Genomic DNA, 57,671 nt, shown 5'->3' with positions numbered 1-57,671 from the left:
GATGCCCGCTTCATTCGGCGTGCACGGTCCCGGCGATATCAGGATATGGTCCGGCGCCAACGCTTCGATGCCGGCGATGTCGATCTCATCATTCCGGTAAACCTTGACTTCCTCGCCGAGCTCTCCCAAATATTGAACCAGGTTATACGTAAACGAATCATAATTGTCGATGACAAGTATCATGTTATTTTCCCCCTATATAGGCAGCTGCCGCTGCGGCTTCTTCTTCACTGCACATCAGCGCCGCTATCAAAGCTTTGGCCTTGTTATGGCACTCCCGGTATTCCCGATAAGGATCGGAATCAATGACGATCCCAGCACCTGTCTGAATGTAACCGACCCCATCCTTCACGGCGAGGGTCCGGATAATAATGTTAAGCTCCATATCGCCGTTATAATCGATCCAGCCCATGGAGCCGGTATAAGGCCCCCGCGTCACGGGCTCCAGCTCTTCGATGATTTCCATGGTCCTGATTTTGGGCGCGCCGGTAATGGTGCCGCCAGGGAACGCTGCCGCAATGACATCATATGCATTGTTGCCCTCAGCAATCCGCCCTTCCACTTGGGACACCAAATGCATGACATGCGAGTACCTCTCCACGGTCATCAGCTCCGGAACATGCACCGTCCCGTATTCGGCTATGCGGCCGATGTCATTCCGCTCCAGGTCGACCAGCATAATATGCTCAGCCCGTTCCTTCTCGCTGCCAAGCAGCTCCGCTTCCATGGCCGCGTCCTCTTCCGGATTTCTCCCCCGGCGCCGGGTACCCGCGATCGGCCGGGCTGACACGGTATCGCCATCCAGCTTCACCAGCAATTCCGGTGAGCCGCTAGCCAAACTGAAGCCTGGCGAGGATAAATACCCCATATAAGGCGAAGGGTTCAGAATGCGCAGCCACTCGTAAATATCGGAAGGTTCCGCATGGAGCTGCAGATGCCGGCGAAGAGACAAGTTGACCTGAAAAACATCGCCCTGCCGAATATATTCTTGGATCGAGAGAACCGCCTGCTCGAACGCTTCCTGCGAAAAATCAATCTCCAGCCGATCCCAGACCTCCACATTCGGCCCTGACAGCTCCTGCGCTTTCTTCCATCGTTCCTGCCGCATCCGTTCATCTTCGGATCTCGAATCGTTCTCTGGTCCCGTTCCGTACATTTGATTCCATTGGGAGAGCATCGATTCGGCTCTTAAGGCGGCCTTCTCATATAATTCCTCCAAAATCCCTTCCTGCCCCTGTGAGAGCTCCGAACCTTCAGAAACATCCGCTGAATCCTCAATCGCCGTCGCTTCCTTCGAATCTTCCCCGCTCCCGAAAGCCCAAGGCAGAGGAACATGCACCGAGCAGTATAGGCTGTCATCCGCATGATCGTAAATCCAGACTTCTTCCATGCGCATCCACAAATAATCCGGAAAGCCGGGCTCATCCTTTGCCATCACGGGCAGCTGCTCGATCGAGCGGATGACATCGTAGCTCAGAAAGCCTGCACAGCCTCCCCGAAAGTCCGGCCATCCCGGCACTCGGGGTGATTTCCACGCTTTCATCCACTGCTCCAACAGATGCAGCGGCTCTCCCGTTATCTGCGTTCGCAATCCGCCTGACATTTCGACGACCTCGCCCTGGCTTCCTTTTCCCTGCAAAATGGACACCGGTCGTAACCCAAGATACGTGTAGCGTCCACCCTTGCCGCTCTCCAGCACAAAGGCATAAGGCGATGCTTCTTTCCAAGCATGTCTCCATGACAGGGGTAATCCTCGTGTTGCTCCTTTATATTGAACCAGATAGGGAACGACGGACCAGCCCTCTTTAGCCCATGCCTGCCACTGGGCCAGCTCCACTCTTCTATCCATGCCGATCCTCCCTTAGTCTTCAAAAGCCTTACTGTTGCCTGTCAGTATACTGTATCCCGCTTCTCTTGAAAACCCTAAATAGAGGCTTGTCCAACAATAATTTTTGAAGCGGTCAGCCCTTGAATCCATTAAAGCGTTATCTTAGGGAGTAGTATACGCAAAAAGCCCTCAATGCTATAAAAAACACATTGAGGGCTCCCTTCTCGCAGTACATTACCTCACTTGGGTGAGATGAAAATGCACAGCCTATTCCAGATCATTTTATTCGAAGTTATAGAGCGGCGTGCTCAGGTAACGCTCTCCGTTACTTGGAATGATAGCAACAACCCGCTTGCCTTTACCAAGCTCTTTGGCGACCTTCAAGGCAGCATATACAGCCGCACCGGAGGAAATACCGCCAAGAACGCCTTCTTCCTTCGCCACGCGGCGGGAAGTTTCAAAGGCATCGTCATTCTCTACATGGACGATTTCATCGTAGACTTCTTGGTTCAATATTTCCGGGATGAAGTTTGCGCCGATGCCCTGGATTTTGTGAGGGCCTGGCTTGCCACCGGCAAGGATTGGCGATGCAGCAGGCTCCACCGCAATAATCTTGATGTCAGGGTATTGCTCTTTCAGCACTTCCCCAGCGCCTGTAATCGTACCGCCTGTTCCGATGCCAGCCACGAACGCATCCAGGGAACCGCCGATCGATTGGATCGCTTCAACGATTTCCGGACCAGTCGTTTCACGGTGGATCTTCACGTTGGCTTGGTTCTTGAACTGCTCGGCCATGAAGAATCCGGCATTTTCCTTCAGGATTTCTTCGGCCTTCTTAACGGCTCCGTTCATTCCTTCCGATCCCGGTGTCAGGACCAGTTCCGCTCCGTAAGCACGCAGCAGGTTCCGGCGCTCCAAGCTCATGGTTTCAGGCATGACGATAACCGCTTTATAGCCTTTGGCCGCTGCCACCATAGCTAAGCCGATGCCGGTATTACCGCTGGTCGCTTCAATAATCGTATCGCCCGGCTTCAAACGTCCATCCTTCTCTGCCTCTTCCACGATGCTGATCGCGATCCGGTCTTTAACGCTGGCGCCCGGGTTCTGGTATTCCAGCTTCAGATAGATCTCTGCGCTATCCTCCGGTACGATCCGGTTCAAACGGACGAGCGGTGTTTCACCGATTAATTCTGTCACATTATTTACGACTTTTGCCATGAATGAAGACCTCCTCTAAATATGGATCTGGATAAAAATAGTGAATACATAATGGTGTTATTCATTCGAATGTCGAATCATGAATTTGTAGGTTCTCGATGTTAAAAAAATGGGAGCCGGCAAATTAATAAAATTCCAGATGTTCAATGGCTCTCCAATATCCGAGTAAAAAGGTAGGTTTTTGTACCTTCATCTTATCAACGTTACAGGCCATTGTCAATATCCAGCTGCTCGAAAATCAACATTTCTAGGTGAATTTTCCTGCGACTCACGAACGAGCCGAACGCGAAATCCTTCGGAGGACTTCATGCCGGATAACCGCCAATTTTCCGCAGCCATCCAAGCTTAGGCATTAACTACAGCGAAAAAAGCTCCTGCAGCCAGATCTTTCTCCGCCACAGCGAGCTTTCCTCATGTTGTTGCTCTATTTACAGCGTAACCGTACCCGCACTGATCCGTGCCTCGTATTTCTCGCGAAGCTGCCGCTCCAATTCCGATAAGGACACCGACTGCTCCAGGGCCAGCTGCTTGCGAACCGCCTTCCGGATACTTTCCTCGCTAGGAGCTTGAGGCTCAATAATATCCTTAACATATACTATGGCATATGTGTCCGTGAGCGATACAGGTCCCGCAATATCCCCGGGCTCGAGCGATAACGCTGCTTCAAGCAGCTCTGGCGGCAAAAAAGGGTCATCCTCTTCTACCAAGCCGATCTGTCCGCCGTCTTCCCGAGTGTACTCGTCAAGGGATACCTGAGCTGCGAGATCCGCAAAATCCTCCCCATTCTCCAACCGATCCATGACGCGTTCCGCCTCATCTTCCGAAGCGACTTCAATCATGGATAAATTCAGCTGTTTCTTGGGTCGAAATTGATCAGGGTACTGTTCCAGATACGAATCGATTTGCTGCTCCTCGATGTGAACATCGGAAGTCGCAATTTTCTCAAGCAGGAGCCGATATGTCGTCTCCGTCTTTAACTCACTCTCCGTAATGCCAAGCTGATCTTCCATTTCCGATAAGAACCGTTCCTTAGAGCCATAGCTTCGGCTCATGACTTCGATTTCCGTCTCGACTTCCGCTGCCGTCACATCAATGCCCTTCGCTTTCGCTTCCAGCGCCACGGCGTGCCGATTCAGCATGGTCATCAGCATTTCGCGCCCATATCTCTTCTTCAGCTCGTCAACCCACTCGTCTTCGGTAATCGCCCTGTCCTGGATGGATGCAACGGGCTGGGAGCCTGCTTTCCACGGCGGAGAAGCCTCCTGCGAAAAGCCCCCGGAAAACAGCATCCAGCCCCCCATACCCAATACGCATGCTGTCAAGACAATGACGGTCGCCCACAATCCCTTCTCTTGTCTCGTCATCACGGTCGCTCATCCCAACATTAAGATTTGGCCCGCTCTAGCACGGATTTAAGCTGTTCTCGGTCAAACGTATATCGTTCATTGCAAAAATGGCAGGAAACCTCTGCTTTGCCGTCCTCTTCGATCATCTGCTCAAGCTCTTCCCGTCCCAGGCTGATCAGTGCGCGCTCCACCCGCTCATGCGAGCAGTCGCAGCTGAAGTAGACTTCCGTTTCCTCCAGAATCGTCACATCCGGAACGACGCGTTTCAGGATATCCTCGAGATCCAGCCCTTCCTCCAGCATCTCGGTGATCGGAGGAATCTTGCTTAACGCCAGCTCGATCTCCGTAATCTCTTCATCGCTAACGCCGGGGAGAAGCTGAATGATGAAGCCGCCGGCATTGGCCACGGAATAATCCGGCGAAACCAGGACGCCCAAGCTTACCGCCGAGTTGGTCTGTTCGGATACGGCAAAATAATACGTGAAATCTTCAGCCAGCTCGCCCGAGATAATCGGCACGCTACCACGGTAAGGCTCCTTCAATCCGAAGTCCTTGACTACATCAATCTGACCGGTGGTCCCTACCGCAGCGGCTACGTCCATCTTGCCCGGACGTATATTCGTCAGCTCCACATGCGGATTTTTGACATAACCGCGTACCTCGCCCTTGGCATTGCTCTCCGCCGCAATCAGACCGATCGGCCCATCGCCGCGAACCTGAATGCTAAGACGCTCATCTCCCTTCAGCATAGCTCCCATCATCGCTGCTGCTGACACGGTGCGGCCCAAAGCGGCTGTGACGACAGGGAACGTATCGTGTCTTCGGCGAAGCTCTTCCACCAGATCGGTTGTCCGAACGGCAAATGCCCGCACTTTCCCGTTTAACGCCGTTCCCCGCAGCATACGGTCTTTTTGATTACCCATCTTGAGGCCTCCTTGTCTTTCTGGTTGTTTGTAATATCTAACGGTTTTATACCGGTTCTAGTTACGCTCGTAAATAATACGCAAGCCTTCCAGCGTCAAGAGGGGAGAAATCTCTTCGATGGATTCCGTTTCGCCGGCAATCAGCTCAGCCATTCCCCCCGTGGCGATAACCTTAACATTGTCCGTTCCCATCTCGGCTTTTATGCGTTTAACCAGGCCATCGACCTGTCCTGCATAACCGAATACGATGCCGGCTTGCATGGCATGAACGGTGTTGCGCCCAATCACCTTTTTCGGCTTTTCGAGCTCTACGCGAGGAAGCTTGGAAGCACGCTGTACAAGGGCTTCCGTGGCAATGCCAATGCCCGGCACAATTACGCCGCCCAGATAGTTGCCAGCTTCATCAATGCAATCAAACGTCGTCGCCGTACCGAAATCCACTACGATCAGCGGCCCCCCGTACTGCTCGACGGCTGCTACTGCATTCACGATCCGATCAGCCCCCACCTCGCGCGGATTCTCATACCGCAGATTGAGTCCGGTTTTGATTCCCGGCCCAACGATAAGGGGCGCCTTGCCAATATATTTATTGCACATTTCCTCGACCACGCGCACAAGCGGAGGAACTACGGAAGAGACAATAACGCCTTCTATTTGGCTTACCAATATATTGGACATTTGAAACAAATTGTGGATCAATACACCGTATTCGTCCACGGTAGACTGACGCGATGTACTGATCCGAAAATCATGCAGCAGTTTCTTTCCCTGGTACACACCCAGCACAATATTGGTATTCCCTACGTCCACAACGAGAATCAACCCTCTGCTCCTCCTTTCTTTGCATTCAGATCCAAACTAATATCGAGACTATGGAATGAATACGTCAGCCGTCCAACCGAAATGACATCGACCCCGGTCTCCGCAATCCCGCGCACGGTCTCCAATGTAACGTTCCCCGATGCTTCAACGCGAACGTGAGGCGACTTGGCCTTGATTCTCCGCACGGCCTCCGTCATCATGTCATGATTCATGTTATCCAGCATGATAATATCCGCGCCTGCAGCCAAGGCTTCTTCCACTTGTGCCAGGCTCTCGGTTTCAACTTCGATCGTCATGGTGTGCGGGATATGGGCTCTGGCCCGGCTGATCGCCTGGGCGATTCCGCCCGCACCCTTGATGTGATTATCCTTGATCATGACGGCATCGTACAGGCCGAAGCGATGATTCGCGCCGCCGCCGACCCGCACGGCATATTTCTCAAGCATCCGGTGGCCTGGCGTCGTTTTCCGGGTATCCACCAGCCTTGTCGGCAATCCCTCAAGCACATCAACAAAAAAACGTGTTTTGGTTGCAATGCCCGATAGACGCTGAAGCAAATTTAACGCGAGCCGCTCGCCTGTCAAAATACGATGGGTGCTTCCTTCCACCTCAGCGAGAATCGTCCCTTTTTCCACCACTTCTCCGTCACGGACCAATGCCGTAAACGTAAGCGTTGGATCTACCGTTTCGAATACCAGCTCTGCCACCGGCATGCCTGCCACGATCCCTGCCTCTTTGGCATGGATAACCCCTTTGGATTCGTGACCCGGCTCGATCGTGGTGAGGGTCGTAATGTCCCCCGACCCAATATCCTCCTGCAGCCAAGTTCGTATGCTCTGGAGAAGGCCATCGTTGTATCCGTTAAACATCATCGCTCAATTCCTCCGTCATTTCTTGGTCCCGTATAAACACAATATGCTTGCGCCATTCGCTGTCATTTCGCTCCGGATAATCCTCACGATAGTGAGCTCCCCGGCTTTCTTCCCGTCCCAGCGCGCCTTGAACCACCAGCAGGGATGCAGTCAGCATGTTCGCAAATTCGTATTCTTCACGCTTGGAGAGCATCGATTGGAACAAGGGCAGCTGACGGCCAAGCTCTTCCGCTGCTCTTATTAGAGTATCCCGATTTCTCCGAAGTCCTGCATAACGCACCATGACCTTCTGAAGCTTCAAGCGTTTTTCCACCATCGCTTGCGACGGAGCGTCCTTGCGGCCCAGATGGAATGATACCCGAAGAGGATCCCCAGAGGGTTCCGGGAGGCTCTTAATGCGCTCGACAATCCGACTGCCGTACACGACCGCCTCCGAAAGCGAGTTGCTGGCCAACCGGTTCGCTCCGTGAACACCGGTAGACGAGACCTCTCCGCAAGCAAATAATCGCTTCACGCTGCTCTCGCCGTGCAGGTTGGTCTTGATGCCCCCCATCATATAATGCGCAGCCGGGGAGACCGGAATCCAATCGGACGATAAATCCAGCCCATACTGCATGCATGTTTCATAAATCGTAGGGAATCGATGTTTGACCATTTCCGGCGACTCATGGGTAATATCCAGATATACGAAGGTCGATCCCGTCGCTTCCATTTCGCTGACAATGGCCCGTGCCACGATATCCCGCGGTGCGAGCTCCTGTAACTCATGGTATTTCGGCATGAACCGTTCCCCTCTTATATTACGAAGCACGGCACCTTCGCCGCGAACCGCCTCTGATATCAGGAATCGGGGAGCGCCCGGATAGCTGAGCGCCGTCGGATGAAACTGGATAAACTCCATATCCCGAATTTCCGCACCTGCCCGATAAGCCATGGCGATGCCATCCGCGGTCGCAACCTCCGGATTGGTCGTGTACCGGTACAACTGACCGGCCCCGCCGGAACACATAATCGTCGCACGGCCGCGCACGAATACCCGCTTGCCATCCGGCATCTGTACCAAAGCGCCGTGACACTCTCCCTGCTCGGTAATCAGGTCAATGACAAAATGATCGTCCCATACCTTTATATTGTGAAGCATTTCGACCTGAATGGAAAGAGCGCGCACAATTTCATAACCGGTAGCATCACCGTTGGCATGAAGGATCCGTCGGTGGCTGTGCGCACCTTCTTTGGTCAATGCAAGCTCGCCGTTCTCCACATCAAACGTCGTGCCGAGGCGAATCAGCTCCTGAACCCCGACGGGACCCTCGTTTACAAGCACATCCACCGCGGCAGATGAACATAAACCGGCCCCTGCAAGGAGGGTATCCTGACGGTGATATGCCGGCGAGTCATCCTCGGCCGTTACGGCCGCGATCCCGCCTTGAGCATAACGCGTGTTGCTCTCGAGGAGTGATTTTTTCGTAATCAAAAGCACATTCTGAGTCGCACTTGCCATGATCGCCGTATATAAACCCGCAATGCCTGAACCGATCACGATGACATCCGTCTCTACAACCGGGAGATCGTTCAGCTCAAAATCAATCAAATACTGCGGTATCACGTTGCCTCACCTGTCTTTTCACGAAAGAGTAGCGCATGCTACTTAACCTGTAACATGCGCTCTAATGAAGTTCTGGCTTTCTCTGCAACGACCGGCGGCACATAGATCTGCGGCTTCATCGTTTCAAGTGCTCTCACCAGCTTTTTGAGATTATTCACTTTCATATTCGGACATACCAGGAATTTCGTCGCGAAGTGGAACGATTTATCCGGACTATCCAATCGAAGCTGATAACCGGTACCGTCCTCAGTTCCCACGATAAACTCCTTGGCCGATGACTGTTTGCAATATTCCAGGATGGCGGTTGTACTTCCCACAAAGTCACCCATGGCAACAACCTCCGGACGGCATTCCGGATGCACCACAAATTCAGCCTGAGGATATTTGGCCTTCATCTCGACGACATCCTTAACGGTCAGCATGTCATGCGTGTTGCAGTATCCTTCCCAAATAATGAGTTTCTTGTCGGTATGCTGCTGAACATAGTGCCCCAGGTTCTTATCGGGAACCCATATAATTTCGTCCGAATCCACCGACTGAATCACTTTCACGGCGTTGGAGGAAGTGCAGCAGATATCCGTTTCGGCCTTGATTTCAGCGGATGAATTGATGTACGTAACCACCTTCGCATTCGGATGCTGCGCTTTCAATTTCCGCAGTCCGTCCACGTTCACCATATCGGCCATAGGACAGCCGGCCCGTTCATCCGGAATGAGAACCGTTTTGTTTGGTGCCAGGATTTTGGCGCTCTCGCCCATAAAATGCACGCCGCAGAATACGATGACCTCGGCGTCGGTTTGTGCCGCCTTCTGCGCGAGCAAGAAGGAATCCCCCCGGAAATCAGCAACCTCCTGAATTTCGTCCCGTTGATAATAATGAGCCAAAATAATTGCATTACGTTCCTTCTTCAACTGCATTAACCGCTCACGCAGTTCACGGTTCTGTTCTGCCTTGCGCTCCAGTGCCAAAGCTTCCATGATCGACCCTCTCCCTTTATGTAGTCCGGCTGTTCGCCGCTGATGACCATGTGACTTTCAGGATGGTTTCCACCTTTGTGAAAGGAAGCGCATCCTTATTTAACAACTAATGTACACGTTCGTTCTGTCCCCTGTCAATGTGATAGAAAGCACAAAAAGAACCGGAAAACGAATCATCGTTCTCCGGTTCTTCTTTTTTATTCGGTATTCGATGTTTTATCAACGAATATTACGTTAAACTGCTGTTACCGTTGTCCGATCCGCCTGGAGGATCCTTGCGTTCGGAATCTTTGGTTTCCGGTGCTGGATCATTCGAATCCATCGGGTTGTTCGGAATTTCTTCCGTGGAAGTCGGCTGCCCGCCGTCTTCTTTCCCTTGGATGCGAACTTTCACGTCGCCAATGTTGTCGATGATCGGCTCGCCGTTCTCGGAAGAACCTTCACCTTCGCCACTGCCATCGCCTTCAGCCGATCCGGTCTCAATGAGGTTCTTGATCTGCTCAAGCTCCAGTGTTTCCTTCTCCAGAAGCGTGTTGGCAATCAGATGAACCTCTTTGGAATGCTTGGTCAGAAGCTCTCTACACTTCTCATAACATTCGTTAATGAACCGCTGCATTTCCTGATCGATTTCATAAGCGATTGCATCACTATAGTTCTGCTCGTGTCCGATATCACGTCCCAGGAACACTTGTCCTTGGGATGTACCGAACTGCATCGGTCCGAGCTTCTCACTCATACCGTATTCCACAATCATGCTGCGAATGATGCCTGTTGCTTGCTGGAAGTCGCTGTATGCTCCGGTTCCGATTTCGCCGATGAACAGCTCCTCGGCGACACGGCCGCCAAGCAAACCGGTTACGCGGTCCAGCAATTCCTGCTTCGTTACAAGCATCCGATCTTCCTTCGGCATCATGATGACATATCCGCCGGCACGGCCGCGAGGAATAATCGTTACCTTGTGCACCGTATCCGCATGCTCAAGGAAGTAACCCACAATGGTATGACCGGCTTCATGGTAAGCTACGATGCGTTTCTCGCGGTCGCTGATCACGCGGCTGCGCTTCTCGGTACCCACGATAACGCGGTCAATCGCTTCATCCACTTCTCGCATGGAGATATCTTTACGGTTGCGGCGAGCCGCAAGCAAGGCAGCCTCGTTCAGGAGATTCTCCAGATCGGCGCCCGTAAAACCGGTTGTACGTTTGGCGATGATGTCGAGCTTGACATCCTTCGTCAACGGTTTGTTGCGTGCATGAACCTTCAGTACGGCTTCACGGCCCTTCACATCCGGGCGATCGACGGTAATCTGACGGTCAAAACGTCCCGGGCGAAGAAGCGCCGGGTCCAAAATATCCGGTCGGTTGGTCGCAGCGACGATGATAATGCCTTCGTTCGCTCCGAAACCGTCCATCTCAACCAGCAATTGGTTGAGCGTCTGCTCGCGCTCGTCATGACCGCCGCCGAGACCGGCGCCGCGCTGACGACCTACAGCATCAATCTCATCGATGAAGATGATACATGGTGCATTCTTCTTCGCGTTTTCGAACAAGTCGCGTACGCGAGAAGCACCGACGCCGACAAACATCTCTACGAAGTCGGAACCGGAAATACTGAAGAACGGCACTCCCGCTTCGCCGGCAACGGCACGTGCAAGGAGCGTCTTACCGGTACCCGGAGGACCGACAAGCAGGACGCCCTTCGGAATGCGAGCGCCAACCGTGTTAAATTTGCGCGGATCCTTCAAGAAGTCAACAACCTCGACAAGCTCCTGCTTCTCTTCATCTGCTCCGGCTACATCTTCAAATGTAATCCGTTTCTTCTCTTCATTATATAAGCGGGCTTTGCTCTTACCAAAGTTCATCACTTTGCCGCCGCCGCCCTGAGCCTGATTGAACAGGAAGAAGAACAGAACAAACATAATGATGAGCGGAATAAAGGATGAAAGCAATGTCAGCCAAATGCTTTGGCCTTCCATTGGCACCACGGACAGTTTGACATTGTTGCTATCACTGGCTGCAGTCAGCTCTTGCATTGCTGCATCCGTGGCAGGAATATAGGTCGAGAAATTCTCCGATTTTTTCTCTTCGGATATCTCCCTATACTTACCGGTCACCAGATAAGCGTAACCGTCAAATTGTACCGTCATTTCCTCTATGTTGTTAGCTTTGACTTCCTGCCGCAGTTGATTATAACTAGGGGCATCGGCTTGCTCGCCGCCATTGGTGACGAATTGTACTATGCCCACCACGACTAAAAATAGAATCAAATAAAAACCAGAATTCCGGATGAACCGACTCATCCCCTACCTCCTCTCAAGACACATAAGATATTTTACCACAGCCTGTCTGGCCATCTCAACAAAGGCCCCCGATCTGTGGCAGCAGCCTATTGGCGTGGTTTAACTGCTGTAGATTTCCGGTTTCAGAATCCCGATGTAGGGGAGGTTCCGGTAATGCTCGGCGTAATCGAGCCCGTATCCGACAACAAAAGCATCCGGCAGCACGAATCCGGTATAATCAGCCTGCAAATCCACCGTACGGCGTGCCGGCTTGTCGAACAGGGTGACAACACGCACCGAGTTTGCCTTGCGGCTCTTAAGAAGCTCAATCAAATGGCTGAGCGTAAGACCGCTGTCAATAATATCCTCCACAATCAGAACATCCCTGCCTTCAACGGAAGCGTCCAGATCTTTAATGATCTTGACCACGCCAGAGGATTTGGTTGATGCTCCATAGCTGGATACAGCCATGAAATCCAACTCCAGAGGTACTGTTATGGATTTAACCAAGTCGGCCATAAAAATAAACGCACCTTTAAGAACGCAAATAACGAGCGGATTGCGTCCCTCATATTCGGCGCTGAGTTTGGAACCGAGTTCCTTAATTTTTGCGCGGATCTCTTCTTCACTGATGAGTATTTCCTGAATGTCATTCTGCAACTTAAGTGGACCTCCTACGTTTATACTATGAAAGCGTGAAACGGGCCATTCTTCGTTTTACACTTGCCTTAAACATCCGACAGCTCCATCCGGAGAACTCGTGATGTGTGCCGCCCGCAAGCGGCGTGAACGGAACGTCGTACACCTGGAATCCATACGATGCTGCCGGAACCGTCACAAAGAATAGGAATCCGGGCACGGACAGACGGCGGGATTTTCTCATCAATGAGAATATCTTTCACCTTTTTGCTTCCGTTTAATCCCATGATCTTCATCTTGTCTCCCGGCTGTCTGTTGCGCACGGTTAAAGGAAACCGCAGCTCATCCGCATCAAAATCCGCCACAAAGGCCGATGGTCTGGAGCCGCTCCGGCTTTCGCTTCCTGTCTTTAACGACAATGTCAGCATTTTTCCGATTTCCTTAACATAAAGCTCTGACGCATCAGGAGAATCAAGAATGTATATGTACTGTCCCTGTTCTTCCGGAGGATTAGGCCAAAACTGGATCACTCCGTACTCACGAACACAGGTTATGCCGTCACCCAGATCCAGACGCCAGTTGCTTCGCTGATCGTTAAGAATGCCGTGGCGCACCGTTTCAATCTTGACAAAATCGGTGTTTTCCTGATCTGAGGGCAGGTAATTTAATATTAGTTTAATCAAACGCCGTTGTAAAGCGACATGTAAGCCCAAAAAGGAAGGCGCGTCGAAAGCGAGCCTCCCATCGTTCTCCTGTACCAAACTCCGAAATTGCTTCGCAGCTTCAAGCTCCACAAAATCATCCTCCTGCTGGACAATTTCGGCCAGCTGATTGAGTGAGGAGGAGAACTGCCCGTTGTATCGCTCCAAAAAAGGAAATACTTCCAGGCGAATCGCATTACGGCGGTACTTCGTCTGCAGATTGCTGTGATCCACCGCATACTGGAATCCGCACACGCGGCACAGCTCCACGATATCCGCCTTGTACATACGAAGGAACGGGCGGATAAGTTCCACTTTTTTTTCCGTGCGCTTAAATTTGATGCCGCCCAGGCCCGACAAACCGCTTCCGCGCAGTAGCCTCATGAATACCGTCTCGGCTTGATCGTCGGCATGATGAGCCAAAGCCACGGAGCGCGCATTGTGTTTCCGGGCCGTTTGCAGCAGAAATTCGTAACGCTTCTCTCTCGCCGCTTCCTGTCCACCCTTGCCGCTCTCTTCCATATAAGCGGGAATATCGATGAACGCCGTTTCCAATGGAAGTCCGAGCGATTCCGCCAGCTCGCGCACCATCTCCGCCTCCTGATCCGACTCTCTTCGAAAACCATGATGCACATGAGCGCAGATCAATCGGAGCGGCGTACGGTGCATAGAGATTTCATGCAGAACGTGCAGAAGCGCAACGGAATCCGGTCCGCCGGAAACGGCAACCACGATACCGTCGCCTTCCGACCACAAATCAAACTCTGCGGCAGTACGCTCGATATGTTGGACGAATGTTCGTAAATAATCCTGTTTCACTTCCAGGTCCCCTTTAGAGGTTGTTCAAAAAGTCCACTTTTGATAAGAAAACCCCTATCGAGGCCACTTCAAGGATGAGCGACCGCGATGCATAGGTAGGTTTTCTTGCTATAGAATTTCATCAGTTCCACTGATAACTCATAAATTCTATATCTAACACGAAGTGAATCCGGAAGCCACTCGGCATCAATCTTGAACTCAGCCGGGCCTAAGCAGACGCTTTCGAAGTATGTTTCCTGCGGAAACATTTCAGGTGCTCACGTACCAAAAACGTACGCTTTCTCTCCTCACTCCCTAGCTTCATCCAACTGAAGCGTTTTGAAAAAACGCACATCGGGAAGATAAGCTTCGGTGCTGAAAATCGACCTTTTTGAACTCGAATCTTTATGAACTCCCAGTAACAAGGCAACAACTCATGAGCGAAAGAAAAAATAAACGGCGCAGGCCATAATGACCAAGGACAACCCAAACGCGTTCCTTAGCCAGCGCGGTGTACGTCCCGGAGCTGGGCGCCCGCCTCGGCTCGAGCCTTCATATATCCGTTTTCTCCACTCGTTCAGCGCTTCCCGTGAATCCGCGAATTCTCCCGATAATGCCTTGTTCAGCCAGACGGCGTACGGCTTGAATACGGGGTTTCTTCGCAGCACCAGCTGCAGGTCGGCAACGCTCCGGGTTTGGGGGAGCTGACAAGACGCCTCCTTAAGCGACTTCTCATCCAGCAGGCCGATGCACATCACGGCAAACGAGAACAAATCATAGGATACGTCGCCGGTCCGGCTCCCGGCATTCCAGTATCCCCGGTCATACCATTCCGTAAACTGCTTTACGCTGCGCCCGAAGGAGCTGACGCCGCCGTAATCGATCAGTTCCACCCTTCCGTAGGCCGAAACCATCACATTATTCGGCTTCAAATCTCCGAACGCATAACCGGATGCATGCAGAACGGACAGCTTCTCAAGCAGCTTCAGCCCGATCAGGCCGACCCACTCGGTGCCGCGTTTGCGAATAAAATGATGCAGCGGGCTCCCCTCAATGTAACGCATGACATAGAAGGACACTTCGCCGCTGCCATCATGATGATCGTCCGCCTCCACGAGGTAAGGGTCCGTCATTTGTTCTTTCAGCGCATTCAGCACATTAATTTCGGATTGTAGATCCAGAGCGTCATAGCCTACTTTTAAAGCATAACGCTCGCGAACTCCTGCCCGGTGGACCAGATACACCTTGCCGTTAGCCCCTTTACCGAGCATACGTTCCACGATGTACCGGCTGTTCCGCCATTTGCCCTTAATTACGGTTCCTGGCGGATAACCCGGGTTAGACAACGTAGTCACCGAGCATCCCTTCCTCTTGGCTGGAACGACCCTGCCATGATTGATTACCTTCTAGTGTACCATATCGGTAAAATTCAATCACCTTTAACAAGGCAGGTCCTGTCGGCGTCGCCCCCTTCATCTGCAGCCTGCTGAACATGCCGCGGGCACCGTCAAGATCCGAGGTCCAATCCACGTCCATGACGATATCCTCTCCGCTATGTTTTCCGGGAAAATGGAATACCGACAATTCGCTTGAGCCTGCGCGCGCTTTCAAGCTCAGCATCAGGTCGCGTATCGCTTCCTCAACGGCTGCCAGCTTAGGCTTCATGCTTGCACTTGCATCGATTAACAGTGCAACCTGAAGGGATGACGTCTCGGCCAGCTCATCCACCACTTCGACGACTTGCGAACGCTTGTCCGGCGGAAGTTCCTCCAGCGTCCCGCCTCCCAAAATATGCTGTATCTCCTTATTTACCGCTTGTTGGATCGTCTGAACCACCGTTTTCCGAGTCATCATCTGCATCGTCTGCGCAAGCTGCGGCGTACCTACGATCCGGTGTATGCCTCCTCCCGCTTTGGCTATCTCCTGTATTTCCAATCCCCCAAGTTCACCGATCGTCCCGTAATCAAGGACCCCCACCACGTTTACGACAATACCATCCTGCAGCGCATGCGCCGCGGCCAGAACCGGACTGGCACCGACATTCGAACACCCGTCTGTAATCAGCAAGATTTGTTTCATAATCAAATTGCCTCCCGTCTGATCCATCCTATCGATTGGATTTCTATCTCTATCATTTCCACATTCAAGAGAGTTCAAACGACAATCAGGAAGAATAGACGGAAAAGAATTGATCGGCTCCGGGCCTCCATTTCCCGGGTAATCGCTTTGATATGTTGCAAATCCTCAGCTAACCGTTCGAGGCCGCTCCATGCGGGCGAATCCCGGAACATGCACATTCGACCATTCCGGATGGAAGTGATCCACGCGCCCGACCACCACCGTCATGTCATCATGGATTTGATTCTGTTGATAGCGGATCACCTTCTCAAGCAGACAATCGGCTATTTCCTGCGGGTCTTCACTGTTCACTTCCTGGATCATTCGTTTCATCCATAACTCCTTGTTCACCGCGTAACCCGGCGCATCATAAATGCCGTCCGTCATCATAATGAGAACATCGCCCGCCTGCAGCTGCAGGGATACCAAATCCACCTCGATATCCTGGATAATGCCGATGGGAAGATTGCTGGCCGAGACCGGTATGACATCATTGCCCCTTTTGATAAAGCTTGGCGTCGAACCGATCTTCATAAAAGTGGTCTGAGCCGTGTATTGATCGATGAGAGCCATATCGACGGTGGCATAGATTTCATCCGGCGAACGCAGCATCAGGATCGAGTTGACCGATTTAATCGCCAGCTTCTCATCCATGCCGGATTGTAGCAGCTGCTCCAATATATTCAGGGCCGAGCTGCTCTCGAGCCTTGCCCTTTCCCCGTTCCCCATTCCATCGCTGAGCGCTACCGCAAACGTGCCGTTGCCCAGCTCAACCGTGCTGAAACTATCCCCTGATAAAAGATCTCCTCCCTTGGCCGCTGCCGCTACCCCCGTCATAATTTCAAATGTTTTGGCCGAACCGAAACGCACCGTCGCCAATCCGTCCCTAGGATGGGTCAGGGTTTCTTCCATCACGGCGATATGCTCCCCGAGAATGTCGGACAGCAGCGGTCCGATAATCTTCCTGCATTCGTCATATCCGCGGGTATACGCATGAACGATCTCAATCTCGACCTGACCCGAATCCAGGCTAATAATATCGATGCCTTGGATCGATAACCCCAACTGCTGCAGCGCTTCCCTGATCTGCTCCTCCTGAATGTGCATCGTCTGGCTTTCCCGTTTAATCTCTCGAGCCAAATCCTCCATGACCTGCGACACCCCGGATAATTGTTCCGCTACCAGATGGCGGCTATCGTATATTTGGCGTTTCCACTGCATATCATGTTGGTAAAGATGATACTGCTGCTTCAGGATGCCGAGCACCTCCTCCTTCTTGGCGCAGATCCGGCTCCACTCCGGCGGCAGATCGTCTGCTTCCATCTCGGGATTCTCCTCGATCGAGGTCATCATATCGGTCATATATTTATAAGTCTGGTAGAATTTCATGTCCCAGCACTGATTCCGTTTATAGCAGGTGGCGCAGCTTCCTTCCGCCACGGCATTCATGAAATGATTCATCTCCTCCGCCTGTTTGCCTGGAGGCTGTATGACCCCTGACGTTTGTCCGAAACTTTGCGAGAGCTGGCGGAACACCTTGGAGAATTGGGTCACGCGATCGGCTGTGAGGTCCCGGACCCGCTTGGCATATTCATGCTGAGAACGGGTATGATCCTGCGTCCCCGGCACATATCTGCCGATGGCCTGCATCACGCTTTTCGGTGTAATGAGGAACAGCACGATGGCTGCGCAGGTTTCCCATGTGGAGATCATGACTTCTCCGGGATTGCTGAAATAGATGGAAAGAATGGTTGCCCCGAGCAGCATGCCCAGCGATACGCCGCCTTTCTTCCCTTCCTTCAGCATACCGGCAAGCATCCCGGAAAAGGCGAGCAGGCTCATCTGCGAGAAGGCCGATATATTGGCCAAACTGAGGATCAGGCCCGTCACTACGCCAACCGAGGCGCCCAGCGGCGCACCCCCTACCAACGCAAACAGCAGAATCAGATACCGGGATAAGACATGCTCCACCGACAGGGATTGAACGGTCCAGCCGACGGCACCTGTCATGACCGACGCCAGCAGAATGATGATGCATAGAATTTCTTCATTACGAAGAACATGCGTTTTTTTACGAAGCGTCAGCACCGGAATCGCCTGGATAAAGACCAGCGTTAACACGAAACTGAGTACGGCATTCAAGGTGAGCATCATCATGGAGTACCAGGTAATGCTGGGTCCGATGAGGACGCTGAACAGGTTCACAAAGAAGGTGGAGACAAATACCATCAACGGTGCATAAGACAATTCCGCCCGATCATATGTCTCCAAGCCCCGCATCATAAAATAAAAGATCAAAATCTCTGCCGGCACCATCCATGCCACCGGAAAGGACGCAAATAAACTTCCTGCAACGATCGCTGCGCCTACCGGCAGCAAAACATCGCGTCGCATAAAGGCGATGACTGCGAAATAGGCGACGGCAAATGGAGAAAGTTCCCCCAGAATCATAGCTCGTCCGAGCAGAAAACCCATGAAGGTTAGCAGGATCATCCACTTCTTTGCGGCCAGGAAGTGGATGGGACGCTGCAGGAAAGGCAGCTGCCCTAACCGTTCCGCCACGCGGGCACGAATGGAACCCGCTCCCCCTTTAACTGCCTCAGTACCCGGAAACATCACCAGATTTCTTTTATCCATTACGCTGGCACCCCATTCTTCACGAATTTGTTGGTCCCATTATAAAACCCCCGTTTCGGAAAGTTTGTCAGAACACCGGACAAGCCCCAAAGAAATTTCCGACAAAATCAACGTGCCCTGCGAACGTTCGGGAAACGACCGCTCATCCCCCGCGCCCAGCCGGGTTTCCGCAGGTCTAGCCTGAGGCTTTCGGGCGGATCATTTCCCGAATTGAGGCGGCCATCCCGCATTCATTCCGCAGGTTGGCGCCGTAAAATGCGTAGGAACCTGTCGTACCCTTGGATGCAACGACAAAAAAACCGCAGAAGGCAATTTCCCTCTGCGGTCAGTTTATATTTTATCGAATTACATACGTTTGGCTCCGCGTCCGCCGCGTTTGCCTTCCGTATTCTTCTTGAGCGAAGAGATTCGTTCTTCACTGTCTTTCAGGAAGCGTGACATTTTATCCTCAAATGAAGGCTTGTTGGCCGCAGGCTTAAACGGGCGTCCACCGCGTTCGCGGTTGAATCCTCCTCCACCGCCACCTCCGAATCGTTCTCCGCCGCCTCCACTGCGTTCCGGTCTCGGTGCGCGGGGTGGACGACTTTCGGAAGCCGGCTTGTCGACAGCCTGCTTGATCGATAGACCGATCTTGCCGTCCTTGTCGACATTAATCACCTTCACGGTAACGACATCGTTGATCTTCAAATGATCGTTGACATCCTTAACGTAGTTGTCGGCGATTTCCGAGATGTGAACGAGACCCGTGACACCTCCTGACAGATCCACAAATGCTCCAAAATGCGTTATGCCTGTCACCTTGCCCTCTAACTTGGTGCCCACTTCAATTGCCATAGAATAAAATGATCCTCCCTTAAAAATATACAGTCCGATTTAGAAATCGCGCTGCGGTGATTTGATTATACGATAATGACCTAAACAAGGTCAACAGACGTCTGTCATGCCTAATTACGGCGATTCGCCCGAATTTTGGGGCTGAATGATCGGCGTTTCATTCGGCAGATACAATCCGAACTTCTTGCGGGCAATCTGCCCGATATATTCTGGGTCCTTCAATCGCTCCACTTCGTGAGTAATCTGGATGAGCGACTGTTCAACGGACTTATAATCCTCTTGCTTCTGAGCTAGCGCTTCGTTCTGATTACGGATGCGGTCATTCTGGGACCAGAGCGTTGATCCTGCCCAGATCAAAAACAGCGCCATCATCGCCACAAACATTCTCTTACGCCGGCGGGCGCCTTTGTTCTTTGTCTTGGTTTGTTGGGGAGCCTGCTTCGATGGATCAGCAAATCTTCCCATGACCATACCTCCTAAAACCAGCGCTTCCACGCCTTGATAACCTTGTCCGCTAATTGCCTGCTCCATGCCGGCAGCCTGACCCTGGACGTGATCGGTCTCAGCATCCATTTCAGGAGTCGCCAAAAAGGCATGAGGCATTTAAGGATTAAACGCAACAGCGACAGGAGAAACTTCCATAGAAACCTTAACAGCCCTAAGCCCAGCATCAGGATTCCTTTGATCGGATTCCATAATAGCATACGGAACAGCTTGTACAAAAAGGACAGCAAGCCTTTTGTCACTTGAATTAACATTACCACAAAACGCTGGGTTATGACACTCCATAATAAAAAATAGATCCAAACCCCTATAAATAGCCCAACAAACACATAAAAGCGTAGCTGCCCGTCATTGGTCATGTATAACATGCGAAAAATGAAGAAGGCTGCCGCAATCCAGTAAAGGAAGTCCAGGGCATGCTTGGACCATTGCGGGAAACGGAGCTGCCCTGCCAGCACCCGGTAGCTGTCGAAGGCGACTCCCATCGCTGCTCCGGAGAAGAGCATCCAGAGCAGCGTGATCCATTGTACGCTGGGATTCATTTAAACAGCTTGCCCAGCAGACTCTTGTTCTTGGTCTGCGAACCGGGATTCAAATATATCAGGGAGTGCACCTGACCTTCAATCGACAAAAGCCCCTCTTCCAGGCTGAGATTTTTAATATGTAAATTTTGCCCTCGAATGGTCAGATGCCCAAGCTCGGTCTGAAGCAGGAATTCTTCGCTGTCAAAGCTCTCCACGTTTTGGACACCCGTAATGTCCAGCAGCTTCCGGTTCTGCATCCGCAGATCATGAAACTTGCCCTTCCCTTGGTCGATCATGGCATGTACCCCTCCTTTTAACAATAGCTTATGGGGAGGTGCCTGTCTTTAGAACCGGAAGCGGCGCACACCTTCATGAAAGATCGGAAAGCAGCCGGGAAGCTTCATAAACGAACGGGAGCCCGGATCCCCCGTACATATATACACGCCAGGATGAAAACAGAAACGTCCCCCCCACCTTATGGTGAGAGGGACGTTTCACGGAACGGCTCGGGCTGTTTACCAGTCCAATCCGCGATCTTTAACGATCGGTTCTTCCTTGACCAAGGTATAGAGGCTGGTCGCCTCATCTTTACGGGTTGTCTCGGTAAGACGCTCGACCCGGACGGTCACCAGCTTCTGGCCAAACTGGACGGTGATCTCATCGCCCACTTTAACCGTGCTGCTCGGCTTGGCCTCGCGGCCGTTGATCAGCACCCGGCCTTGATCCGATACATCTTTCGCTACGGTACGCCGCTTGATTAACCTCGATACTTTCAGGAATTTATCGACGCGCATTATTTTACAGCTTCTTTAAGCTTGTTGCCTGCCTTGAACGCAGGAACGTTGGATTCTGGAATTTCGATCGTGTTGCCTGTTTGCGGGTTGCGGCCTGTGCGTCCAGCGCGCTTGCGAGTTTCGAATGTACCGAAGCCGATCAATTGAACTTTATCGCCATTAGCCAAAGCTTCCGTGATTTCGCCAAGGAAGCCGTTCAGGACGTTCTCTACGTCTTTTTTAGTCAATCCACTTTTACCGGAAATGTTGTTGATCAGATCTGTTTTGTTCATGAATTAAATCCTCCCAATTATCAGAAAAATATAAGATTTACGGTTATTCGGTTATACCGCCTTGCACTCTGCAAGATTTCACCATTAATGATTATTCTGGATGCCTTGCGGAATTCCTGCCGCATATCCCTATTTTTTTATTTTTTACGTGAAAAGATGCGTTTTTTCACTCTTTGATACCGCCGTGATGCGCCGATCCCGTTTTGGCGGACTGCCACAGGGCTTCCATCTCGTCCAAGGTGCTTTCCTGCAGGGTTTTGCCCTGGGCGGCAAGCTGCTCCTCTATGTAGCTGAAACGACGGATAAACTTCCGGTTCGTTCTCGAAAGCGCCTCTTCCGGATCCGCGCCGATGAATCTTGCCGCATTGGAAACCGCGAACAACAGATCGCCGAGCTCGAGCGCCGTATCCTCGTCGGATTGACCCTCCGTCACCGCTTGCCGCAGCTCACCGAGCTCCTCCTCAATCTTCTGGAATACGCCGTCGATGTTATCCCAATCGAAGCCCACCTTGGACGCCTTCTTCTGGAGCTTGTACGCCTTCATCAAGGCGGGAAGGTCCCGCGGGATGCCGTCCAGCGCCGAAGCTTTCTCCGGGGAGAGCCCCTTGCGCCGTTTCTCTTCCGCCTTCATCTGCTCCCAGTTCTGCAGGGCGGATTCCGCGTCTTTGGCGCTGCTCTCGCCAAAAACATGCGGGTGGCGGAAGATCAGCTTGTCATTCAGGGCTTGAATGACGTCATACACCGTGAAGGTACCCAGCTCTTCTTCCATCTGGGAATGCAGCATAATCTGCAGGAGCAGGTCGCCGAGTTCCTCCTGCATATGCTCGGGGTCATCCTCGTCAATCGTCTCCAATACCTCGTAGGTTTCTTCGATCAGATTTTTGCGGATGGATTCGTGGGTCTGCTCACGGTCCCACGGACAGCCTTCGGGACTGCGGAGAATGCCAACGATCTCGTGAAGCCTCGCAAACGTCCGCTGCCTTAGATTGCTGTCATCGCTTCGGGGTACATAGATCAGCGACAAATTGCCGTAGCCGTCGATGCGATCGAGCTCGAAGAGCGGCACTTGCCGGATCGCTTCCTCGCCCTCAACGCCCAGCGCATGGCCGACAATGACCGGATAATCGTCCGGATACAGCTCCATCAGCGCCAGTTTCACTTCCGAAGCCGTAAACATGTCATACACCTGGCCGATCAGGGTATGCAGCTGCGGCTGGATGACGCTTGCCCGAAGCTCAGCGGCATCGAGCAGCTGGAAGCCCTCAATGGGATCGAAGCCAAGGCGGACGAAGGCCTCGTCCAGAAAGCTCTCGCCGCCGAGCACCGTAAGCATCACATTCTCTCCGGGGCAGCGCTCGCGCAATAGCCGGACCGTTGCTTCCGCTACCATCGGATGCCCGGGTACCGCGTAGACGATCTCGCGCTCGTCGTCCTTCGCGGCCTTGGCCAAATTGATTAGAGCGGCTGCAATGGATTCGTACACCTCGGGGAAAGTGTCATGCGCTTCATACACATGGTCAAACGATTCCGGCTGTACCTGGAACTCCTTCAACGCAGCCATGACGGGATGGGATAATGTGCGCACATACACCTTCGATGCCCGCTGCATGGTTTTGATGATGCCTATCGTCAATCGATCCGGATTGCCAGAACCCAAGCCGACCACCGTAATGGATGCACTCATAAGCTACTTCCTTTCGTCTTCGTCCGCCTTGTCGACGTCGTTATCGTACACTACTATATCACAGAAGATCAAACATCTGCACGTCTGCCCGGTTCAGCGCAGCACGCGCAGGGCCCGCAAGAAGGCTGCCAGCGGTCTTCCGACCTTCGGCAGCATCCGAAGCTCCTCCTCGGTGAGGAGCTTCGTGAGCACGGCGCCGATGAGGAAGGCGCCGCAGCCGGCCGCGACGCCGCTCAGGCTCGCGAACGCGTGGGTCAGGCGGCCTGGTGCGAAGCCGGCCGCCCCCAGAAGGCCGCCGGACGCGGCACTTGCGCCCCAGGCGGCCAGCGCCACCGCAGCGAGGACCGGCAGCGTCCTCGCCAGCATTCCGCCGGCGTCAAGGCGGGCGCCGGCCCTTCGCGAGAGCAGCGCGAGGTTGAGCGCGGCGGCGGTCAGATGCGCAGCCACGCCGGCGATGGCCGCGCCGGTAATGCCGAACTGCGGCACCAGCAGCAGGTTGAGCAGCAGCTTCAGACCTGCCGCAGCCAGCAGGTGAATCGCCGGCCCCTTGACCATGCCGATGCCCTGGAGCAGCGCTGCCGTAATCGTGCTCAGAGTCCCCCCGGCCGCTGTAAAGGCAATCACCTGCATCGTGCCCGTACCTGCGGCATCTTCATACAGCATGATATTGATCGGCTCAGCGAGCACAGCCAGGCCTACGGAGGCCGTCATGCCGATCAGCCAGAACCAGCGAAGGGCCATGCGGCTTTGGCTTGCGACCCGGTCCGATTCTCCCTTGAACTTGGCTTCCGCCAGCGCAGGAATGAACAGAACCGACAAGGAAGCGGCGAGCATCGTAACCAGCTGGACCAGCGGCAGGCCGCGGTTATAGACCCCAAACTCCGCCATGGCCAGCGATTCGCCAAGTCCGCCGGACGTCAATAACCGGGGCACGGTGAAGGTGTCCACCAGTCCGATCAGCGGAACCGCCAGCAGACTGAGGCAGACCGGGATGCCATAAGCAAGCAGGCGGCCAAGCAGAACACCTGCTCCCTCTTTAGTTACATCGGCATGCATCTCCGTTTTGTTCATACCGGACTCTCCGAATTCGTGCCTTGCTGCTCCCCGCGTGGCGCTTCGAGATGCCCGGATATGCTTGCGCCAGTAGAGCCCCATCACCAACAGACCGGCGGCACCGCCGGCAGCAGATCCAAGCAGCGCCCCCGCCGCAATCACGTCGGCATCGGCGCCGACACGGATCAGGTAGAGCAACAGCACGATCATGACCCCGACGCGGACCATCTGCTCCGTAATCTGGGAGATAGCCGTCGGCACCATATTATGCAGCCCCTGAAAGTAACCGCGCAGAACCGACATCCAGGGCACGAAAGCCAGCGCCAAAGCTCCTGCGCGGAGAGCCGGTATTACCTGGCTGCTGCCGATCCACTTCCCGATCCACGGAGCGCAGGCGTACATCAGGAAACCGAGAATCAGACCGAACAGCACCAGCGCGGCGGAGGACAAGCGCAGCAGCCGATGACCGTCCCGAGTGCGCCCTTCCGCCTCATACTCTGCCACATACTTGGATACGGCCGCGGGAAAACCGATCGCCGCGATTGTAATGATCATCATATAGAACGGATAAACCGTGTTGTAGATACCAAAGACGGCATCGCCGCCCATGTTTTGCAGCGGTATTTTTTGCAGCGTGCCAATCAGCTTGGACAGTATGGCGGCTGCACTGAGGATAAACGCTCCGTGCAACAGCCTTGCCCCGGTTTGATCTGGTTTCATATCCTCTTCCAATCCCCTAGTCTCTTCTTTCGCATCGCAAGCCAATCCTCATGCAGACGCTGCCATGCGTACCTCCATTATAACCAAGGGTGGGAGAGTGGCACAAAAATCGACCGGACAAACAAAAACTCCCAGCTGCCGATTGACCCTGTGATCAACGTTCAGCGGGAGTCTCCATCCAAGGAACGATGTCCTCGTCTACTGTTCCATTTGCTTGCCGAGGAAACCTGCGGCAGTTTCAGCCATTTTCACTTCCATCTCGCCCATGTTCACGGATTCGTCCTTGTTCAGCAGCACGACGCTGCCAATCGGGTCTCCTCCTGCAATGATAGGCGCGGCGACAAAAGCAGACAACGCTTCTGGATTGTCTTTGCTGATCTCATACGTACCGTTGTTGCTTTCCAGTACCGTCTTGCGATTTTCCATGCAGTTTTCCAGAAGGTTGCCGATCGGCTTGTCCAAATACTCCTTCTTGGAGCCGCCTGCAACGGCGATAAACGTATCACGGTCCGATATGATCGTGATGTGGCCTGTACTCTCATAAAGGGACTCTGCATATTCCTTCGCAAAATCGCCCAATTCACCGATCGGTGAATATTTCTTCAGAATGACTTCGCCATCCCGGTCCACGAAGATTTCGAGCGGGTCGCCTTCGCGAATCCGCAGTGTGCGTCTAATTTCTTTTGGAATGACCACGCGCCCGAGGTCATCAATACGGCGGACGATACCAGTAGCTTTCATGTCACTTGTTGCCCCACTTTCATAAGAAGATTTTTCAACTACTGTTCCATTCGGGAAGAGGATGTCCCCAGGTATATAAGAGTTAATGTCTGACCATAGTATTCATCCATTCCCAATTCCTTATACATCATCTACCCTCTGTTGGTTGCGAAATCCAAAAATAAATCTCGCCAGGAGCGACTTCACTCGCCCGGGGGGGAGAAAAAATCCATAACGCGCGCATCGCACGTTATGGATTCAAAGGATCACGCCATTTCATCATCACGCTGGCCGTCGATTTGGCATCACTCGCAGCACAATATCCTTGTGCCGATGCCGGTCCACGGGCCACGGGCTTATTTACCCGTATCTTCCTTGCCTGCATCCGGTGTTTGGTCGCCCTCTGCCGGTTTGTCGGTCGTGCCGTCCGTCTTCTGGTCGCCCGTGCCTTCGGCAGGCTTGTCCGCATTCTCGCTCTTCGGAAGGTTCATGCTCTCAATCAGGTTGTTGAGTTCATTCTGCATAAAGTTGTCGATCTTCGCCGAAGCCAGTTCGCTCCGAATGCCTTCCTTCTGATCGGCAGGAAGCTTGTCATACGTCACTTCCTCGCGCTTCTCCACTTTCATGACATGGTAGCCGTAATCGGTTTCTACCGGATCGCTGATTTTGTTCAGTTCCAGCGTTAAGGCCTTTTCCTTAAATTGAGGCACCCAGCTGCCTGCCGGCTTGTTCTCATACAGGCCCCCGCTGTCCTTGGAGCCCGGGTCCTGAGAATATTCCTTCGCCAAAGCAGCAAAATCCTCCCCTTTATTCAGCTTGGACTGTACTTCCTTGGCAATTTTGAGCGCCTCGCCCTCCGGTCTCTCCTTGCCTTCGGCATCTTGAAAAGCAATCAGGACATGACGAACGCTAATGTTGGTGTAGTCCTTCTTGTTCGCATCGAATTCCTTCTTGATATCCTCTTCGGTTACCTGATTCTTCTCATGCTCCATGACGGTCATGACCCGAAGCATATAATTCTTCAGGTCGTCCTCCGTCAATTTTTGCGATTCCAGGGCGGCTTTAAACTGTTCCTCGCCCATTCCGGTTTTTTGCTGCTTTAACAAATCATCCGTTTGCTTCTCGGCAGCTTCCTTGGCTTTATCGTCAGCTTTGGCGTACAGGTACTCATACGCTACCCCCTGTTTCGCCAAATATTCCTTAAATTCATCCATTTGCAAAAATTGGGCATATTCCGGGGACATGAACTGAATCATGCGCTGTTCCAGGTCAAATTCCTTCTCGGTAATTTCTCCACCCTTATATTTGACAATGACTTTGCTGTTATCTTCTTCGGCACCTTTAGTCTTGTCGTTTCCGCAAGCAGCGATCATCGACATGGATAGTACAGCTGTGATCGATACAATAAACGTCTTCCATGCCTTATTATTTCTTGACGGCATTTTGTAGTTCTCCCTTCAGGTTGAATGGCCCTTGTGCAGCCTCCAGGAATTGCTCAAGCAATTCTAACAGTTGTTGATCGGATAGTCCCTTGCCTTTGATTCGAATGGCCATCGCCGGCCCTTGTTCAAATTGTACACGTCTTTCGAACTTATTTCCAATTTGCGCAAGCCCTGCAGTGTCCACCGCTTTATCCTGCCCTTCATAAAACTGCAGCAGAACGTCGTCCCCGCGCTGGGTAATGGAATCGATCCCGTACGTACGGCCATATACCTTCAAGCGGGATACGGCAAGCAGGTTGCTTACCGCCAGCGGCAGCTCGCCAAAGCGGTCAAGCAGCTCGTCCTCAAGCTCAGCCGATTCGTCGATCGAGGAAACGACGGCCACTTTTTTATAAATTTCGATCTTCTGAATGCTGTCATAAATGTAATCGGACGGCAGGTAAGCGTCAATCCCCAAATCAATGGACGTGTTCCAGTCCTTCGACGGCAGTGACGGCTCGCCCAGCATGCTGACTTTGCGTTTCTGAATCTCCTCTGCCAGCATCTGCGAATACAGGTCAAACCCGACCGAAGCGATGAAGCCATGCTGCTCCGCCCCGAGCAAGTTGCCCGCTCCGCGGATCGACAAGTCCCGCATCGCAATCTTGAATCCGGAGCCCAGCTCCGTAAACTCTTTAATCGACTGCAGCCGCTTCTCGGCTACTTCGGTCAGCACCTTATCCCGCTGGTACGTGAAATAGGCATACGCGATCCGGTTGGAACGTCCGACGCGTCCGCGCAGCTGGTACAGCTGGGAGAGACCCATTTTGTCGGCGTCATGCACGATAAGCGTGTTAACATTCGGAATGTCGACACCCGTCTCGATAATGCTCGTGCTCACCAATACGTCGTATTCGCCGTCGAGGAAGTCGAGAATGGTCTTCTCCAGCTCCGTTTCCGACATTTGGCCATGCCCGACGCCTACGCGGGCCTCCGGCACCAGCATCGATATCTGGGCTGCCATCTCCTGGATGCCCTGAACCCGATTGTAGAGATAGTATACCTGGCCACCTCGGGCCAGCTCCCGTTCAATGGCTTCCCGCACCAAGGTCTGGCTATGCTCCACGACATACGTCTGCACCGGAAAACGGTTCTCCGGCGGCGTCTCGATTACGGACAAGTCCCGAACGCCGAGCATCGACATATGCAGCGTGCGCGGAATCGGCGTTGCCGTCAGCGTCAGCACGTCGACATTGGTCTTCAGCTTTTTCAATTTTTCCTTATGCGTAACGCCAAAGCGCTGCTCCTCATCCACGATCAGCAGCCCCAGATCCTTGAACACAATATCCTGGGACAGGAGTCGGTGCGTGCCGATCAGAATATCGACCGAGCCCTGCTTCACTTTTTTGATCGTCTCATTCTGTTCCTTCCGGCTGCGGAAACGGCTCAACACCTGGATATTGATCGGGTAATTGGCGAAGCGCTCCCGGAACGTCTCGTAATGCTGCTGGGCCAGAATCGTGGTCGGTACCAGCACCGCAACCTGCTTGCCTTCGATCGCCGCCTTGAATGCAGCGCGAACCGCCACTTCCGTTTTCCCGTAACCGACGTCACCGCACAAGAGCCGGTCCATCGGCCGGTTCTGCTCCATGTCTTTTTTGATTTCGGTAATGGCCCGAAGCTGATCGGGGGTTTCATCATAAGGGAACATGTCCTCGAATTCCTGCTGCTCGGACGTATCCTTCTCAAATCCGTACCCCGGCGCAGACTGACGCTCGGCATACAGCTTGATCAGATCGTCGGCGATATCCTGAACGGAGGAACGAACCTTGTTCTTGACCCGCGTCCATTCATTTCCGCCCAGCTTGTAAACCTTCGGCTCCTTATCCTCGGAACCGACATATTTCTGGATGAGATCGATCTGTTCGATCGGAACGGACAGCTTATCGCCCCCAGCGTAGAGAATATGCATGTAGTCCTTATGGATCCCGTTGATTTCGAGCGTCCCGATCCCCATATATTTCCCGATGCCGTGGTTTTGATGCACCACATAATCGCCGACCTTGAGCTCCGTATAACTCTTGATGCGCTCGGCGTTGTCCATATTCTTTGTAGTTTTGCGTGTTTTTCGCTGCTTCGAGGAGAACATCTCGCTCTCCGTAATAATGGCCGCGTGAACCGAAGGCATCTCGAAGCCGTTCTGGAGATGGCCTTCCAGCATAACCGGTTCTTCGATGCCGTAGTCCTGCAGAACCCGCCGCATCCGGTCCATCCGCTCCGCATCGCCGGCAAGCATCATGACCTGGACGCCCGACTTCTTCCAGCGTTCCATCTCGGCCTTGAGCACGTTCATTTGGCCATGGAAATCCTGCATGCCGCGCGTAATGACATTGACGATATTCTGCGGCTGCATTCTTGGCACCTGGCGCAGGAAGATGGAGATCATCAGACTTTGGTAGGGATGCTGATAAATCAGCTCCTCCGTATCCAGGGACAACGGCAGATCCGGCAGCGATTTGCCGTTTTGCATCAGATGCAAATTCCATTCCGCTTCATCCCGCTCCAGCTGCTTGGCTGTTTCCAGCAGACGGGCAGGCTCATCCATGATCAGAATCGTATCCTTCGGCATGTAATCGTACAGATTGGTCTTCTCCGGATACAACAAGGAGATATATTTATAGATTTCAGGGAAGTAGATCCGCTCGCGCAGCATTTCGACTTCCCGGTGTATTTCATCTCGCAGGCGGAGCTTGGCCTGACGGTCGCTCATGCGTTCAAGCTGCGCCTCCAGCAGGCGGACCACCGTATCCGCCGTGCGGCTGAGCCGCTCCGCATCCGCAATGATTTCCTTGCACGGTGTGATCATAACCTCCCGGACCTTGTCGATGGAGCGCTGATCCGTCGGATCAAAGGTTCGGATCGAGTCGATATCCTCATCAAACAGCTCGACGCGGTACGCCATGGCCGTTGTCATCGGGTAGAAGTCGATGATCCCCCCGCGGACGCTCATCTCGCCGCGGCGCTCTACCCGTTCCACGCGTTCGTACCCCATCTCGATCATCCGGTTGAGGAAGGCATCCAACACGAGGGTCCCGCCGTCGTGAAGCACGATTCGGGCATCGGACATTACCTCGGGGGCGGGGAGAAGGCGGCGCACGCCGGAAAATGGCGCAACGACAATACCCCGGAAGCCTCTTGCACAACGGACGAGCACGTCGATCCGCTGCGCCAGAGTCTCGGGGCTTGAAACGGCCGACTCCGCCGCCACCAGTTCATTCGCAGGGTATAACAGCACTTGATCCGATGACAGCGCTTCCTGTAAATCATCTGCGATTTTCTGGGCTGAAAACATATTATGAGTGACCACGAGCAGCGGGCGCTGCTGGTCCTGGTGCAGGGCAGCCATTAAGATCTGCCTGGACGACCCGGAAAGACCGGAGATCAATTGCTCCCTCATGCCGGCATGAACGCCAGACGTTATGGATTTGAAGTCCGAATCCTTCGAAAATACATCAATAAGTGCTTGTAACAAAAGGGGCACCTCTCTTATGCAAAAGAAATGAATTTCCTAGACTCTATTTCTCATGGAATTTTAGACGATTGCCGAAAAATTATAACCGAAAAGAAGCCTTGAGCAAAACTGCCAAGGCTAAAGCAGCGGCAGGCTCTGCCGCTGTATGTCATCTACGAAAAAACGTCGTGTACCCCATTATACTCTCATTGCAGGGGGTTTGCCAAAAGGCTGAGTTCCGGATGGGCCTCGAGCGCTTCCCTACAATGATCGCAGGTTACCCGAACCATCACTTCTCCGTTAAAATCATACGCTATTATATCTCTGCGTTCCTCAGGGGTCAAGGAATCAAATCCGAGACGGGCTTCGGATACATCATGGGAATCGATGCGGCCCTGGAACGCTCGACAATGTCTGCAAACATAGGTTATCGCCATCATATGCCTCCTGAAGGTCGTATATTACCTTCAGTATGTCCGGATTTCCCTTGTTTAAGACCCGGATGTCCCCATTATCGAATGCCTCGGAGTCATCTTACGGGATAATTCATCTATGTTCCTCTTCTACGACTTGTTAAACTTCGCCATAGTCTGCTCAAAGGTATGATCCAAACTGAATTCCAGTGCGTCACAGGTCTCTTCCACCATGTGCTGCAGCTGTTCGCGCTCCTTCTTCGGGAACGTCCCGAGCACGTAGTCGACAATCGCATAACCCGGCTCTGGTCTCGAAATGCCCATTCGGACCCGGTTGAAGCTCTGGGTCCCGGTATGCTGAATGATGGACTTGATGCCGTTATGTCCTCCGGCGCTGCCCTGATACCTCAGGCGGATTTTGCCGACGACGGTATCCAAATCATCATAAACCACAATCATGTCTTCCAGGCTCACCTTATAATAATCCATATAAGCACGCACAGCCTCGCCCGAGAGATTCATGAACGTCATCGGTTTGATCAGGACGGTTTTGGTGCCGCCAATCATTCCTTCGGCGATGACCGACTTGCATTTATTCTGATTGAACTTCAGGCCATGGCGCTCTGCGAGGGCATCCAATGCCATGAATCCAACATTGTGGCGTGTCTTCTCATAATTGGGACCGGGGTTGCCCAGTCCGACAATCCATTTCATCACAGGTTGATTCCTTTCACGATTTATACTTTCTTCTTTGCGCATTTCTGAGTACAATATGAACAAAACCTATTGGCGTTATGCCCTCATAAGAAGGTGAATCGGCATTGAAAGCTTTCGAACAGAAATTAACGCATCACAGCCATTTTCAATACCATATGAAGCACGGCATCCCTGTTCAAGTCTATGAACTCGGTTGTCACATCGACGTGGGTCTGATCACTGCGGTCGACGCCTATTTTGTCGAGCTTGAGGGAACGCTGTACAACCGGAGTACGTTCACTTTCATCTCCAGGCCCGGATACTGACAGGGGATGGACGCCGCCCTGACATTGGCAGGTCATGATTTTGAAAACGTTTTCTTGATGGCTGTCCATCTGCAACTGTTAAAGGCCCGTAATGCCGTCATAGCCGACAAGGGCTACATTTCCCTCATGAGGAGATGTAACCCTGCCTTTTTACACGGTTTATTATTCTATTTCAAACAACTTGCTGATCGACAATTCCTCGTGAACCCGGATGATGGCTTCACCCATCAACGGAGCAACCGACAGTACCGTCAGTTTGCTGCTAGGGTTCGGATTGGTGATCGGAATGGTATCCGTTACGACAACTTCCTTCAGCGGGGAGTTTTCCAGACGCTCATGGGCAGGGCCCGACAGAACCGGATGCGTACAGCACGCATAGACTTCCTTCACGCCGCCTTCCATCAACGCATTGGCACCCAGCACAATCGTTCCGGCGGTATCGATAATGTCATCGATCAGAATGGCGGTCTTGCCTTCGATATTCCCGATAATGTTCATGACTTCACTGACATTCGGCTCCGGCCGGCGTTTATCGATAATCGCCAGCGGGGCATTCAGGAAATCAGCAAGCTTTCTCGCGCGAACCACGCCGCCGTGATCCGGAGATACAACGACCGGGTTCTCGATCTGCTTCGAACGGAAATATTGGGCAAGGATCGGCACGCCAAGCAAATGATCCACCGGAATATCGAAAAACCCTTGAATCTGCATCGCATGCAGGTCCATCGTAATGACGCGATGAGCCCCTGCCTTTTCGATCAGGTTGGCAACCAGCTTAGCGGTGATCGGATCCCGCGAACGCGCTTTACGGTCTTGACGGGCATATCCGTAATACGGAATAACCACGTTGATGCTCTTCGCGGATGCCCGCTTGAGCGCATCCACCATAACCAGCAGCTCCATCAGGTTATCATTCACCGGCAAGCAAGTGGACTGCACAATATAGACATGACAACCCCGCACGCTCTCGGAGAGCTTAACTTGAATCTCGCCGTCACTGAAGCTGGTTGTATGCGACTCTCCCATCGGAATGCCGATATAATCAGCGATTTGATGGGCAAGTTTAGGATTGGAATTACACGTGAATATTTTTAATTTAGAATCAAGATAAGTCATAGAATAAAAACCCTCCGTGCTGGTTCGTTGAATTAGGCTATCCGATCACCGCTTCTTATCTTGGAAAAGAGAAGCAGGGATAATTACGATTTCTTGTTCTTCTTGGCGATGGCGCGTGCCCGGATCTTCTCTGCGTACCCTGGCTTGTTCTCCTGACGCTGCCTAGCGATGGCCAGATCATTGTCCGAGACGGAATGCGTAATGGTCGAGCCTGCAACAACGAATGCGCCCTTGCCCACCTTCACCGGTGCAATCAAATTCACGTTGCTGCCGATAAATGCATCGTCTTCAATTTCGGTAATGGACTTATTATAACCATCATAGTTGACTGTAATCGCACCGCAGCCGATATTGACGTTTTTGCCGACTTTGGCATCGCCAACATAACTGAGATGGGATACTTTAGACCCGTCGTCAATCGTCGCGTTCTTCACTTCGACGAAGTCGCCCACCTTCACGTCAGCTCCGAGTTTTGCCCCCGGACGGAGATAAGCAAAAGGCCCCACCGAGGTCCGAGAGCCGACTTCAGCGCTGCTGAGCACCGAATGTTTGACGCTGGCACCATCCGCGATAACGGAGTCCTCGATATCGGTATCCGGCCCGATGACGCAGTCTTCGCCGATCACCGTGTTCCCTTTCAGAACGGTGCCGGGATAAAGCACGGTATCCGAACCAATCTGAACATCGGCTCCGATATACGTAGAAGCCGGGTCAATGATGGTAACACCGTTCAACATGTGCGAGCGGTTGATGCGCTCTCTCATGAAGCCTTCGGCTTCCGACAACGCCAGACGGTCGTTGACGCCAATCGATTCGGCGTAGTCATCCGTCTGATAAGCAAGCACGGTCTCGCCGGCTTGTTTCAGGATGCCGATGCAATCGGTCAAGTAATATTCCTGCTGCGCATTCTGGTTGGTTACGTTATCCAGTGCAGCAAATAGCTTTTTATTGTCAAAGCAATAGGTACCGGTATTAATTTCAGTGACGGCGTCCTCTTCCGGACTGCAATCTTTCTGTTCGACAATCCGAAGCGCGCTTCCATCCTCGCCTCGAATGACTCGGCCGTAGCCTTTGGGGTTATCCATATGCGCGGTGAGCACCGTGGCGGCCGCATTGCTGCTTTCATGAAGCTTCAGAAGATTCTCCAGCGTCTCAGACGTCACCAGTGGAGTGTCCCCGCAAATGACGATTGTGGATCCTTCTTCACCGCCAAGCAGTTCCTTGGCTTGTTTCACGGCGTGACCCGTTCCGAGCTGCTGCTCCTGCAGAACATACTCGGCTGCGTCTTGCAGATAGGTGCGAACCGCTTCCGCGCCGTGGCCAACGACCACAACACTGCGTTCGCAGTTCACCTGCTGTACCGTTTGGACCACATGTCCGACCATCGGCTTGCCACAAACAGGATGCAGCACTTTATATAGTTTGGATTTCATACGTTTGCCCTGCCCAGCGGCGAGCACAATAGCAAATCTTTTCAAGGGCCATGCCTCCTCCTCTTGAACTCACTACTGAATATATATCATTCTACAAAAAAAGAAAAGAGAGCCACAGGTATGGCTCTCTTTTCCTTGAACCCCAATTGTAAAACTTAAGCGCCTTCTTCAATCACTTCTTCTTCAGTAGCCGCACGCTCATACTCGGCCAATACAGCCGATTGAATCTTCTCGCGGGTACCGGAGGAAATGGGATGGGCAATGTCGCGGAATTCTCCGTCAGGAGTGCGTTTGCTCGGCATTGCAACAAACATTCCATTGTTTCCGTCGATGACGCGAATGTCGTGAACGACAAATTCATTATCGATGGTAATGGATGCGATTGCCTTCATTCTCCCCTCAGAGTTAACACGGCGGAGTCTGACATCCGTAATTTGCATATGTGTTCACCACCTTTTTCCATCAGAGACTTGGTGTATAATTCCACACAGCAAACCCGAAATCCTTCTTTTTTCTACTACAAAATGTCCTAAAAACAGGAATATTTTTTAGAATGTGATATTTTCGACAGACTTCGTGCTGATTCGAATGAAAACGCTATTATATCGACAAAAACCGCGTGCCTAGTTTTCGAAATAATTACCAGGTTTGACGGTAATTCTCTTGGTTTTGGAGTCTACGTCGCTCAAAACCGCGAGTGAAATATAGTCCTCCAGAAGTCTTTCCTCGGTTTCTACCGATCCCGATTCCACCAGGACCCCGACGCCTGCGACTTCGGCATTAAATTCACCCAGCAGATCGACCATCCCCTGAATGGTGCCTCCTGCCTTCATGAAATCGTCCACGATCAGTACACGGGAGCGTTCCTTGAGCGCCCGGCGGGATAAAGACATCGTATGGATGCTCTTGTGCGAGCCGGACACATAATTGATGCTTACGGCCGACCCCTCCGTCACTTGATGGTCCCGGCGAACTAGTACGACCGGCAGGTTCAATTGCGCCGCCGTCGCATAGGCCAGCGGAATTCCTTTGGTCTCCACGGTCATGACCACATCGATCTCCCGGTCGGAGAATGCCGTCGCAATGATTTTGCCCGCTTCGTTCATGAGCGAAGGTTGTCCGAGCAGATCGGACATGTATAGGTAGCCGCCCGGCAAAATCCGATCCGATTGCTGAAGCTGCTGGCACAGCTCCTCCGCAAAGCGCAGGGCATGGTCTCTGCGCAGCTTCGGAATGTACCTTACCCCTCCGGCCGCGCCGGCCAGCGTCTGAAGCTCTCCGAGCCCCTCGCTCTCAAATACGTCCTTAATGATCGCCAAATCCTCGCTAATGGACGACTTGGCTGCTCCATATCGCTCGGCGAACGTTGTCAGCGGAATCAGCGTATGCGGTTTGGATAGTAAATATTGGGTCATATCGACCAATCGTTCGCTTCGTTTTAATTTTTTCACCTAGGGTTCCTCGCTAAATCCGAATATTATATGTTAAATATAACACTTTTGTACGTATTTATACAACTTTGATTGCAATTCGCCCCCGAATTGTCAATTCTAACCGTTTCTAAGTGAGCAGGCGAACCGCATACACTTCCTTGCAGAAGCCCCGAAGGCCATTGTAAATCCGGGCAACCTTGGATTCCTTGGAGACCAGTCCGAAGACGGTAGGACCGCTGCCGGACATCAGCGCGCCGTCAGCGCCCAATTTCAGCATACCTTCCTTCAGCTGCTGAACTTCCGGGTGCATCTTCAAGGTCACCTCTTCCAGCACGTTGCCCAGCGACTGGCACATCTGCTGGAAGCTGCCCTGCGCCAGCGCGTCCACCATCCGTTCAGCCGAGGGATGGGACTGAATTTGCTCGCTGCGCAAGCGGCCATACACCTCCGCCGTCGACACATTGATCGGCGGCTTCGCCACGATCACCCAGCATTGCGGCGGGTTCTGGATCGGCGTGAGCACTTCGCCGCGCCCCGTAGCCAATGCCGTGCCGCCGGTCACGCAGAACGGCACATCCGAGCCGAGCTCGGCACCGAGCGCGAGCAGCTCCTGCTGGGGGATGCCGAGCTCCCAGAGGCGGTTCAAGCCGCGCAGCGTGGCCGCAGCATCGCTGCTGCCTCCGGCGAGTCCCGCGGCAACGGGAATTTTTTTGTCCAGGTGAATATGTACACCCTTCTTCACGTCGTAGCGCTCTTTGATTAGTCTTGCTGCCTGAAAGGCCAAATTCTTCTCGTCCAGCGGAATGTATCCTGCCTGCGAGGTGATGATGATGGTGTCCCGCTTCTGTTCGGACATCTCAAGCCGATCGGCGAGGTCGATCATCGTCATGACCATCTCCACCTCATGAAAGCCGTCAGGACGCTTATGGAGTACATCCAGCATCAAATTGATTTTGGCCGGTGCTTTTTCGTATATTTTCAAGAACGTTCACCTATCCTTAGCTTTCCCATATGCTTGAACTTAACATATTCGAGGAAAAACATCTAATGCCTCTATATTAACAAACTCAGGCTTTGAAGTCATGGGACCGTTTGATGACGTTTACGATGCACCGGCTTTAAGAAAAACGCCTATCGACGCGTATAACGTAAGCTGTTCCTGCGAGTCGGGAAACTAAAGGTGAAACAAACAGGGCCTTCCGCTTAACCGGAAGACCCTGCTGCGATGCGGCCATACTCTTACAGGTCGGATTTGCGGGCTGCCCGCTCGGCGAGCTCAATCGCCCGTTTTACCATGTTACCGGCATCCTTGGCCTTAATGCCTCCCCAGCCCTCTTTTTCCACGGTGTCGTAGAATCCCAATTCTTTAGCCAATTCGGTCTTCAATTGATCGGACATGATGCTTCGTCTTCTTCTGCTCATCAATCCCGCCTCCTTGGAAAATGTATTGAGTATGGCATGAACAGCATCCCGCGCGACGCAGCGGCCTTCCATGGGCCCTGCGCATGCTTAAGTCTCCGTCACCGCGTATAGAACGGCTGGGATAAGCTTCGCGCAGCTTTAGTATGCGTTCAACCCTTCCTTGTCATCCCTCCGGAAGGATGGCAACAAAAAACAGCCTCCCTGTAAGCGGAGACTGCTCTCATGACGTATCGTTATGACTTGATATAGGTGATTCGCATCTCGTTGTCGTCACCGGTGACCATGATCTCCACGGTTTCGGTCAAAATATCCGCATAACTGTAAGACACACGTTTAAAAGTTTGCTGGTCTTGGTCCAGCTTCACAATGAAAACAGAAGGGTACGTTTCTTCCAAAACACCAGTACGCTCGACGGTCTTCCGACGGCCACCGTTTGCCCGAAGCGTAATTTTTTGCCCTAAATGGGCATCGAGACTGCGTTTGATTTCCAACAGCGCATTTTTAGCCATTGTCGACGACCACCTCTTTCCTTGTCCATTATACCGAAGATCACATCATTTGTCAATTCAAAAACATTAATTATATCAGCATCAAAAATATATTGTCAATGTATTTTTTTTGACCCTGCCATTCTCGCGCTCATTTGCTTTAATATGTGCTAAATTGACAAGCTTTATGTATTTTTTCTGACAACTTTCTTAACGAATGGATAGGAAAAATAAAAAAACCCCAGCGAGTGGGGTTCTTCTTGGTCCATTCTCCAGCGGTTATGGGAACCTCTGATCGAACGGATTAGGAGCCTAGCTGACTGAAGGCGTAACCTTCAAGGTGGACAAATCCTGCAGCTTGGGCAGACCGATCCGGTAGCTGCCTCTCGTCTCAATTCCGCCTACGCCCTGGCTGCCGCTGATCGTATGATGGACCACGTCATGGATGTTCACGGTATCCCGGACCGACGTATAGGCCGCTTTAGCGGCGACGTAGACGGGATCCAGCGCATGGATGAGGATTCGCCCCGGCGAGCTGGCAAAATTGGCCCCAGCCTGCAGCAGCGCCTCAAAATGCGATTGGCACGCTCCGGCCACGATGACCAGGGAATCCAGGTTCCGCTCATATTGACGCGCCACTTGAATCGCCGTGACGAAGTTGTGGGAATTCTTATAGCTGTCCAGGCTATATAAATCGTATGGCTGACGTCTCTTCAGAACCCCATCATGCCCTGTGATCACAACGATATCAGGTCTTACCCGCGGAAGAAGACGATATAATGAATCGGCCATCCCCGACTCATTGATATAATGGCCTTCCGCTGGGACCCGAAGCTGGTTGTACAAGGTCATGCTCTTCTTCAGATATTGGGGATCTCCATCCAAATGCAGCACCTTGCCCGGCACGTCAAAGTATCCTTTATCCGCAAGCTGGCCGCCTTCAATATGCCGCAGGCTGGCCAGTTGACGCTCGCTCTGCTCCTGTCTTTGCTTCTGCAGGCGGTCCAGCGATTCATTGGCTTTGATCTGCGCCTGCTTTGTTCGTTCGCTTAAGGTGGGATGCGGGACCGTAACCAAATCATCAACGGGAGCATCGGCCAGTAACCGGAATTCCGTCCCTTTGATGACGATATTATTATTTTGCCGCATGCCTTCTACCCGGAACGTTACATCGCCGCCGTAGGATTTACGAACGACCAAGTCTCCCAAGTTCATCACAACATCACCCCTACCCTATGGTATGGGCTACTGTGACTATTGGTTCTTGTTCAGCGCCAATTTATCGCGCGGAGGCCATTCGTAAGCTCCAGGGACTCCCGAAAGGGTGCGTCAACGGATATTGGCGCCGAACAGCACGTTGCTAAGCCGCGCATACTCCTCAATGCTAAGCGTCTCTCCGCGCCGTGAAGGCTCGATTCCTGCTTCCTGCAGCAGCTGCTCCAGCCGTTCGCGCCCCTCACCCGGGAAGAACCGGCTCTTCAGATTGTTGGCAATCGTCTTCCGTCGCTGTGCAAAAGAAGCCTGGACCACCTCGAAGAAGAAGCGTTCGTCTTCCACGCGAACGGGAGGCTGTTCCCGGACCGCCAGGCGAATCACGGCCGACTCGACGTTCGGCTGCGGAATGAACACCGTGTGCGGCACGATGCAGACCAGCTTTGGCTCGCTGTAATATTGAACGGCAATGCTGAGACTTCCGTAATCCTTGCTTCCCGGTGCAGCGGCCATCCGTTCGGCCACTTCCTTCTGAATCATCACCACGATGTTCTCCAGCGGCAGCTTCTCCTCCAGCAGCTTCATGAGAATCGGCGTCGTCACGTAATACGGCAGATTGGCAACCACGCTTACCTTCGATACGTCCCCGAAATCCTGACGGAACAGTTCATGAAGATCCACCTTCAGCACATCCCCATGATGAACCCTCACGTTCCCGTAGGGCTCCAGGACTTCCTTCAGGATGGGAATCAGGCGCTGATCGATTTCGACTGCGGTGACGGTTCCTGCCGTCTGCGCCAGCTTCTCCGTCAGTGCACCGATGCCAGGCCCGATCTCGAGCGCGCCCTTATCTTCATCAAGTCCTGCAGCTTCCACGATTTTGTACAAAATATTCTGATCGATGAGAAAGTTCTGGCCCAGACTTTTCTTGAAGGAGAATCCATGGCGTGAGATGATCTCCTTCGTCCGTCTTGGTGTTGATATATCCTCGATCCGACTCATTGGCTAAATGCCCCCTTCTTCCAGCTGTGCAAGTGCTGCCAGAAATTCTTCCCGCGATATTTGAAACATGGCCAATCGTTTATGGAACTGCTTGCTGTTGCAGTATCCGATGCCCAGCAGATTACCCATCGCCATCCGTCTTGCCGCGGCCTCCGGGTGAGCCGATAATCCCGCCTCCAGCAGATCCTCCAAACTGATCAGGCTCTCTCTACCCTCAAAAGACGTGTGAACCCGCTCCAGCGCGCGCCGTATCGCCTCTGGCGAGGCATTCTCCACGCCGATATCCCCTTTTCGGGTAGCGTCCGCTTCCGGGATGAAGGCGTGCTTGCAGCCGGGTACGCCCCGATCCACGATTTTGCGGATTCGTTCTCCCGCATGGTCAGGGTCCGTCAATATGATAACGCCTCTGCGCTCCTGGGCAAGCGCTATGCGCTTCAGGATTTGTTTGTTGATCGCTGAACCGCCGGTTTCGATCGTATCGGCCTCTACGGCCCGTTTAATGGCAACGGTATCGTCTCTGCCTTCCACGACAATCACTTCTTTAATCATGCGTTCGTTCTCTTCCTTCCTAAGCCGAGCAGGCCTGTACAACGTTAAGGTTCAACCCGTTTAGCCTTGATTACTCCGGTCTTAACAAAACAAAAGAAGAGGAAATATTCCCTCTTCTTGATCATCATATATTATAAGCTAAATAGTATAGCATTAGAATGGCAAAGTAAATTGGAATTCATGCGTCTAGTTCAATTCAGGTTTAACCGGACCGATCACGTAAACGGTGCGACCGCTCTTCCGGCCGAAATTCATGGCCGATTTCAACGAATCGTAATAGACATCGATTTTGTTGCCTTTGATGGCGCCGCCCGTATCTTCAGCACGGCGGAAGCCAATGCCTTCGATGTAGACCCACCACCCGATCGGGATGATGTTAGGATCAACGGCGATGGTGCGACCTTCCGTAACGCGAGTGCCGGATGCGGTACGCGTACCGATTCCTTGCTGCTCGGCCGAATACGCCGTCATCGACACGTTGTTCAATACCTTCTTGTATTTAAAATCAACGCCTGCGCGGGAGACCACGTTGTTCTCCACAGCCTTGGCGGTCGTTACTTTTTTCGTGCCGGACAATTTAGCCGGTGTAGCTTTTACATCGGTGGCTGCCGCCTGGACGATAACAGGCTTCTCCACTTTTTTCGTACCTACGGCAATGATTTTATCCTTTGTTCTGCGTTCAATTTCTTGGGAGACCTTCGTCTTGGAAACCAGCTTGCCATTGTGGTAGACCTTCTCGTAATGGTTCACCATAAGACCAGGCTCGCCCCGCTGAATGACGCGGTTATCGCCCTTTTCAAGCGATGGATCGGCCGTCTTGATCACACGGAATTCGCGGTCTTCCGTTTCCTTAACTTTTTGCTTCGTGACGCGAACGACATGGATATTCATATTGCTGGTCAGCTTCGTGTCTTGCGACGGTTGTACTATATCTTCACCCTGGATCGTAACGCCAGCCTCTTTGAGTACATGATCAACTGTATCCTGGGATGTAAATATGGTTTTGGTTTTGCTGCCTACCGTAACGTTGACTGGAATAGCTCTGTCAATAATAATTCGGTCTCCGTCCCGGATCGCGCCGTTCAGGGGCATCGAAATTTGATCTTGGGGACTCAACGTGATCGCTTGCTCATCCAGCAATTCCTGCAGCAACGATCCACGTGTTTCCACCGTAGTGACCCGGCCGTCGACGACAAGCTGAACTTCCTTGCCTGCCTGGTCATGTACAACCAACGATATGAGAAGTGATACCGTAACGGCACCCATGGCGCCGAGCAACATCAGTTGACGCAAATTGTCATGCTTCCATCTCAATGCGTAAGACATGCTGGATGATTGTGATTCATGGGTTTCTTCAGGTTGAAAAATGCCCACTATTCCATCCTCCTTCATAGTCCCGCCGTCTAGGTAAACGCATGAATGCATTTGACGTGACTATAGCAATTTTTCTCACAGGGCGCCCTGCTATCTATCTACACCCTGCGTCAATTCCCGTCTTCCGTCCATCTGCCATCACCTCCTGTTTACCAAGAGTATGATGGACCCGTCTCCATTATTCAAAAATAAAAGAAGCCATTGAAAGAGTACTAGAGGCTCTAACGTGGCTTCCTGATGAATGAAATCATGGAAATGGTATGCACGAGATTTCCCCTCTTATTTCGCTTACGGAGTTAGCTGTCGGGTTCGGACGTAAGAGAGACGCCCTATATCCGGATGCCCGCTCATGGCGAGATCCTTCAAATTCACCCCAAAGACCCGAAAAAGAAATCAAATACAGCTTCGTGCATCCAGACCAGTATGCACCGCAGTATCGGTTCCCCCGTTCTCCAGAATTTCGGAGATTAAGCGAGACGGTTCATGAAATATTCGGCTGCGATCTGCACATCGCAGCTTCTTATCACTGAAAAGATGATATCCTGTTTGTATGCAGGTTGTAAAGCAACATTCAACCACATTTTCTCATGTAAAAGGTTAAAATATTGTAATATCAACGCCTTTTCTGATTAAAAAACTTTAATTAATCGAAAATGCTCCCTTTTTCATCGCTTTTGCTCTTGTTTTCGTTAAATACCAAATCGTTCCAGTGCATTTTTGGTGGTAATTTGGGCCAATTCCTCATAGGACAACCCTCTAATTTCGGCCGCCGCCTCCGCCACCAATTTTACATATGCGGTCTCATTTCGTTTCCCGCGGAAGGGATGAGGTGTCAGGTAAGGCGCGTCCGTTTCGATCAATAATCGATCAAGCGGGACCTTTGCCAAAACCTCTTTGGGCTGCTTCGCATTCTTGAACGTAATCGGCCCCCCAAACGAGATATGGAATCCCATATCCAGGCACATTTTTGCCGTTTCCCAGCTTCCGGAGAAGGAATGCATGACACCGCCGACCTCGGAGGCTTTTTCCTCACGCAAAATGTTAACGATATCTTCATGCGCATCCCGGTTATGAATGACAATGGGCATGTTCAATTCCCGGGCAAGCCCGATCTGGCGCCGAAGCACACGGTGCTGCACTTCCTTGGGGGACGTATCCCAATGATAGTCCAAGCCGATCTCCCCGATTGCCACCACTTTCTCGTGACTGCATAAAGAGGCGATCCAATCCAGGTCCTGATCCTCCATGGTGATCGCATCTACAGGGTGCCAGCCTACCGCTGCATATATAAAATCGTAAGTCTCGGCCAGCTTCATCGTGGTCGGGATCGTCTCCCGGTTAAATCCGATATTGATCATCCGCGTAACGCCGGCTTCAAGCGCCCGCTGAATTGCAGCTTCCCGGTCTTCGTCGAATTGGGGAGCGTCCATATGAGTGTGCGTGTCGAACAGCATACTATCCACACTCTCCTTCCTGTCGTTTCTATGTCGTCTATTTTCCATTAGTTGGTTGAATGCAAGGGTATTAACGGTTGTCCTGTTATGCCTGATTTAATGCTGTTGTTTGAAGACGCCGGCGATCCTCTCCGGCATTTGACCCAGGAGCGGGCCCACCTTCTCCTCCGGATAATAAAGATGATACCGCCCTTTATGAATGCCGCTGATCGAGCGTACGATATCGGATACCTCCGAGATTTCCCTCAGCTCGTCATGCCGGTCGAGAAGGAGAATCTGTTTCTCGTTAAGCGGCATATCGGAATGAACCTTATCATAAGGAAGATCCGTTGGAAAATCAATCTCCAGGTCATATTCCGGATGCAGCCCCACGGCCCGGAACGCTTGACGGATCCCGTCGATGGTTTCCAGATCGATGTTGTCGATTTCTACGTATTTGTAGAGCTTCCGGTGCATGAAACGGCCGCATAATTCGCTAAGAAGCGGGTCTTCCTCTTCCGTCCATTGCAGAAAGGCCGTTTGAATCAAGGCTTCATCAAGGCGCAAATATTGATGAACGCCGATATTCCCCGAAAACAGCGCAGGCAGCGGCTCGATCATGAACCGGAAAGCATATCCACGGTCATGCAACTCCTTGGCACGGCGAAAGATTTGACGCAGGATGATTTCGGAGCTTCGGGTGACGGGATGAAAATACACCTGCCAGTACATCTGATACCGCGACATGAGATAATCCTCCACCGCGTGCATGCCCGATTCCTTCACGACGACCCGATCCCGGTACGGCCGCAGCATCCGCAGGATTCGGTCGATGTCAATCGTTCCATAATTGACTCCCGTATAGTAAGCATCCCTTAGCAAATAATCCATCCGGTCTGCATCCAGCGGACTAGTGACCAGATTCATGACAATCGGCTTATCGTAGGTTTTGTTAATAACGGAGGCGACCTTCTCGGGAAAATCGGCACCGAGCTCCTGAAGTACCCGATTGACGCAAGTATCTCCGAGCAGGATCCGGCATGTCCAATCCTCGTGGTTCATATGAAAAGCTTCTTCTATGGAATGGGAAAAAGGTCCGTGCCCCACATCATGCAGCAGCGCCGCGCAGAGCGCAACTTGCCGCTCTTCGGCAGGCCAATCGGAATACCCTCTCCGTTCAAATTGAGAGATGATTCTTCTCGTAATTTCATAGACCCCAAGAGAATGGGAGAATCGGCTGTGCTCAGCTCCATGAAAGGTCAGGAAAGAAGTGCCCAGCTGCCTGACCCGGCGAAGCCGCTGGAATTCCGGGGTATCGATTAACCGCCATATAATGTCGTCCTGCACATGAATGTAATTATGGACGGGGTCCTTAAACACTTTTTCTTCCGAAATGGGTGAATGCATTTCATCTCAACTCCTTCTCGTTCACGCTTTGGTTTTAGCCGTTAAACACTTCTTTTGACATCTAATGTCGAACCGTGTCGAATAACGTAAAATCACGCTTTCCAAATCGACAAATCCAAAATCGTCGCAAAAATTGGTTCGATTATGGTAATTCCGTTGCTATATAAGGCTTTTGTTCACTATATTTTCGTAAACAGGTTCCGATTTTTCAAAAATATAGGTTGACTGTTTTGGGAATCGTTGGTACTATAAATAACATAAAAACTAGAACTATGTCGAATTATGACTTTTTTAAATTATGGCGAGAGGGGCATTTATAAGTTATGATGAAATCAACAGGAATTGTAAGGAAAGTCGATGAGCTTGGACGGGTCGTCATTCCAATTGAGTTGCGCCGCACGCTCGGAATTGGTGAGAAAGATGCATTGGAGATTTATGTAGACGGCGAACGCATCATGCTTAAGAAATATGAGCCTGCCTGCATCTTCTGTGGTAACGCTGAGAACGTCACTTACTTCAAAGGTAAAATTGTTTGCCATGAATGTATCTCGGAAATCCCTACACCTGTGACAAATTAAGATTTTTAGTATATAATAGCATTATTACATTCTGTTAATTCTAACCTTTTTCATATCTCCTTGGTGCCTTCCTCGGCTATGAACCCGGCCGCAGGAGGGTCTTTTTTTTGGGATTAAAGAATTATAAGTTTTCAGTGAAACGTAATCCATTCTTTAACCCCATTGATATGTTTTTGGGGTCCCCGTAAAGTATTTGGAATAAGCATCAAAGCTTAGGCTCCACTTTGTGGGGCTATTTTGTTTATCCCCCTTGGGCCAGGCAAGCCATATTCACGACTCCGTCAGGAGTGCGTTATAGATGTCCCTTTTCGATACGCCGCGATCACCCGCGGTTTTTTTCATGGCATCCTTGCGGCTTAGTCCTTCCCGCTCATAGTGCCCCACATGCTCCTCCAGCGAAAGCTCCTGCCACCAGGCATTTTTCTCTTTCTGCTCCTCTTCTGCACTGCCGGCCTCCACCACCAAACAATATTCCCCCAGTGGCGGATGCTCCGTGAGCCAGTCCAGGCATTCGGAAATGCTGCCTCGGACAAATTCCTCGTAGCGCTTGGTGAGTTCCCGTGCCAAGGTCACCTTCCGATTTCCCAGTACCTCCTGCAGGATCTCCAGCGTCTTCTTCACGCGATGCGGAGATTCATAAAATAACAACGTTCCCTGCGCCGATTGCAAAGCTTGCAGCTGCTGGACGATATCTTTGCGCTCCCGCGGCAAAAAGCCGATAAACGTAAACCGTTCGGTCGGCAAACCCGACACGATTAAGGCGGATAACGCCGCATTGGCTCCCGGGATCGGAATGACCGAAATTCCTGCCTCAATCGCAAGCGAAACCAGATCACTGCCAGGGTCTGAAATCGCCGGCAGACCGGCATCGCTGACGAGTGCCACATTTTTTCCTTCTATTATATAACGTATGATTTCAGGACCGCTTGCCGCCTTATTATGCTCGTGATAACTAAAGAGCGGTTTAGCCGGAATTTCGAAATGGGTCAGCAGCTTGCGTGACTGCCTCGTATCCTCTGCCGCGATAATATCGCATTCCTGGAGGATGCGTACGGCGCGGTACGTCATATCCTCTAAATTCCCGATCGGCGTTGCCACCAAATACAGCGAACCCGGACTTCCCGCTCCCCGGTCGGCATAACTCTGTTGCACCAGATTTCTCATTCTTTTGTCTCATCCTCATGTGTTCCATAGTAAACTTCCATAAAATCCGGTCCGTAATTCCCCTGCTCATCATACACAATCAGCGGTGGCTTCAGCCGAACCTCGGGCTTTCCGTCCCGAATGCCCTCGATCAGGACCATGTTGGCTTCCATCTTCACGCGCGGATGCACAAACCGGATGACCTTCGGCTCAATCCGGTATTTGTTCATCAGGGTGATAATCTCCGCCAGCCGCAGAGGCTTGTGAACCATGCTCATCTTCCCGCCTTGTTTGAGCAGCCTTGCACAGGACTCAATGACTTCTTCAAGCGTACAGTGAATTTCATGCCTCGCAATCGCCTGATGCTCATTCAGCTTCAAGTCGCTGCCATTCATCGGCATATAAGGCGGATTGACCGTAATCAGGTCATACGCACCATATCCCTTTTCCTTGTACAGTTCCCGCAGATCGCCTTCATGGATCGTGATCTGGTCCTGAAGGTCATTCATCGCTACGCTCCGTCTGGCCATATCCGCAAGTCTGGGCTGAATTTCAATCCCCTCGATCGGCGTGCCTGTACGTGTCGACAGCAGAATGGGAATCACCCCATTACCCGTGCACATATCCAGAATCCGGCCCCTGCGCGGTATGCTGGCAAACCTGGCAAGCAGGACCGCATCCATGGAGAAGCTGAATACCTCTTCGCTTTGAATGATGCCGAGCTCATGGGTGAGCAGATCATCGATCCGCTCGGATGGGTGCAATAACACTTCTTTCAATTTCATGGTTTCAACCCTTTATCTCTATAATTCGTCATATCCCCGGTACTATGGTGTATAGCTCTTTCCACCCTTGCCTGATGATATGAAATACGTAAAAGGCTGCTCTTCACACTTGCATGACAAGCAGCCATATGTTTCACTCGCGATCCTTACAGTATAACCTTTCGATTCTAGAAAAAAACCGTAGGCAGTTTCCCCTACGGCTTCTTATTTATTCAAAAAAGACAAGCAGAACAGGCAATCCCCTTCCGTCCGCAGATGCCCATAATAGACATTGCAAATGTGGAAGCCTTCATGATACAGCCGTGCCAGGTTATCATACCCCTCACCGACCACATCTTCATGTTCCTCATCCTTCACATGAGGCTGAGGCTGTAAAGCAACTGGGTTTTCCAATTCTGCCGGATTGACTTCCCTCTTTAAAATTTTCCGGAGCTGTTCATTTTCAAGACTGAGGCGATGGTTCTCTTCCAGCAGTTCCTTGATGACCAGCTTAAGTCCACCCAGTTCACTGTGTATATGTCCCATCTGTGTTTCCAACTCTTGAATGAGCACAAAAATGTTTTTCTTCTCCAAGTCTACACCCCGAAAATAAACATTCTATTGGACTATTTGATGACAACGTCATCCATTGGAAGTTCCTTGACCTTTCCAATTTCAAACAGCTGAACATGAACCGTCCGCTTATCCGCATTGAGCCCGACTACTTTGCCTTCTCCAAGCGAAGTAACGACCAGTTTCCCAGCGGATGGAAGCTCTTCTTTCACGCTTTCATAATTATCATGCTCAAACTTTAGGCAGCACATCAATCTTCCGCATAGCCCGGATATTTTAGTCGGATTGAGCGATAGGCTTTGATCCTTTGCCATCTTGATCGATACCGGCTCAAAATCACCAAGCCATGAGGAACAGCACAGTACACGTCCACATGGTCCAAGACCGCCGAGCATTTTGGCTTCATCGCGAACTCCAATCTGGCGAAGTTCGATTCTTGTTCGGAATATGCTGGCCAGATCCTTAACCAGTTCACGGAAATCCACACGGCCTTCCGCCGTGAAGTAGAAAATGATTTTGTTTCGGTCAAAGGTAAATTCCACGTCGACCAGCTTCATTTTCAGCTCGTGATCCCGAATTTTATTTAAACAGGTGGTGAATGCATCCTTCGCCGCTTGTTTGTTCTCTTCAACCACACGGGCATCGGAGTCACCAGCGATACGAATGACCTTCTTGAGAGGAAGGACAACGTCCGATTCACCTACCTCCTTCTTTCCTATCACAACTTGACCATACTCGATCCCTCTCGCGGTTTCCACAATTACGGATTGTTCCTTCTCCACGGGGAGGTCGAGCGGATCAAAGTAATATATTTTGCCCGCTTTCTTAAAGCGGACACCTACTACACTGTACAAAAATAAACCCCCTTGTGCCTGTACATATTGGCCATTCTTCGGGCCTGGGGGTGTGCTCACGCCGGAGTGTTACCGCCCAAACCCATCAATAACTGCTCTAAACTGAGCTGTCCATTGACATTATAGCGTAACTTCTTCTGACACTCTGCGGCCAAATCCATGTATGACACCCACTGTGCTGTGCTGCGGGCTGATGCATGACCAGAGATATACTCTGCCTGATCTATGAAAACGAGAGACTCTTTCCTTCCATACTGGACATGGATCATGTCCTTAAACCATAAATGAAACATACTGAACAATAAGTCCAGATGATCGGAGAGTTCGGTTTTGAACACTTTTTGACTCGCGGTGATCATCGCAGAGCCGCTGCGGTTCAAAGACTCCTTCCCTAATTGTAACACTACGTTTCTAATTTCTGCAAACCAATTCTCATTCAATATTTTCCTGCACTCGTCAAGCCCGGACGCCAGATGAACGGCACAGCGTACAAGCGCGGCAGGATAGCCCTCGCCGACAAGGACCTTTTCCATCATCTGCGGATCGAGTGCCCGAAACGGGACTAACTGCGATCGTGATTGAATGGTGGGCAGAAGGGCTTGTCCATTCTCGGCAATCAGGATGGCGACGGCAGGCGCCTGCGGCTCCTCAAGAAATTTCAGCAGGCTGTTGGCTGCCTGCGTGGTCATCTTCTCCGCGCGGTCAATAATATATACCTTGGGATTCCGGTTCTCCGATCGATAAGAGAATATCCGCTGAAGATCGCGGATCTGATCGATCTTGATGCTGGCCCCATCCGGCTCGACCATCGTCAGATCCGGATGGTTGCCGTGCTCCACCTTGCGGCATTCCAAACATTGCCCGCAGGCATCGTCATCCAGTTCCGTACAAAACAATGCCTTGGCAAACGTAAGCGCCGTCTGCATCTGTCCGGCTCCGTTCGGGCCGCTAAACAGATAGGCATGACTGACAGCATTACGGCGCAAGGCATTTTGCAGCAGTTGCTTCGCAGTCTCTTGACCTACGATATCGTTAAAAGACATATGTCCTCACCTTCTACCAATCCTTCATGATCCTCTATGACGGAACAGTCCATCATTTCAAGTAAACTTTCTTACTGGTTACGGCTAGAATACAAGATTGATCAGCATGCCCCGGATTTCCCCTACCTTGTTCAGCAGATCAATTCGCCCCTGCTCCGTATCCAGCAGCTCATCCGCCATCTCGAGCAGCGCCGAATCGACCTCATCGATTACGTTATAGCGCTTGCCGCGCCCCCGGCGGTCCCAGCCTCGCGTTTCCTTCATTTTCACGCCGCGACGAACCGTTTCTTCCAGGAAGCGGCGAACCATCAATTTATATGCCTTTAACTCCCGGACGGTCATCGCTTTGGCCAAACGATCCCCTTGCATTGCAATTTCACGCATTTGACGACTCAGCTCTTCATGGGTCGCACGTTCTCCCTGCTGCTGCATCATATCCGAGAACGATCGCTTCTGAATCGGTCTGGCGTTGCCATCCGGCACCGTGATTTCGCTTTTCATGGGCCGAAAGCCCGGATTGATCTTCACCTGAATCCACCGCCTATTGCGTTAATTTGTTGCATTTAATAAAACGGAGGCATCTGGTACGTTCATATCGAACAACCTATGCCTCACGTGAACGTACCTTGAAATGGTTATCTTGTCAAGCGATTTGCCGACAATGATCGAAATACGGGGTGCTTGATCCGGAGTCCATCTACAATATCCATTTATGAAAGATCATCTCCCGATTGCAGCGATCTACGGTAACTATTTTTATTATGATACAGAAGTGGTTCAGAAGACTTTCAATACAGGAGAACACAGCCGTCAAATATCCCAATAAAAACATCCGTTACGTATCTATCGCAGATCTAGAGAATGAATTTAGAAATGCTCGAAACGTTCTACAGGGAGCACAAATACCGTTGCGCCGCCAACCTGCACTTCGACCGGAAGCGGCAAATAGGAATCGGTTGTACCGCTCATAGGGGTTACCGGAGTGACCAGCTGTTCGCGGACCTTACAGCTTGTGCGAATGACGCTGAGCACACTTTCAACCTGTGAATCGTCTACCCCAATCATAAAGGTGGTGTTCCCCGCCTTCAGAAAGCCGCCTGTACTTGCAAGCTTTGTCGCCCGAAAGTTAGCTTTGACCAATGCGGCGGAGAGACGGTTGCTATCTTTATCCTGGACAATCGCAACAATCAATTTCATGGTAAACCCTCCTTGTTTATTTTGGGCATCGTATGCCCTTAACACTACTTATTTGACAAACAACCTCAAAAATCCTTTAATATCGCGTCTTCCAAGTGACGATTCATTTCCCTTTCGACCTGGGCGGGCGTCTTGGAAGCATCCACGATGCGAATTCGGTCCGGATTACGCTCTGCTACCAATAGATAGCCTTCCCTAACTTTCTCGTGAAATGTCAGGTTCTCCATATCCAGTCGATTCCATTCCCGTTCCGCATTCGCCGCGATCCGTGACAGGCCGATCCTCGGCTCGATATCGAATAACAGCGTCAGATCCGGCATCCGGGTATCAATGGCGAACTGATTGATGCTCCATACCTCTTCCATGCCCAATCCGCGCGCATACCCCTGGTAAACCAGGCTGCTGTCCACGAATCGGTCGCATAGTACGGTCAATCCCTGCCTTAATGCCGGCTCCACCTTCTCCACAAGATGCTGGCGGCGGGCTGCCGCGTATAACAATGCTTCTGTGCGTGCATCCATCGAGGTGTGCTCCGGATCCAGAATAATGGAGCGGATCTTCTCGGCGATTTCTATGCCGCCGGGCTCGCGGGTAATCAGATACGGGATCGAATGATTCTGCATAAACGCGGCGAGTCTGCCCATCATGGTCGTTTTACCGGATCCGTCTCCTCCTTCTACGGTAATAAATAGTGGTCTGCGATTATTCATAGCGTATCCTGCTTTCATTATTTGTTGATCATATGCCCCAAGTTTTCGTACCGGTGCATAACGGAGGTTTCTATCCTTTACGTTTCCTTGTAAACGACGATGGTTTGCAGCGTGGGATCGGTTATTCCCTGACACTTGGCCCCGGCCATCCTCAATGCCAGCATCCTCTGTTCCATTTCTGCAGTTATGTCTTCACCGGGGTATAATATCGGAATGCCTGGCGGATACGGAATAACCATCTCGGCCGCCTTTCGCCCGGCGCTCTTCGCTAACGGCACCGATTCCAATCTCTCCTTGTCAATCGGCTTGAGCGAGAAAGAGATTGGAGCTGAATATGGAGCCTGTCGCAGCAAATTGTTCCACGTGGAAACATCGGAGACCGAACTTTCTTCAGTTAACAAGCTAGTATCGACATTGAAATGAGAAGAACCCTCATTCAAGTGGATCCCCGGCCGCTCGTACTTCACGAAATCCCCCTGTTCCCGCAATTTCCGGATCAGTAATTCCGTGCCTTCTGCAGCAGTGCCTGGTTCCGTTCCGGTCTCATCCGTCTTCTCCCCCTGCTCTACAATATGCACAAGAGCCCATAAGACGTGATTCGCATCTTCGCGGGTCGATCCCAATGTAAACAATAAGACGACGCGCAGCTCGTCGCTCATCTCCGGCACACAGCCGCGCGCCTCTAATGCGCGCTGGAGTGCATACCCGCTCAGGGCCCCGGTGCGGTCATAAATGACAGCCTTGAACGGGTCCTGGCGGGTGTACGCCGCGGCGGCTGTGCCCGCGGCGCCATCCCCGGGCTGCGGCGGCTGCAGCAGCCCGAAGCGCGGCAGCTTCGCGAGGCCGCGCCGGAAGGCATCCACGGCAGCCAGGCCAGCCGTGAAGGCGCCTGCGCCCTGCGTGTGCAGCAGGCGCCGTGCCAGATCCAGCGAAGCCATGAGCGGGTACGAGGGGCTGGAGCTTTGCACCATCGCCAGCCGCTGGCGCAGCAGGCTCCGGTCGAGCAGCCCGCCCTGTACATGCAGCATGGCTCCCATCGTCATCGCGGCTAACATCTTGTGCGTGGATTGGACCACGCCGTCCGCGCCGCATGACAAAGCATTCATCGGCAGCTGGGGATGCTGCCCGTAATGCGCTCCGTGCGCTTCGTCCACCAGCAGCGGCACTCCGCACTTATGGCAAGCGTCCGCCAGCGGCCTTAAGTCACTCCCCATCCCGTAATAGTTCGGCATCGTGATGATCGCTCCCTTGGCCTCAGGGAAGGCCTCGAGAGCCGCTGTCAGCGTAGCTTCTGATGGGGCAACGGCTAAACCGCTCTGCTTGTCCAGCTCCGGCTGAAGAAACACCGCCCTTGCATCGGCCAGCATCAATCCGTTCAACACGGACTTATGTACGTTCCGCTGCACCAGCACGAGATCGCCCGGCTCGCGGCATACCGTCAGGATTAACGCCAGATTGCCGGCCGTGCTACCGCCCACCAGAAAAAAGCTTTCTTCGGCGCCAAAACAATCGGCAGCCAGCTCCTGCGCTTCCTGAATCACGCCTTCCGGATGAAATAAATCATCGGTTCCGGTAATTTCCGTCACATCGATGCGCATCGCCTCTCGCAGCATCTCCGCTGCGTCACCTTCTGCCCCGTATGCCCTGCCGTTCTTATGGCCGGGTACATGAAAAGATGAAGCCCCGCGTTCCCGATATAACCTTAAAGCTTCCGTTAGTGGGGCACGCTCTCTATGTGTAGTCATCGACATATCCCTTCGGATTACATTCTCTAACCTATTTTAACGCAAATTGAAACCTACGCCTACGTTTCCATGCCCTGAAAATCCTCTCTAAACAAAAAAAGGCCCTTACTTCAGGCCCATTTAACACGCGTACCCGCGCCTATGCATTCTTCGGCATCGCAATCTGTTTTAATTGACGGATAAAAAAATGATATTTGGCATCTTCCGCACTGGTATGGACGATTTCCGATTCACATTCCTCGCATACGAATTGCGATACAATGGTGATTCCATCGGTCTTCGACTGATTGCATATGATACACACGTGTTCGGTCAATTCTTCCATAACCATCCCACCTTGATCCTTTTCCTATTAGTATGACACAGTTTCTATTATTTTAAACCTTTTCATAGGATATCTTTCTACGCTTTATTTATATGTACCCCTTGATGGCCTTGTGTCTGTACCTTTTTTTTCAGCTTAATAAAAATATGATTTTGTCCGATAAAAACATAAAAGACTAAAACTTCTCGTCTATCGAAATTTATCTTCTATTTAAAGGGGGACGGCATAGCCCAATGGCAGATCCACACGGTCAAGCCACCTTTTATCACTACCGATTAATCAAGAAAATCCAGATTTCCAGAAGCTTGCTCATCCTCTACTTAAGTCTGCCTTGGCTTGCTGCAGCTGCAGGGACCCTATGGGTGTCTCCGTACATTCTGCTCTATATGCTCATCGCTTTTCCGCTTATGTTATGGATCCAGTACGTTATTGGTCATACCGTGCTTGTCCTCCTGGGAACAGGCTATCGGAAGCGCTGGCGCTTCAGGCTGAGGCTGCCTTGGCTTGGTTATATCCCGGATCAACATGTCAGCCGTCGCGTATTCATGTTGGTGCAGTTCTATACCTGTTGGATAGGGATAGTCTTAAGCGCTATCATGGCCTTCTGGTCATCGCTGCCGTTTGCCATTGCGATTGTGTTCTGGCATCTATGGCTGCTTCTTCCGCGAGGTTATACCATGCTGCGCCTGAGCGGTCAGCGTAAAGACGGGATGTTAAAAATGAATGAGCAGGATATCTCATACTACCAGCAATAAAGCAAGGAATTTTTCGTGTTTGAATTTACTACATAGCGTTGCAATCCTATTCCGTTATACATGAAATAAAGACCTCATTCCGAAGCCGGAAGAGGTCTTTATTCATTCGCTTTATTGCTTTCCAATCCTTGTATGACTTGTTTCTTAAGCTGAGCAGGAACCGTGATTATGAGAAAATCGTCTTGCACCGAAAGGTGGACGATACTTTTACCTTTTTCAAACACTAACGAAGACCCGTTGTCTTCAACTTCCTTCTGCTTCCATCCCCAGGACTCGATTTCATCCAAGTAAGGCTCAGGAATACTATCGTCTTCCTTCAAGCCTGGAAGCGCATAGCGTACATAATCCAAGTCACTATTGCCTGTTGTCTGCTCCGTTTTATTCGCTTCCTTCGGAACCGGGAATGATTTCACATTCGCTGCCCCGTCAAAGGATTTCCAGCTTGGTTCCGTGGATGCCCCGCATCCGGATCCGATTAACAGTATCGTACCCGCACAGATCATTCCTGCCACATGCAGACCACTTTTACGCAACATGTCATTGTCCTCCTTCCCCCACAATAACCGGTCTCCAGATGAGTATTCATAGTTGGTTGGTTAATGGAGAACCTTCCAATCAGGCCTTCATTCCTATAGCCTGCGTAAATCGGTAAACACTTACCCGATTATGCCTAATTCTATTATACTGATTTTCGGCGTGGTATCGGTAACAAAATCTTCATCTGTTTACGTCAATTTTAAGATCATGTTATATAACAGAAAAGCCGCTGGCACTTACGTTTAGTGCTATTTATAGCGTTGGATCTCTTAACACGGCAAAGCATCAAAAGTCCCATAAACAAATAAAAACCACCATCGATTACATCGACAGTGGTTTTTCGCTTGGCGACGTCCTACTCTCCCGGGACCCTTCGGTCCAAGTACCATCGGCGCTGGAAGGCTTAACGGTCGTGTTCGGTATGGGTACGCGTGGAACCCTTCCGCCATCGCCACCAAACGGTTCAGATGCTTGATCACCTGAAAACTAGATACGAAACGAATTTGCAACTCATTGAAATATATTTTGGATAAGCCCTCGACCGATTAGTATTGGTCAGCTCCATGCATTGCTGCACTTCCACCTCCAACCTATCTACCTCGTCGTCTTCAAGGGGTCTTACATACTGGGAAATCTCATCTTGAGGGGGGCTTCACGCTTAGATGCTTTCAGCGCTTATCCCGTCCGTACGTAGCTACCCAGCCATGCTCCTGGCGGAACAACTGGTGCACCAGCGGTACGTCCATCCCGGTCCTCTCGTACTAAGGACAGCTCCTCTCAAATTTCCTACGCCCACGACAGATAGGGACCGAACTGTCTCACGACGTTCTGAACCCAGCTCGCGTACCGCTTTAATGGGCGAACAGCCCAACCCTTGGGACCTACTTCAGCCCCAGGATGCGATGAGCCGACATCGAGGTGCCAAACCTCCCCGTCGATGTGGACTCTTGGGGGAGATAAGCCTGTTATCCCCAGGGTAGCTTTTATCCGTTGAGCGATGGCCCTTCCATGCGGTACCACCGGATCACTAAGCCCGACTTTCGTCCCTGCTCGACTTGTAGGTCTCGCAGTCAAGCTCCCTTATGCCTTTGCACTCTTCGAATGATTTCCAACCATTCTGAGGGAACCTTGGGGCGCCTCCGTTACTCTTTAGGAGGCGACCGCCCCAGTCAAACTGCCCGCCTGACACTGTCCCCGTACCGGATTACGGTACCAGGTTAGAACCTAGATACGATCAGGGTGGTATCCCAACGTCGCCTCCACACAAGCTGGCGCTCATGCTTCAAAGGCTCCCACCTATCCTGTACAGATCGTACCCAAATCCAATATCAAGCTGCAGTAAAGCTCCATGGGGTCTTTCCGTCTTGTCGCGGGTAACCTGCATCTTCACAGGTATTAAAATTTCACCGGATCTCTCGTTGAGACAGCGCCCAAGTCGTTACGCCATTCGTGCGGGTCAGAATTTACCTGACAAGGAATTTCGCTACCTTAGGACCGTTATAGTTACGGCCGCCGTTTACTGGGGCTTCGGTTCACAGCTTCGGGTTTAACCCCTAACCGCTCCCCTTAACCTTCCAGCACCGGGCAGGCGTCAGCCCGTATACTTCGCCTTACGGCTTCGCACAGACCTGTGTTTTTGCTAAACAGTCGCTTGGGCCTTTTCACTGCGGCCCCCTCGGGCTATTCACCCTACCGAGGCACCCCTTCTCCCGAAGTTACGGGGTCATTTTGCCGAGTTCCTTAACGAGAGTTCTTCCGCGCGCCTTAGAATTCTCTTCTCGCCTACCTGTGTCGGTTTGCGGTACGGGCACCTTCACCTGACTAGAGGCTTTTCTTGGCAGTGTGAGATCATGACCTTCGCTACTATAATTTTCACTCCCCATCACAGCCCAGCCTTATCGATGTGCGGATTTGCCTACACATCAGCCTCACTGCTTGGACGGACATCCATCAGTCCGCGTCACTACCCTCCTGCGTCACCCCATCGTTCATAACGGTTTACGGTGGTACAGGAATTTCAACCTGTTGTCCTTCGATTACGCCTTTCGGCCTCACCTTAGGTCCCGACTTACCCTGAGCGGACGAGCCTTCCTCAGGAAACCTTGGGCTTTCGGCGGATCAGATTCTCACTGATCTTTTCGTTACTCATACCGGCATTCTCACTTGTATGCTGTCCAGCGCTCCTTACGGTACACCTTCAACCTACATACAACGCTCCCCTACCCCTGATGCAAAGCATCAAGCCATAGCTTCGGTGGTGTGTTTAGCCCCGTTACATTTTCGGCGCAGAGTCACTCGACCAGTGAGCTATTACGCACTCTTTAAATGGTGGCTGCTTCTAAG

At 51.9% G+C, this 57,671-nt stretch carries 55 protein-coding genes, 2 rRNA genes and 1 riboswitch (2 of these 58 cut by a window edge); of the genes, 3 read left to right on the top strand and 54 right to left on the bottom strand.

From position 1 onward, the window contains the following. The 28 genes from pabA to pth all read right to left on the bottom strand — a co-directional run. Nucleotides 1-183, bottom strand: the start of a protein-coding gene (gene pabA, locus M1D70_RS00330) for an aminodeoxychorismate/anthranilate synthase component II (RefSeq protein ID WP_456288840.1). Its footprint begins 399 nt before the window's first position; the window shows 183 of its 582 coding nt (coding positions 1-183); it begins with the start codon at nucleotides 181-183; its stop codon lies off the left edge, out of view. A 1-nt stretch (nucleotide 184) separates the two neighbouring features. Then, nucleotides 185-1,849 (bottom strand): anthranilate synthase component I family protein, encoded by a 1,665-nt coding sequence (locus tag M1D70_RS00325; RefSeq protein WP_456288839.1) that lies wholly within the window; start codon nucleotides 1,847-1,849, stop codon nucleotides 185-187. A 261-nt stretch (nucleotides 1,850-2,110) separates the two neighbouring features. After that, entirely contained in the window at nucleotides 2,111-3,046 is a 936-nt protein-coding gene (cysK, locus tag M1D70_RS00320) for a cysteine synthase A (RefSeq protein WP_009591941.1), read from the bottom strand. 428 nt (nucleotides 3,047-3,474) lie between these two features. Continuing rightward, entirely contained in the window at nucleotides 3,475-4,410 is a 936-nt protein-coding gene (locus M1D70_RS00315; RefSeq protein WP_009591916.1) for a peptidylprolyl isomerase, read from the bottom strand. Nucleotides 4,411-4,430: 20 nt separating this feature from the next. Next, nucleotides 4,431-5,315 carry an Hsp33 family molecular chaperone HslO gene (gene hslO, locus M1D70_RS00310; RefSeq protein ID WP_009591925.1) on the bottom strand — a complete coding sequence of 295 codons (885 nt, stop codon included), beginning with the start codon at nucleotides 5,313-5,315 and terminating at the stop codon, nucleotides 4,431-4,433. 57 nt (nucleotides 5,316-5,372) lie between these two features. Further along, nucleotides 5,373-6,137, bottom strand: a complete 765-nt coding sequence (locus M1D70_RS00305; protein WP_009591942.1) for a type III pantothenate kinase — start codon at nucleotides 6,135-6,137, stop codon at nucleotides 5,373-5,375. Next, nucleotides 6,134-7,009 (bottom strand): carboxylating nicotinate-nucleotide diphosphorylase, encoded by an 876-nt coding sequence (nadC, locus tag M1D70_RS00300; protein WP_456288838.1) that lies wholly within the window; start codon nucleotides 7,007-7,009, stop codon nucleotides 6,134-6,136. Before nadC ends, M1D70_RS00305 begins: the two co-directional genes overlap by 4 nt. Next, entirely contained in the window at nucleotides 6,999-8,615 is a 1,617-nt protein-coding gene (gene nadB, locus M1D70_RS00295; protein ID WP_009591934.1) for an L-aspartate oxidase, read from the bottom strand. The genes nadC and nadB overlap by 11 nt, the downstream gene beginning before the upstream one ends. 38 nt (nucleotides 8,616-8,653) lie before the next feature. Continuing rightward, nucleotides 8,654-9,592, bottom strand: coding sequence for a quinolinate synthase NadA (gene nadA, locus M1D70_RS00290; RefSeq protein ID WP_009591898.1), 939 nt, complete (start codon nucleotides 9,590-9,592; stop codon nucleotides 8,654-8,656). 229 nt (nucleotides 9,593-9,821) lie between these two features. Further along, a complete protein-coding gene (gene ftsH, locus M1D70_RS00285; protein WP_009591914.1) occupies nucleotides 9,822-11,891 on the bottom strand; it encodes an ATP-dependent zinc metalloprotease FtsH in 2,070 nt (689 codons plus the stop codon). A 99-nt stretch (nucleotides 11,892-11,990) separates the two neighbouring features. Then, entirely contained in the window at nucleotides 11,991-12,530 is a 540-nt protein-coding gene (gene hpt, locus M1D70_RS00280) for a hypoxanthine phosphoribosyltransferase (protein ID WP_009591938.1), read from the bottom strand. 68 nt (nucleotides 12,531-12,598) lie between these two features. Beyond that, nucleotides 12,599-14,029: a tRNA lysidine(34) synthetase TilS gene (gene tilS, locus M1D70_RS00275; RefSeq protein WP_433937922.1), complete on the bottom strand. Its 1,431-nt coding sequence runs from the start codon at nucleotides 14,027-14,029 to the stop codon at nucleotides 12,599-12,601. Between the two features lie 413 nt (nucleotides 14,030-14,442). Beyond that, a complete protein-coding gene (locus tag M1D70_RS00270; protein WP_009591904.1) occupies nucleotides 14,443-15,363 on the bottom strand; it encodes a serine/threonine protein kinase in 921 nt (306 codons plus the stop codon). Further along, nucleotides 15,347-16,087, bottom strand: a complete 741-nt coding sequence (locus M1D70_RS00265; protein WP_009591933.1) for a vWA domain-containing protein — start codon at nucleotides 16,085-16,087, stop codon at nucleotides 15,347-15,349. The genes M1D70_RS00270 and M1D70_RS00265 overlap by 17 nt, the downstream gene beginning before the upstream one ends. A 165-nt stretch (nucleotides 16,088-16,252) precedes the next feature. Beyond that, nucleotides 16,253-18,763, bottom strand: coding sequence for a stage II sporulation protein E (spoIIE, locus tag M1D70_RS00260; RefSeq protein ID WP_009591899.1), 2,511 nt, complete (start codon nucleotides 18,761-18,763; stop codon nucleotides 16,253-16,255). A 345-nt stretch (nucleotides 18,764-19,108) separates the two neighbouring features. After that, a complete protein-coding gene (locus M1D70_RS00255; RefSeq protein WP_009591896.1) occupies nucleotides 19,109-19,597 on the bottom strand; it encodes a S1 domain-containing RNA-binding protein in 489 nt (162 codons plus the stop codon). A 114-nt stretch (nucleotides 19,598-19,711) separates the two neighbouring features. Then, a complete protein-coding gene (locus tag M1D70_RS00250) occupies nucleotides 19,712-20,062 on the bottom strand; it encodes an FtsB family cell division protein (RefSeq protein ID WP_009591911.1) in 351 nt (116 codons plus the stop codon). Nucleotides 20,063-20,073: 11 nt separating this feature from the next. Continuing rightward, the gene (yabQ, locus tag M1D70_RS00245; RefSeq protein ID WP_009591929.1) at nucleotides 20,074-20,643 is read right to left on the bottom strand and encodes a spore cortex biosynthesis protein YabQ; all 570 of its coding nucleotides are present in this window, start codon (nucleotides 20,641-20,643) and stop codon (nucleotides 20,074-20,076) included. Next, the gene (gene yabP, locus M1D70_RS00240) at nucleotides 20,640-20,921 is read right to left on the bottom strand and encodes a sporulation protein YabP (protein WP_009591926.1); all 282 of its coding nucleotides are present in this window, start codon (nucleotides 20,919-20,921) and stop codon (nucleotides 20,640-20,642) included. Before yabP ends, yabQ begins: the two co-directional genes overlap by 4 nt. A 219-nt stretch (nucleotides 20,922-21,140) precedes the next feature. Continuing rightward, a complete protein-coding gene (locus tag M1D70_RS00235) occupies nucleotides 21,141-21,419 on the bottom strand; it encodes an RNA-binding S4 domain-containing protein (protein WP_009591909.1) in 279 nt (92 codons plus the stop codon). Next, a complete protein-coding gene (locus M1D70_RS00230) occupies nucleotides 21,419-21,691 on the bottom strand; it encodes an HU family DNA-binding protein (protein ID WP_009591918.1) in 273 nt (90 codons plus the stop codon). The genes M1D70_RS00235 and M1D70_RS00230 overlap by 1 nt, the downstream gene beginning before the upstream one ends. Nucleotides 21,692-21,857: 166 nt before the next feature. Further along, on the bottom strand, nucleotides 21,858-23,375 hold the full coding sequence (gene yabN, locus M1D70_RS00225) for a bifunctional methyltransferase/pyrophosphohydrolase YabN (protein WP_009591895.1): 1,518 nt from the start codon (nucleotides 23,373-23,375) through the stop codon (nucleotides 21,858-21,860). Nucleotides 23,376-23,468: 93 nt separating this feature from the next. After that, on the bottom strand, nucleotides 23,469-25,148 hold the full coding sequence (locus tag M1D70_RS00220) for a putative polysaccharide biosynthesis protein (RefSeq protein ID WP_456288837.1): 1,680 nt from the start codon (nucleotides 25,146-25,148) through the stop codon (nucleotides 23,469-23,471). Between the two features lie 198 nt (nucleotides 25,149-25,346). Further along, nucleotides 25,347-25,889, bottom strand: coding sequence for a stage V sporulation protein T (gene spoVT / locus M1D70_RS00215; protein ID WP_009591908.1), 543 nt, complete (start codon nucleotides 25,887-25,889; stop codon nucleotides 25,347-25,349). Nucleotides 25,890-26,224: 335 nt separating this feature from the next. Beyond that, entirely contained in the window at nucleotides 26,225-27,310 is a 1,086-nt protein-coding gene (locus M1D70_RS00210; protein WP_433941945.1) for a peptidylprolyl isomerase, read from the bottom strand. Then, nucleotides 27,294-30,821: a transcription-repair coupling factor gene (gene mfd / locus M1D70_RS00205; RefSeq protein ID WP_009591945.1), complete on the bottom strand. Its 3,528-nt coding sequence runs from the start codon at nucleotides 30,819-30,821 to the stop codon at nucleotides 27,294-27,296. Before mfd ends, M1D70_RS00210 begins: the two co-directional genes overlap by 17 nt. A gap of 185 nt (nucleotides 30,822-31,006) precedes the next feature. Then, nucleotides 31,007-31,237, bottom strand: coding sequence for an anti-sigma-F factor Fin family protein (locus M1D70_RS00200; protein ID WP_009591947.1), 231 nt, complete (start codon nucleotides 31,235-31,237; stop codon nucleotides 31,007-31,009). Between the two features lie 126 nt (nucleotides 31,238-31,363). After that, entirely contained in the window at nucleotides 31,364-31,927 is a 564-nt protein-coding gene (gene pth, locus M1D70_RS00195) for an aminoacyl-tRNA hydrolase (RefSeq protein ID WP_009591913.1), read from the bottom strand. Between the two features lie 107 nt (nucleotides 31,928-32,034). On the opposite strand from pth, the gene M1D70_RS00190 reads away from it, so the two are divergent. Then, nucleotides 32,035-32,235, top strand: a complete 201-nt coding sequence (locus M1D70_RS00190) for a hypothetical protein (protein WP_006207422.1) — start codon at nucleotides 32,035-32,037, stop codon at nucleotides 32,233-32,235. Nucleotides 32,236-32,397: 162 nt separating this feature from the next. Here the strand turns inward: M1D70_RS00190 and M1D70_RS00185 are convergent, their stop codons facing one another. From M1D70_RS00185 to M1D70_RS00125, 13 genes are all read right to left on the bottom strand, one after another. Continuing rightward, on the bottom strand, nucleotides 32,398-33,351 hold the full coding sequence (locus M1D70_RS00185; protein WP_006207421.1) for a ribose-phosphate diphosphokinase: 954 nt from the start codon (nucleotides 33,349-33,351) through the stop codon (nucleotides 32,398-32,400). An 83-nt stretch (nucleotides 33,352-33,434) separates the two neighbouring features. Beyond that, nucleotides 33,435-34,829 (bottom strand): bifunctional UDP-N-acetylglucosamine diphosphorylase/glucosamine-1-phosphate N-acetyltransferase GlmU, encoded by a 1,395-nt coding sequence (gene glmU, locus M1D70_RS00180; RefSeq protein WP_009591944.1) that lies wholly within the window; start codon nucleotides 34,827-34,829, stop codon nucleotides 33,435-33,437. A 110-nt stretch (nucleotides 34,830-34,939) separates the two neighbouring features. Next, entirely contained in the window at nucleotides 34,940-35,224 is a 285-nt protein-coding gene (gene spoVG, locus M1D70_RS00175) for a septation regulator SpoVG (protein WP_006207419.1), read from the bottom strand. A gap of 183 nt (nucleotides 35,225-35,407) precedes the next feature. Continuing rightward, nucleotides 35,408-36,235: a pur operon repressor gene (gene purR, locus M1D70_RS00170; protein WP_332296916.1), complete on the bottom strand. Its 828-nt coding sequence runs from the start codon at nucleotides 36,233-36,235 to the stop codon at nucleotides 35,408-35,410. Between the two features lie 109 nt (nucleotides 36,236-36,344). Continuing rightward, nucleotides 36,345-37,199 carry a 4-(cytidine 5'-diphospho)-2-C-methyl-D-erythritol kinase gene (gene ispE, locus M1D70_RS00165; protein WP_456288836.1) on the bottom strand — a complete coding sequence of 285 codons (855 nt, stop codon included), beginning with the start codon at nucleotides 37,197-37,199 and terminating at the stop codon, nucleotides 36,345-36,347. A 257-nt stretch (nucleotides 37,200-37,456) separates the two neighbouring features. Next, nucleotides 37,457-37,639, bottom strand: a complete 183-nt coding sequence (locus tag M1D70_RS00160) for a small, acid-soluble spore protein, alpha/beta type (protein WP_009591920.1) — start codon at nucleotides 37,637-37,639, stop codon at nucleotides 37,457-37,459. Nucleotides 37,640-37,872: 233 nt separating this feature from the next. Then, complete coding sequence (gene veg, locus M1D70_RS00155) at nucleotides 37,873-38,148, bottom strand: biofilm formation stimulator Veg (protein WP_006207415.1); 276 nt, start codon at nucleotides 38,146-38,148, stop codon at nucleotides 37,873-37,875. A gap of 291 nt (nucleotides 38,149-38,439) precedes the next feature. Beyond that, on the bottom strand, nucleotides 38,440-39,342 hold the full coding sequence (gene yabG, locus M1D70_RS00150) for a sporulation peptidase YabG (RefSeq protein WP_009591939.1): 903 nt from the start codon (nucleotides 39,340-39,342) through the stop codon (nucleotides 38,440-38,442). Nucleotides 39,343-39,456: 114 nt separating this feature from the next. Next, nucleotides 39,457-40,341, bottom strand: a complete 885-nt coding sequence (gene rsmA / locus M1D70_RS00145; protein WP_009591917.1) for a 16S rRNA (adenine(1518)-N(6)/adenine(1519)-N(6))-dimethyltransferase RsmA — start codon at nucleotides 40,339-40,341, stop codon at nucleotides 39,457-39,459. A 3-nt stretch (nucleotides 40,342-40,344) separates the two neighbouring features. Next, nucleotides 40,345-40,890, bottom strand: coding sequence for a ribonuclease M5 (gene rnmV, locus M1D70_RS00140; protein ID WP_009591902.1), 546 nt, complete (start codon nucleotides 40,888-40,890; stop codon nucleotides 40,345-40,347). A gap of 186 nt (nucleotides 40,891-41,076) precedes the next feature. After that, nucleotides 41,077-42,264: a 3D domain-containing protein gene (locus tag M1D70_RS00135; RefSeq protein ID WP_119850704.1), complete on the bottom strand. Its 1,188-nt coding sequence runs from the start codon at nucleotides 42,262-42,264 to the stop codon at nucleotides 41,077-41,079. A 269-nt stretch (nucleotides 42,265-42,533) separates the two neighbouring features. Further along, a riboswitch (cyclic di-AMP (ydaO/yuaA leader) is annotated at nucleotides 42,534-42,748 on the bottom strand. A gap of 205 nt (nucleotides 42,749-42,953) precedes the next feature. Beyond that, nucleotides 42,954-43,718, bottom strand: coding sequence for a TatD family hydrolase (locus tag M1D70_RS00130; protein ID WP_009591897.1), 765 nt, complete (start codon nucleotides 43,716-43,718; stop codon nucleotides 42,954-42,956). Between the two features lie 96 nt (nucleotides 43,719-43,814). Next, the gene (locus tag M1D70_RS00125; RefSeq protein ID WP_456288835.1) at nucleotides 43,815-45,104 is read right to left on the bottom strand and encodes an HD domain-containing protein; all 1,290 of its coding nucleotides are present in this window, start codon (nucleotides 45,102-45,104) and stop codon (nucleotides 43,815-43,817) included. Nucleotides 45,105-45,427: 323 nt separating this feature from the next. Here M1D70_RS00125 and M1D70_RS00120 point away from each other — a divergent pair, with 323 nt between their 5' ends. Continuing rightward, on the top strand, nucleotides 45,428-45,682 hold the full coding sequence (locus M1D70_RS00120) for an AbrB/MazE/SpoVT family DNA-binding domain-containing protein (protein WP_006207408.1): 255 nt from the start codon (nucleotides 45,428-45,430) through the stop codon (nucleotides 45,680-45,682). A gap of 270 nt (nucleotides 45,683-45,952) precedes the next feature. Here the strand turns inward: M1D70_RS00120 and rsmI are convergent, their stop codons facing one another. From rsmI to M1D70_RS00070, 10 genes are all read right to left on the bottom strand, one after another. Then, a complete protein-coding gene (gene rsmI, locus M1D70_RS00115; protein WP_332296912.1) occupies nucleotides 45,953-46,846 on the bottom strand; it encodes a 16S rRNA (cytidine(1402)-2'-O)-methyltransferase in 894 nt (297 codons plus the stop codon). Further along, nucleotides 46,843-47,610 (bottom strand): tRNA1(Val) (adenine(37)-N6)-methyltransferase, encoded by a 768-nt coding sequence (locus tag M1D70_RS00110; protein WP_456288834.1) that lies wholly within the window; start codon nucleotides 47,608-47,610, stop codon nucleotides 46,843-46,845. The genes rsmI and M1D70_RS00110 overlap by 4 nt, the downstream gene beginning before the upstream one ends. A gap of 204 nt (nucleotides 47,611-47,814) precedes the next feature. After that, a complete protein-coding gene (gene yabA / locus M1D70_RS00105; protein ID WP_009591928.1) occupies nucleotides 47,815-48,183 on the bottom strand; it encodes a DNA replication initiation control protein YabA in 369 nt (122 codons plus the stop codon). Between the two features lie 32 nt (nucleotides 48,184-48,215). Then, entirely contained in the window at nucleotides 48,216-49,016 is an 801-nt protein-coding gene (locus M1D70_RS00100) for a PSP1 domain-containing protein (RefSeq protein WP_009591910.1), read from the bottom strand. 56 nt (nucleotides 49,017-49,072) lie between these two features. After that, nucleotides 49,073-50,059 (bottom strand): DNA polymerase III subunit delta', encoded by a 987-nt coding sequence (gene holB / locus M1D70_RS00095; RefSeq protein ID WP_009591937.1) that lies wholly within the window; start codon nucleotides 50,057-50,059, stop codon nucleotides 49,073-49,075. Between the two features lie 84 nt (nucleotides 50,060-50,143). Beyond that, the gene (locus M1D70_RS00090; protein ID WP_009591907.1) at nucleotides 50,144-50,587 is read right to left on the bottom strand and encodes a YaaR family protein; all 444 of its coding nucleotides are present in this window, start codon (nucleotides 50,585-50,587) and stop codon (nucleotides 50,144-50,146) included. 339 nt (nucleotides 50,588-50,926) lie between these two features. Next, nucleotides 50,927-51,256 carry a cyclic-di-AMP receptor gene (locus tag M1D70_RS00085; protein WP_006207400.1) on the bottom strand — a complete coding sequence of 110 codons (330 nt, stop codon included), beginning with the start codon at nucleotides 51,254-51,256 and terminating at the stop codon, nucleotides 50,927-50,929. A gap of 65 nt (nucleotides 51,257-51,321) precedes the next feature. Then, entirely contained in the window at nucleotides 51,322-51,966 is a 645-nt protein-coding gene (gene tmk, locus M1D70_RS00080; protein WP_036672076.1) for a dTMP kinase, read from the bottom strand. Nucleotides 51,967-52,043: 77 nt separating this feature from the next. Continuing rightward, nucleotides 52,044-53,711, bottom strand: a complete 1,668-nt coding sequence (locus M1D70_RS00075; RefSeq protein WP_456288833.1) for an aminotransferase class I/II-fold pyridoxal phosphate-dependent enzyme — start codon at nucleotides 53,709-53,711, stop codon at nucleotides 52,044-52,046. Nucleotides 53,712-53,850: 139 nt separating this feature from the next. Then, nucleotides 53,851-54,036, bottom strand: a complete 186-nt coding sequence (locus tag M1D70_RS00070; protein WP_006207397.1) for a sigma factor G inhibitor Gin — start codon at nucleotides 54,034-54,036, stop codon at nucleotides 53,851-53,853. A 233-nt stretch (nucleotides 54,037-54,269) separates the two neighbouring features. Here M1D70_RS00070 and M1D70_RS00065 point away from each other — a divergent pair, with 233 nt between their 5' ends. After that, nucleotides 54,270-54,791 carry a hypothetical protein gene (locus tag M1D70_RS00065; RefSeq protein ID WP_456288832.1) on the top strand — a complete coding sequence of 174 codons (522 nt, stop codon included), beginning with the start codon at nucleotides 54,270-54,272 and terminating at the stop codon, nucleotides 54,789-54,791. Between the two features lie 98 nt (nucleotides 54,792-54,889). On the opposite strand, the gene M1D70_RS00060 is transcribed toward M1D70_RS00065, so the two are convergent. The 3 genes from M1D70_RS00060 to M1D70_RS00050 form a co-directional block, all read right to left on the bottom strand. Continuing rightward, the gene (locus tag M1D70_RS00060) at nucleotides 54,890-55,327 is read right to left on the bottom strand and encodes a hypothetical protein (protein WP_009591900.1); all 438 of its coding nucleotides are present in this window, start codon (nucleotides 55,325-55,327) and stop codon (nucleotides 54,890-54,892) included. A gap of 343 nt (nucleotides 55,328-55,670) precedes the next feature. Next, nucleotides 55,671-55,787, bottom strand: a 5S ribosomal RNA gene (rrf, locus tag M1D70_RS00055). A gap of 66 nt (nucleotides 55,788-55,853) precedes the next feature. Continuing rightward, a 23S ribosomal RNA gene (locus M1D70_RS00050) occupies nucleotides 55,854-57,671 on the bottom strand (it continues 1,113 nt past the right edge of the window).

The organism is Paenibacillus sp. AK002 (assembly GCF_053903045.1).
Note: the sequence above shows the minus strand (reverse complement) of the source record. Positions and strands in the feature narration are given on the sequence as shown.

What these genes read in the sequence shown, in the direction of transcription:
- yabN (WP_009591895.1), bottom strand. Translation starts at nt 23,375, where the DNA reads ATGAGTGCATCCATTACGGTGGTCGGCTTGGGTTCTGGCAATCCGGAT.
- nadC (WP_456288838.1), bottom strand. Translation starts at nt 7,009, where the DNA reads ATGATGTTTAACGGATACAACGATGGCCTTCTCCAGAGCATACGAACT.
- M1D70_RS00125 (WP_456288835.1), bottom strand. Translation starts at nt 45,104, where the DNA reads ATGCATTCACCCATTTCGGAAGAAAAAGTGTTTAAGGACCCCGTCCAT.
- M1D70_RS00220 (WP_456288837.1), bottom strand. Translation starts at nt 25,148, where the DNA reads ATGAAACCAGATCAAACCGGGGCAAGGCTGTTGCACGGAGCGTTTATC.
- M1D70_RS00265 (WP_009591933.1), bottom strand. Translation starts at nt 16,087, where the DNA reads ATGAAACAAATCTTGCTGATTACAGACGGGTGTTCGAATGTCGGTGCC.
- M1D70_RS00065 (WP_456288832.1), top strand. Translation starts at nt 54,270, where the DNA reads ATGGCAGATCCACACGGTCAAGCCACCTTTTATCACTACCGATTAATC.
- M1D70_RS00160 (WP_009591920.1), bottom strand. Translation starts at nt 37,639, where the DNA reads ATGAGCAGAAGAAGACGAAGCATCATGTCCGATCAATTGAAGACCGAA.
- yabQ (WP_009591929.1), bottom strand. Translation starts at nt 20,643, where the DNA reads ATGAATCCCAGCGTACAATGGATCACGCTGCTCTGGATGCTCTTCTCC.
- M1D70_RS00255 (WP_009591896.1), bottom strand. Translation starts at nt 19,597, where the DNA reads ATGGCAATTGAAGTGGGCACCAAGTTAGAGGGCAAGGTGACAGGCATA.
- M1D70_RS00315 (WP_009591916.1), bottom strand. Translation starts at nt 4,410, where the DNA reads ATGACGAGACAAGAGAAGGGATTGTGGGCGACCGTCATTGTCTTGACA.
- hslO (WP_009591925.1), bottom strand. Translation starts at nt 5,315, where the DNA reads ATGGGTAATCAAAAAGACCGTATGCTGCGGGGAACGGCGTTAAACGGG.
- cysK (WP_009591941.1), bottom strand. Translation starts at nt 3,046, where the DNA reads ATGGCAAAAGTCGTAAATAATGTGACAGAATTAATCGGTGAAACACCG.
- M1D70_RS00085 (WP_006207400.1), bottom strand. Translation starts at nt 51,256, where the DNA reads ATGAAATTGATTGTTGCGATTGTCCAGGATAAAGATAGCAACCGTCTC.
- tmk (WP_036672076.1), bottom strand. Translation starts at nt 51,966, where the DNA reads ATGAATAATCGCAGACCACTATTTATTACCGTAGAAGGAGGAGACGGA.
- M1D70_RS00185 (WP_006207421.1), bottom strand. Translation starts at nt 33,351, where the DNA reads ATGACTTATCTTGATTCTAAATTAAAAATATTCACGTGTAATTCCAAT.
- ftsH (WP_009591914.1), bottom strand. Translation starts at nt 11,891, where the DNA reads ATGAGTCGGTTCATCCGGAATTCTGGTTTTTATTTGATTCTATTTTTA.
- holB (WP_009591937.1), bottom strand. Translation starts at nt 50,059, where the DNA reads ATGTCTTTTAACGATATCGTAGGTCAAGAGACTGCGAAGCAACTGCTG.
- M1D70_RS00075 (WP_456288833.1), bottom strand. Translation starts at nt 53,711, where the DNA reads ATGACTACACATAGAGAGCGTGCCCCACTAACGGAAGCTTTAAGGTTA.
- rsmI (WP_332296912.1), bottom strand. Translation starts at nt 46,846, where the DNA reads ATGAGAAATCTGGTGCAACAGAGTTATGCCGACCGGGGAGCGGGAAGT.
- nadA (WP_009591898.1), bottom strand. Translation starts at nt 9,592, where the DNA reads ATGGAAGCTTTGGCACTGGAGCGCAAGGCAGAACAGAACCGTGAACTG.
- M1D70_RS00235 (WP_009591909.1), bottom strand. Translation starts at nt 21,419, where the DNA reads ATGCGCGTCGATAAATTCCTGAAAGTATCGAGGTTAATCAAGCGGCGT.
- M1D70_RS00200 (WP_009591947.1), bottom strand. Translation starts at nt 31,237, where the DNA reads ATGGCGATAACCTATGTTTGCAGACATTGTCGAGCGTTCCAGGGCCGC.
- spoIIE (WP_009591899.1), bottom strand. Translation starts at nt 18,763, where the DNA reads ATGGATAAAAGAAATCTGGTGATGTTTCCGGGTACTGAGGCAGTTAAA.
- M1D70_RS00060 (WP_009591900.1), bottom strand. Translation starts at nt 55,327, where the DNA reads ATGTTGCGTAAAAGTGGTCTGCATGTGGCAGGAATGATCTGTGCGGGT.
- M1D70_RS00130 (WP_009591897.1), bottom strand. Translation starts at nt 43,718, where the DNA reads ATGCTGTTCGACACGCACACTCATATGGACGCTCCCCAATTCGACGAA.
- yabP (WP_009591926.1), bottom strand. Translation starts at nt 20,921, where the DNA reads ATGATCGACCAAGGGAAGGGCAAGTTTCATGATCTGCGGATGCAGAAC.
- M1D70_RS00070 (WP_006207397.1), bottom strand. Translation starts at nt 54,036, where the DNA reads ATGGAAGAATTGACCGAACACGTGTGTATCATATGCAATCAGTCGAAG.
- M1D70_RS00210 (WP_433941945.1), bottom strand. Translation starts at nt 27,310, where the DNA reads ATGCCGTCAAGAAATAATAAGGCATGGAAGACGTTTATTGTATCGATC.
- veg (WP_006207415.1), bottom strand. Translation starts at nt 38,148, where the DNA reads ATGGCTAAAAATGCGCTGTTGGAAATCAAACGCAGTCTCGATGCCCAT.
- rsmA (WP_009591917.1), bottom strand. Translation starts at nt 40,341, where the DNA reads ATGAGTCGGATCGAGGATATATCAACACCAAGACGGACGAAGGAGATC.
- M1D70_RS00325 (WP_456288839.1), bottom strand. Translation starts at nt 1,849, where the DNA reads ATGGATAGAAGAGTGGAGCTGGCCCAGTGGCAGGCATGGGCTAAAGAG.
- rnmV (WP_009591902.1), bottom strand. Translation starts at nt 40,890, where the DNA reads ATGATTAAAGAAGTGATTGTCGTGGAAGGCAGAGACGATACCGTTGCC.
- pth (WP_009591913.1), bottom strand. Translation starts at nt 31,927, where the DNA reads ATGAAATGGATTGTCGGACTGGGCAACCCCGGTCCCAATTATGAGAAG.
- M1D70_RS00230 (WP_009591918.1), bottom strand. Translation starts at nt 21,691, where the DNA reads ATGAACAAAACAGATCTGATCAACAACATTTCCGGTAAAAGTGGATTG.
- yabG (WP_009591939.1), bottom strand. Translation starts at nt 39,342, where the DNA reads ATGAACTTGGGAGACTTGGTCGTTCGTAAATCCTACGGCGGCGATGTA.
- M1D70_RS00110 (WP_456288834.1), bottom strand. Translation starts at nt 47,610, where the DNA reads ATGAAATTGAAAGAAGTGTTATTGCACCCATCCGAGCGGATCGATGAT.
- M1D70_RS00120 (WP_006207408.1), top strand. Translation starts at nt 45,428, where the DNA reads ATGATGAAATCAACAGGAATTGTAAGGAAAGTCGATGAGCTTGGACGG.
- spoVT (WP_009591908.1), bottom strand. Translation starts at nt 25,889, where the DNA reads ATGAAAGCTACTGGTATCGTCCGCCGTATTGATGACCTCGGGCGCGTG.
- M1D70_RS00250 (WP_009591911.1), bottom strand. Translation starts at nt 20,062, where the DNA reads ATGGGAAGATTTGCTGATCCATCGAAGCAGGCTCCCCAACAAACCAAG.
- spoVG (WP_006207419.1), bottom strand. Translation starts at nt 35,224, where the DNA reads ATGCAAATTACGGATGTCAGACTCCGCCGTGTTAACTCTGAGGGGAGA.